The 57,671-nt window shown below is 47.2% G+C and carries 50 protein-coding genes, 1 tRNA gene and 3 pseudogenes (1 of these 54 running past the window's edge); 35 read left to right on the forward strand and 19 right to left on the reverse strand.

Features of this window, described 5'->3' with window-relative positions; translation table 11 throughout:
* Window positions 1-104 precede the first annotated feature (104 nt).
* Genes K7X24_RS15250 through K7X24_RS15260 form a run of 3 tightly spaced genes read left to right on the forward strand, consistent with a single transcriptional unit; the run spans window position 105 to window position 1,052 of the window.
* Entirely contained in the window at window positions 105-572 is a 468-nt protein-coding gene (locus tag K7X24_RS15250; protein WP_224555633.1) for a DUF6392 family protein, read from the forward strand.
* Between the two features lie 34 nt (window positions 573-606).
* Window positions 607-825, forward strand: a complete 219-nt coding sequence (locus K7X24_RS15255) for a CPCC family cysteine-rich protein (RefSeq protein WP_071882765.1) — start codon at window positions 607-609, stop codon at window positions 823-825.
* A gap of 17 nt (window positions 826-842) precedes the next feature.
* A complete protein-coding gene (locus tag K7X24_RS15260; protein WP_071882766.1) occupies window positions 843-1,052 on the forward strand; it encodes a DUF4926 domain-containing protein in 210 nt (69 codons plus the stop codon).
* 105 nt (window positions 1,053-1,157) lie between these two features.
* On the opposite strand, the gene K7X24_RS15265 is transcribed toward K7X24_RS15260, so the two are convergent.
* A complete protein-coding gene (locus tag K7X24_RS15265) occupies window positions 1,158-1,379 on the reverse strand; it encodes a hypothetical protein (protein ID WP_039291118.1) in 222 nt (73 codons plus the stop codon).
* A gap of 492 nt (window positions 1,380-1,871) precedes the next feature.
* Here K7X24_RS15265 and K7X24_RS15270 point away from each other — a divergent pair, with 492 nt between their 5' ends.
* A complete protein-coding gene (locus K7X24_RS15270) occupies window positions 1,872-2,861 on the forward strand; it encodes a hypothetical protein (protein ID WP_109491838.1) in 990 nt (329 codons plus the stop codon).
* 97 nt (window positions 2,862-2,958) lie between these two features.
* Here the strand turns inward: K7X24_RS15270 and K7X24_RS15275 are convergent, their stop codons facing one another.
* The 11 genes from K7X24_RS15275 to K7X24_RS15325 all read right to left on the reverse strand — a co-directional run bounded on the left by K7X24_RS15275 (window position 2,959) and on the right by K7X24_RS15325 (window position 19,085).
* Window positions 2,959-4,233, reverse strand: a complete 1,275-nt coding sequence (locus K7X24_RS15275) for a tyrosine-type recombinase/integrase (protein WP_224555635.1) — start codon at window positions 4,231-4,233, stop codon at window positions 2,959-2,961.
* A gap of 179 nt (window positions 4,234-4,412) precedes the next feature.
* Window positions 4,413-4,488: transfer RNA gene (locus K7X24_RS15280), tRNA-Asn, on the reverse strand.
* Window positions 4,489-4,630: 142 nt separating this feature from the next.
* Window positions 4,631-5,893 (reverse strand): MFS transporter, encoded by a 1,263-nt coding sequence (locus K7X24_RS15285; protein ID WP_224555637.1) that lies wholly within the window; start codon window positions 5,891-5,893, stop codon window positions 4,631-4,633.
* A gap of 275 nt (window positions 5,894-6,168) precedes the next feature.
* Complete coding sequence (locus K7X24_RS15290; protein WP_224555638.1) at window positions 6,169-9,300, reverse strand: beta-galactosidase; 3,132 nt, start codon at window positions 9,298-9,300, stop codon at window positions 6,169-6,171.
* A 314-nt stretch (window positions 9,301-9,614) separates the two neighbouring features.
* A complete protein-coding gene (locus K7X24_RS15295; protein ID WP_224555639.1) occupies window positions 9,615-10,691 on the reverse strand; it encodes a LacI family DNA-binding transcriptional regulator in 1,077 nt (358 codons plus the stop codon).
* A gap of 229 nt (window positions 10,692-10,920) precedes the next feature.
* Window positions 10,921-11,979, reverse strand: a complete 1,059-nt coding sequence (gene fbpC, locus K7X24_RS15300; protein ID WP_224555640.1) for a ferric ABC transporter ATP-binding protein — start codon at window positions 11,977-11,979, stop codon at window positions 10,921-10,923.
* A 5-nt stretch (window positions 11,980-11,984) separates the two neighbouring features.
* Complete coding sequence (locus K7X24_RS15305; protein ID WP_103862078.1) at window positions 11,985-14,063, reverse strand: ABC transporter permease; 2,079 nt, start codon at window positions 14,061-14,063, stop codon at window positions 11,985-11,987.
* Window positions 14,064-14,387: 324 nt separating this feature from the next.
* On the reverse strand, window positions 14,388-15,422 hold the full coding sequence (locus tag K7X24_RS15310) for an ABC transporter substrate-binding protein (RefSeq protein ID WP_039492791.1): 1,035 nt from the start codon (window positions 15,420-15,422) through the stop codon (window positions 14,388-14,390).
* A gap of 37 nt (window positions 15,423-15,459) precedes the next feature.
* Entirely contained in the window at window positions 15,460-16,785 is a 1,326-nt protein-coding gene (uhpC, locus tag K7X24_RS15315; protein WP_224555642.1) for an MFS transporter family glucose-6-phosphate receptor UhpC, read from the reverse strand.
* A gap of 89 nt (window positions 16,786-16,874) precedes the next feature.
* On the reverse strand, window positions 16,875-18,452 hold the full coding sequence (locus K7X24_RS15320) for an MASE1 domain-containing protein (RefSeq protein ID WP_224555643.1): 1,578 nt from the start codon (window positions 18,450-18,452) through the stop codon (window positions 16,875-16,877).
* A gap of 3 nt (window positions 18,453-18,455) precedes the next feature.
* Window positions 18,456-19,085 (reverse strand): response regulator transcription factor, encoded by a 630-nt coding sequence (locus K7X24_RS15325; protein WP_010285873.1) that lies wholly within the window; start codon window positions 19,083-19,085, stop codon window positions 18,456-18,458.
* 571 nt (window positions 19,086-19,656) lie between these two features.
* Between K7X24_RS15325 and nlpA the strand changes: the two genes are divergently transcribed.
* The gene (gene nlpA / locus K7X24_RS15330) at window positions 19,657-20,472 is read left to right on the forward strand and encodes a lipoprotein NlpA (RefSeq protein WP_039535460.1); all 816 of its coding nucleotides are present in this window, start codon (window positions 19,657-19,659) and stop codon (window positions 20,470-20,472) included.
* Between the two features lie 347 nt (window positions 20,473-20,819).
* On the opposite strand, the gene K7X24_RS15335 is transcribed toward nlpA, so the two are convergent.
* A complete protein-coding gene (locus K7X24_RS15335) occupies window positions 20,820-21,011 on the reverse strand; it encodes a hypothetical protein (protein WP_198998669.1) in 192 nt (63 codons plus the stop codon).
* Window positions 21,012-21,672: 661 nt separating this feature from the next.
* Between K7X24_RS15335 and K7X24_RS15340 the strand changes: the two are divergent.
* Window positions 21,673-21,786, forward strand: a pseudogene (locus K7X24_RS15340) (IS630 family transposase); the annotation flags it as partial.
* A 254-nt stretch (window positions 21,787-22,040) separates the two neighbouring features.
* On the opposite strand, the gene K7X24_RS15345 reads toward K7X24_RS15340, so the two are convergent.
* Window positions 22,041-22,259 carry a KTSC domain-containing protein gene (locus K7X24_RS15345; RefSeq protein WP_224555645.1) on the reverse strand — a complete coding sequence of 73 codons (219 nt, stop codon included), beginning with the start codon at window positions 22,257-22,259 and terminating at the stop codon, window positions 22,041-22,043.
* A gap of 280 nt (window positions 22,260-22,539) precedes the next feature.
* Entirely contained in the window at window positions 22,540-23,952 is a 1,413-nt protein-coding gene (locus K7X24_RS15350) for a diguanylate cyclase (RefSeq protein WP_224555647.1), read from the reverse strand.
* Between the two features lie 211 nt (window positions 23,953-24,163).
* Between K7X24_RS15350 and dsrB the strand changes: the two genes are divergently transcribed.
* The gene (dsrB, locus tag K7X24_RS15355; RefSeq protein ID WP_224555649.1) at window positions 24,164-24,367 is read left to right on the forward strand and encodes a protein DsrB; all 204 of its coding nucleotides are present in this window, start codon (window positions 24,164-24,166) and stop codon (window positions 24,365-24,367) included.
* A 218-nt stretch (window positions 24,368-24,585) separates the two neighbouring features.
* Window positions 24,586-25,888, forward strand: a pseudogene (locus K7X24_RS15360) (IS4 family transposase).
* Window positions 25,889-26,009: 121 nt separating this feature from the next.
* On the opposite strand, the gene K7X24_RS15365 reads toward K7X24_RS15360, so the two are convergent.
* Window positions 26,010-27,731, reverse strand: coding sequence for a methyl-accepting chemotaxis protein (locus K7X24_RS15365; RefSeq protein ID WP_224555651.1), 1,722 nt, complete (start codon window positions 27,729-27,731; stop codon window positions 26,010-26,012).
* Between the two features lie 281 nt (window positions 27,732-28,012).
* Here K7X24_RS15365 and K7X24_RS15370 point away from each other — a divergent pair, with 281 nt between their 5' ends.
* The 15 genes from K7X24_RS15370 to K7X24_RS15440 all read left to right on the forward strand — a co-directional run bounded on the left by K7X24_RS15370 (window position 28,013) and on the right by K7X24_RS15440 (window position 44,611).
* Window positions 28,013-28,969 (forward strand): DMT family transporter, encoded by a 957-nt coding sequence (locus tag K7X24_RS15370; RefSeq protein WP_411961349.1) that lies wholly within the window; start codon window positions 28,013-28,015, stop codon window positions 28,967-28,969.
* Between the two features lie 718 nt (window positions 28,970-29,687).
* On the forward strand, window positions 29,688-30,038 hold the full coding sequence (gene flhD, locus K7X24_RS15375; RefSeq protein WP_010279486.1) for a flagellar transcriptional regulator FlhD: 351 nt from the start codon (window positions 29,688-29,690) through the stop codon (window positions 30,036-30,038).
* Window positions 30,039-30,041: 3 nt separating this feature from the next.
* Complete coding sequence (gene flhC, locus K7X24_RS15380) at window positions 30,042-30,620, forward strand: flagellar transcriptional regulator FlhC (protein ID WP_005970730.1); 579 nt, start codon at window positions 30,042-30,044, stop codon at window positions 30,618-30,620.
* 134 nt (window positions 30,621-30,754) lie between these two features.
* Window positions 30,755-31,642 carry a flagellar motor stator protein MotA gene (motA, locus tag K7X24_RS15385; RefSeq protein WP_224555653.1) on the forward strand — a complete coding sequence of 296 codons (888 nt, stop codon included), beginning with the start codon at window positions 30,755-30,757 and terminating at the stop codon, window positions 31,640-31,642.
* Window positions 31,639-32,694 carry a flagellar motor protein MotB gene (motB, locus tag K7X24_RS15390; RefSeq protein ID WP_224555654.1) on the forward strand — a complete coding sequence of 352 codons (1,056 nt, stop codon included), beginning with the start codon at window positions 31,639-31,641 and terminating at the stop codon, window positions 32,692-32,694. Before motA ends, motB begins: the two co-directional genes overlap by 4 nt.
* Before the next feature lie 39 nt (window positions 32,695-32,733).
* Window positions 32,734-34,731 carry a chemotaxis protein CheA gene (gene cheA / locus K7X24_RS15395; RefSeq protein WP_224555655.1) on the forward strand — a complete coding sequence of 666 codons (1,998 nt, stop codon included), beginning with the start codon at window positions 32,734-32,736 and terminating at the stop codon, window positions 34,729-34,731.
* 31 nt (window positions 34,732-34,762) lie between these two features.
* Window positions 34,763-35,260 carry a chemotaxis protein CheW gene (gene cheW / locus K7X24_RS15400; protein ID WP_010279509.1) on the forward strand — a complete coding sequence of 166 codons (498 nt, stop codon included), beginning with the start codon at window positions 34,763-34,765 and terminating at the stop codon, window positions 35,258-35,260.
* A 138-nt stretch (window positions 35,261-35,398) separates the two neighbouring features.
* Window positions 35,399-37,084 carry a methyl-accepting chemotaxis protein gene (locus K7X24_RS15405; RefSeq protein ID WP_224555656.1) on the forward strand — a complete coding sequence of 562 codons (1,686 nt, stop codon included), beginning with the start codon at window positions 35,399-35,401 and terminating at the stop codon, window positions 37,082-37,084.
* A 632-nt stretch (window positions 37,085-37,716) separates the two neighbouring features.
* Window positions 37,717-38,589: a protein-glutamate O-methyltransferase CheR gene (gene cheR, locus K7X24_RS15410; protein WP_039485757.1), complete on the forward strand. Its 873-nt coding sequence runs from the start codon at window positions 37,717-37,719 to the stop codon at window positions 38,587-38,589.
* Window positions 38,589-39,641: a chemotaxis response regulator protein-glutamate methylesterase gene (locus tag K7X24_RS15415; protein ID WP_095699943.1), complete on the forward strand. Its 1,053-nt coding sequence runs from the start codon at window positions 38,589-38,591 to the stop codon at window positions 39,639-39,641. The genes cheR and K7X24_RS15415 overlap by 1 nt, the downstream gene beginning before the upstream one ends.
* Before the next feature lie 38 nt (window positions 39,642-39,679).
* The gene (gene cheY / locus K7X24_RS15420; protein ID WP_010301639.1) at window positions 39,680-40,069 is read left to right on the forward strand and encodes a chemotaxis response regulator CheY; all 390 of its coding nucleotides are present in this window, start codon (window positions 39,680-39,682) and stop codon (window positions 40,067-40,069) included.
* Window positions 40,070-40,078: 9 nt separating this feature from the next.
* On the forward strand, window positions 40,079-40,723 hold the full coding sequence (gene cheZ, locus K7X24_RS15425; RefSeq protein WP_005970711.1) for a protein phosphatase CheZ: 645 nt from the start codon (window positions 40,079-40,081) through the stop codon (window positions 40,721-40,723).
* A 243-nt stretch (window positions 40,724-40,966) separates the two neighbouring features.
* Window positions 40,967-42,118, forward strand: coding sequence for a flagellar biosynthesis protein FlhB (gene flhB / locus K7X24_RS15430; protein WP_224555657.1), 1,152 nt, complete (start codon window positions 40,967-40,969; stop codon window positions 42,116-42,118).
* Window positions 42,111-44,195: a flagellar biosynthesis protein FlhA gene (gene flhA, locus K7X24_RS15435; protein WP_224555658.1), complete on the forward strand. Its 2,085-nt coding sequence runs from the start codon at window positions 42,111-42,113 to the stop codon at window positions 44,193-44,195. Before flhB ends, flhA begins: the two co-directional genes overlap by 8 nt.
* A 5-nt stretch (window positions 44,196-44,200) precedes the next feature.
* Window positions 44,201-44,611, forward strand: coding sequence for a flagellar protein FlhE (locus K7X24_RS15440; RefSeq protein ID WP_411961348.1), 411 nt, complete (start codon window positions 44,201-44,203; stop codon window positions 44,609-44,611).
* Window positions 44,612-44,681: 70 nt separating this feature from the next.
* On the opposite strand, the gene K7X24_RS15445 is transcribed toward K7X24_RS15440, so the two are convergent.
* The 3 genes from K7X24_RS15445 to flgA all read right to left on the reverse strand — a co-directional run bounded on the left by K7X24_RS15445 (window position 44,682) and on the right by flgA (window position 46,231).
* The gene (locus K7X24_RS15445) at window positions 44,682-45,119 is read right to left on the reverse strand and encodes a flagella synthesis protein FlgN (protein ID WP_224555660.1); all 438 of its coding nucleotides are present in this window, start codon (window positions 45,117-45,119) and stop codon (window positions 44,682-44,684) included.
* 5 nt (window positions 45,120-45,124) lie between these two features.
* Complete coding sequence (gene flgM / locus K7X24_RS15450) at window positions 45,125-45,421, reverse strand: flagellar biosynthesis anti-sigma factor FlgM (protein WP_224555661.1); 297 nt, start codon at window positions 45,419-45,421, stop codon at window positions 45,125-45,127.
* A gap of 141 nt (window positions 45,422-45,562) precedes the next feature.
* Window positions 45,563-46,231, reverse strand: a complete 669-nt coding sequence (flgA, locus tag K7X24_RS15455) for a flagellar basal body P-ring formation chaperone FlgA (RefSeq protein WP_224555663.1) — start codon at window positions 46,229-46,231, stop codon at window positions 45,563-45,565.
* 165 nt (window positions 46,232-46,396) lie between these two features.
* On the opposite strand from flgA, the gene flgB reads away from it, so the two are divergent.
* The 12 genes and pseudogenes from flgB to K7X24_RS15515 form a co-directional block, all read left to right on the forward strand.
* Window positions 46,397-46,813, forward strand: a complete 417-nt coding sequence (gene flgB, locus K7X24_RS15460; RefSeq protein WP_015840802.1) for a flagellar basal body rod protein FlgB — start codon at window positions 46,397-46,399, stop codon at window positions 46,811-46,813.
* 28 nt (window positions 46,814-46,841) lie between these two features.
* Window positions 46,842-47,246: a flagellar basal body rod protein FlgC gene (flgC, locus tag K7X24_RS15465; RefSeq protein WP_224555665.1), complete on the forward strand. Its 405-nt coding sequence runs from the start codon at window positions 46,842-46,844 to the stop codon at window positions 47,244-47,246.
* 15 nt (window positions 47,247-47,261) lie between these two features.
* The gene (flgD, locus tag K7X24_RS15470) at window positions 47,262-47,930 is read left to right on the forward strand and encodes a flagellar hook assembly protein FlgD (RefSeq protein WP_224555666.1); all 669 of its coding nucleotides are present in this window, start codon (window positions 47,262-47,264) and stop codon (window positions 47,928-47,930) included.
* Window positions 47,931-48,004: 74 nt separating this feature from the next.
* Entirely contained in the window at window positions 48,005-49,207 is a 1,203-nt protein-coding gene (gene flgE, locus K7X24_RS15475) for a flagellar hook protein FlgE (RefSeq protein WP_224555668.1), read from the forward strand.
* A gap of 21 nt (window positions 49,208-49,228) precedes the next feature.
* Window positions 49,229-49,984, forward strand: coding sequence for a flagellar basal body rod protein FlgF (locus K7X24_RS15480; RefSeq protein WP_224555670.1), 756 nt, complete (start codon window positions 49,229-49,231; stop codon window positions 49,982-49,984).
* Window positions 49,985-50,011: 27 nt separating this feature from the next.
* Complete coding sequence (flgG, locus tag K7X24_RS15485) at window positions 50,012-50,794, forward strand: flagellar basal-body rod protein FlgG (protein WP_010301659.1); 783 nt, start codon at window positions 50,012-50,014, stop codon at window positions 50,792-50,794.
* A 181-nt stretch (window positions 50,795-50,975) separates the two neighbouring features.
* Entirely contained in the window at window positions 50,976-51,689 is a 714-nt protein-coding gene (gene flgH, locus K7X24_RS15490) for a flagellar basal body L-ring protein FlgH (RefSeq protein WP_198999065.1), read from the forward strand.
* 16 nt (window positions 51,690-51,705) lie between these two features.
* Window positions 51,706-52,809, forward strand: a complete 1,104-nt coding sequence (locus tag K7X24_RS15495; RefSeq protein ID WP_224555671.1) for a flagellar basal body P-ring protein FlgI — start codon at window positions 51,706-51,708, stop codon at window positions 52,807-52,809.
* On the forward strand, window positions 52,809-53,762 hold the full coding sequence (gene flgJ, locus K7X24_RS15500) for a flagellar assembly peptidoglycan hydrolase FlgJ (RefSeq protein ID WP_224555673.1): 954 nt from the start codon (window positions 52,809-52,811) through the stop codon (window positions 53,760-53,762). Before K7X24_RS15495 ends, flgJ begins: the two co-directional genes overlap by 1 nt.
* A 126-nt stretch (window positions 53,763-53,888) precedes the next feature.
* Window positions 53,889-55,583: a flagellar hook-associated protein FlgK gene (gene flgK, locus K7X24_RS15505; protein WP_224555676.1), complete on the forward strand. Its 1,695-nt coding sequence runs from the start codon at window positions 53,889-53,891 to the stop codon at window positions 55,581-55,583.
* 31 nt (window positions 55,584-55,614) lie between these two features.
* Window positions 55,615-56,568 (forward strand): flagellar hook-associated protein FlgL, encoded by a 954-nt coding sequence (gene flgL / locus K7X24_RS15510; RefSeq protein WP_224555678.1) that lies wholly within the window; start codon window positions 55,615-55,617, stop codon window positions 56,566-56,568.
* A 251-nt stretch (window positions 56,569-56,819) separates the two neighbouring features.
* A pseudogene (locus K7X24_RS15515) lies at window positions 56,820-57,671 on the forward strand (IS3 family transposase); it runs 274 nt beyond the window's last position.

The following is a 57,671-nucleotide window of genomic DNA, read 5'->3' on the forward strand; positions in this document are numbered from 1 at the left end:
AGAACGGGAAAAACAGGCAGCCTAAATAAACCGGGGGTGCCAACTACCTTGACACTTACCGGAGATAAAATGCATAAACTTAATGAAGAACAGGGGTTGTACTAATGTCTGTAAACGTAGAAGCGTTAATCGACTGCTTAGGAAAAACGTATCAAGAGATATTTGATGCAGGTCTGATTCCCTATAAGAAAAAACCAACAGGTTTTTCTGGCGATCCAGATATCAGTTTGGATATGATAAAAGAAGGTATTTACCTTTCTTTTAATAGGGTTGATAAAATTTTAAATGAGATAACATTGAGAATTCAGTACGAAAAAATAAGTAACTGGAATTTTCCTAATGAATTACCTGCGCCTTTACGTAAAAATATGATTCGTGGTTGGGTGCATGAAAATATTGGTTTTCCAGAGAAGAGCCTTCTTCCAAGGAAGGTATTGAAAGAAGATATTGGCTATACAGATCTTTATGATTTAAAAAAATATAATATCCCTGTAAGCATGCAGATAGATTATGACACTAATGAAAAGGTTGAAGCAATAACATATTTACTTTCGTCAATGGTTAGGTGGTGATTTTTATCTGATTTTATTCTCCCGGTGAAGAATAATGAAAAAGGTAAATGAATTGGCTAATAAATATAACTACCCATGCCCGTGCTGTGGTAAACATGAGTTCGAAGTATTAGGTGAATATGACATTTGCTCTCATTGTGGATGGGAAGATGATCCCGTTCAGTCACGAGAACCTGACTACCCCGGAGGGGCAAATCAGATGAGTTTAAATGAGGCTAGAGAAGCTTTTAAAAATGGTCAGAAAGTTAAATAATTTAATAGTATGGGTAAATGGCGAGCTATTCTTTATTTGATGTTATTTCTTTAAAAAATGATCTTCCAGATGAAGGGTTTAAAAAAGGAATGTTAGGGCCTATTGTTCACATTTATAACGTCCCATCCCCTGCATATGAGATAGAGTTTTGTGATGATAATGGTGAGACACTAGCTTGTATCACATTAACACCAGACTGTATTAGTAAGGTTGATTTTAAAAAATAGTCTGGTGATTTAGCTATTAAAATAAAAATCTCATAACGACGAACTGTAATCAAAAAAATTAAATAGCAGCACAACAACCTATGTGCTGCTCAACTTCCCACGCAATTAAAGTTGTGGTCTTAATGCGTTATCCTCATGGCTGTTTCCTTCGTCTACTGGAATCACTTCTGGCGAATGAAAAGTGCGGAATAACAGATCAAGTCGTTCCCAAAGAACGAAGATCAAAATCTCTTTTGCCTTGGGTTCATCCAGTTCAACAACTGCGTAAATTAATGCCCGACACTGATCGATGATTTCTTCCAGTTCCAGCGGTGTGTTATCAAACATGATAATCCTCCATTGCTGGATGTTGAGTTGTGGCAAAAAAAGCAGTAGCCAGATGCAGATTTTCAGGAAGGGAATAGGTAAACTGACGGACAGCCATAGCGTTAGCTCCATAACGTTGAGGTTAGCCCTTGTCTGGTATTGCAGTACCTTTCAGGGGCGAAACTGGTATTCAGATGGTACGTACCTGATTGGCTGCAATGTAGTCTTAGAGCTATTACTAGTCAATTCAATTGGTTAAAATCATATAAGAAAATCCACGACAGATAACTACCCAAGTTTTCAGATTCGCGCAATTAGAACTGCGTGAATCGTTGAACGAAGCGGTGGAAAATACTGTTATGAATCAGGGAGATTAGTTTAATGAATTGATTCGATAGGAGCTTGAACCACTGGAGATTGAAACTAAGGATATGGCAATCTCAAAGTATTCTATTTATTGCAATAAATATAAATATCGTGATTTTTATTGTGTTATTAAAAATAAGGTAAATAATGCTTACACAACTATATGATAGCTATCGATTGAAAATTTTCACTCTGAAAGGAACTGAGTTTCAACAGTTTTTTGAGCAGATTTATCAGAATTTGTATGGAGTAGAATTCCAACCAATCAAACCTCATGGCCGTTTCGGTGATGGTGGCAACGATGGTTGGATACCAAGCCTAGGTCATTATTTTCAGGTGTATGGCCCGGAAGATTTTAATTTAAAAATAGAAAATTCTATAAGGAAAATGAATTCTGATTTTTCGAAAATAATGGAACACTGGGATAATGTTGCTAAAGTTAAGACTTTTACTATAGTTGTTAATGACAACTTTAAAAATTGTCCAGCACCTCTAAGCAAGGCATTACAGGAAATAGAGGTGAGATATGGAATAAAAACGTATTTTACAGGTGCGGGACAATTATGGCTTCAGTTTAATAAACTTGATTTAAATACAAAGAAATTTTTGCTTGGAAATCCTTTGCCGGTATTGCCCTCTGATGTTATTTCAGTAATAAAAATCATAGAAAACGATTTAGAGTTAAATAATTTCCCATTAATGAATGAGAATCTTATTAGTTGCGGCCTTCACTTTTCACTTGTAGAAAAAATACCAAATCTATCGGCGAAATTAAGTTATTATACTATTCCTTCTGAATATGTAGAGATTCATGATTGCATTAATAATGTTGTTTATTGGGCTAATAGAGTGGTGAACCACTTTACTGAATATGAATATTGTGAATTACAGCATAATTCAATTTTATCTAAAACAAAATCATGGAAGCAGAAAGAATTACCGCCTGATATATACGATAAATATTCAACGATGAACGATGAATGGGAATTTGAACATCAAAAATTATGTAATAATTTCTCATATTCTTTTAACAAATACCTTGTTTTAATTCGAAGGATATACGACTCTAATTATTTAAATGGTTTTTTTGCATTTGATATTTTTTATGATACCCCCGGCTTTTTGGTGGACATTTAAAGATATTGCAATTAGAATTTATTTTTTGCATAAGTGCGGAGGAACTGGCTATTACTCTGCACTTAGTGAAAATAAATAGATTTATAATCTTGTAAGCTCATCGTTGCCCAAACTCAAACGGCCTAACCATCTCGTTGCTGTTAGCATCCAGAAAATCAGCCCACCATTGCAACATGAGGCGACGTTGTTCAAGATGTTTGGCCTTGTGAGTGTAGGCAGCGCGAACGTTGTTCTTTTCCATGTGGCTCATCTGAAGTTCAACTACATCTTCAGGCCAGATACCCGATTCAATCAAGGCACTACACGCTAATGTTCGGAAACCATGACCACACAGGTCGGTTTTGGTGTCATAGCCCATTTTGCGCAGCGCCTTATTAATGGTGTTTTCACTCATAGGCTTCATCGCATCATAACAGCCCGTCAGGATAAAGCCGTCATCACCGTTAACGTCATAGGTGAGGTCTTTTAGTTCTTCCAAAATTGCCAGTGTTTGATGGCATAAGGGAACATAATGCTTTCTGCGCATTTTGGCACCACGGCCTGAATGTTTGATCCCTGCAATCGCTTCACGCTGTTCAGGAATAACCCACAAGGCGCTTTTGAAATCGATCTCTGACCATCGGGCAAAGCGGAGTTCACTGGAACGAATGAATATCAGCAGATTGAGTTTTATCGCAAGTAGCGTCAGTCTGCTACGGCCTTTATAGGTTTCAATACGCTCCAGCAGAGTAGGTATCTCTTCAAGTTCGATAGCGGGGCGGTGTTCCGTCTGTGGCTTCTGAACCGCACCTTCCAAGTCATAGGCAGGATTGAAACGGATCATTTTTTGCTGGACGGCATAACGCATGATGGCGGTGGCGTACTGTTTCACCCGCATAGCAATTTCCAGATAACCCAGCTTCTCTATCTTTTTGATAGGAATCAGCAGATCGCCTGTATCCAGTTCAGCAATATCTTTTTCACCAATGTCAGGGAACAGATAAGTTTCCAGTCGTGTCCAGACAGAACGCTGATAATCTTCCGACCATGTGGTTTTGGTGGCAAACCAGCTTTTGGCAACGGTCTTGAAAGCGCGAGTATTGTTACGCTTCTCTTGAATGGTTTTGTTGTCAGCCTGCTTTTTAGCGCTGGGGTCAATGCCAGCGGCTAACAGCTTTTTTGCTTCATCCCGGCGTTGTCTGGCATCAGCCAGTGAAACAGCAGGGTAGACACCGATGGAAAACACCTTCTGTTTCCCTTCATAGCGATAACCTAACTGCCAGTATTTTGAACCGTTGGGATGCACCAGCAAGTAGAGGCCGAACCCGTCAGTGAGCTTCACCGCCTTTTCTGACGGCTTGGCATTTTTTACTTTAGTATCAGTAAGTGACATGACGGCTCCCTCCGATTGCTGGTAAAAACGAAATCGAACCAGCTTTACCAGTATTTTTACCAGCAAAAGGGTATGGCTTCGAGCGTTTTTTGGTGAACGAGGGCGAACCTGAAGAAGGGGATAACCAATTGATATAAAGCAAAAAAGCAGACGTCAGTGAACGTCTGCTTTCTCTAAATTGGCTCCTCTGACTGGACTCGAACCAGTGACATACGGATTAACAGTCCGCCGTTCTACCGACTGAACTACAGAGGAATCGTGTGAACGGGGCGCATAGTAACGGCGTGTGCCGTGCATGTCAAAGGCGTAAACCACAAAATTGCACTGTTCGGTGAGAGAATGTGCAATCTGCCGATATTTTTGGCAAATATCGGCATTTTATCGCGTCCTGCCATCGCTAGAGTGTATTCAGCGGCGCTTTCTGTTTATTGGAAAAAGCATACAGCGGCCCTTTTCCTGACAGGGTAAATAGGGATATTGCTGTAAAGGAAAGGGCAATGCCGCCTAAAATCAGGTAAGTGCCATGAAAACCGATGCTGTCATACATATTGCCAGCAAGGATGGACATGAAAATGATTGATACCTGTTTAAAGAAGCAGAAGCACACCAGATAAATTGTCGCGGAAAAGCGGACTTCAAAGACCGTGGTAATGTATTTGAAGCAACCGACAATCAGGAACGGTACTTCAAACATGTGCAGCGTTTTCAGCACAATCACTTCCAGCACGGAACTGGCAAAGGCCGAACCAATAATGCGCACAGACATAATGGTACCAGCAATGAGCAGGGCGTTTTTACCACCGATACGGTTCACAATCAGCGGGGCGAAAAACATGATGCTGGCATTAAGCAATTCACCGAGCGTGGTGACGTAGCCAAATACTCGCGTTCCTTCCTGTCGGGTCTCGAAAAACGAGGTGAAGAAGTTGGCAAATTGCTGATCGAACACATCGTAGGTGCAAGAAACGCCGACGACATAGAGCGTCAGGAACCAAATTTTGCGTTCTTTTAGCAGTTCGGCTGCCATTTTCAGGTTGAACGGTTTCTGGTTGGAGCCTACCTGATCGGCAACGAGAGCGCTGGAGGAGGCCTCTGGTTTCGCCAGCAGCAACAGGATGGCGAGGATGACGGCGCAACCGGAACCTAGCCAGAAAACGAACTGGTTATTGATGGTAAACATAATACCGACGATAGACGCACAGAGCGCCCAGCCGAGACAGCCGAATAGTCGTGCACGGCCAAATTCAAACTGGCTACGGCGGCTGACTTTCTCGATATAGGCTTCAATAGCCGGTGCACCGCCGTTGTTGATGAAGCCCAGATAAATCCCACCGACGATAGAACCTAAAAAGATATTGTATTTTAGTAATGGACCAAAAACATAAATAAAGAACGGAGCAAAAAACACCAGCATAATGGTAATAATCCATAAAAGGTGTTTTCTCAATCCTAATTTATCGGAGAGCAAACCAAATATCGGTTGAAATAATAAAGCGAAAAAGGAAATACAGGCGAAGATAATTCCCGTTTCGCTTTTGCTTATTTGGTTAATATCATGAAGCCAAATAGGGAAGAAGGGGAAGTAAGCCCCCATGATGAAGAAATAGAAAAAGAAGAACAGGCCGAATATCCAGAAATTCTTATTGTGTAGGTAGTACATGTTACTTTCTCCGATATGCATTATACTCGTTATACTTCAAGCCGCATGTGTGTTGACTTCCCAAACTGACTCAGCTTGTAGTGAGCTTTGCCCTAAAGGTGCAACGCATAGCGTTGTCCAACATGCTGACGTTTTGTCACGCAACTCAAATTATTTAGGATATATATCCGCAGCGTTTATTTTGACGGCGGATATATACCTGATGGATACAACCAGGATGAAAAGAGGCGGTATATCCGCTCTCTTCCGTTGTTTTTTAATACTATTTTTTCATATCAATACGGCTGGTGATGCTGCATGGCGACGCGATAGTGATAATGCGTGGCCGTGAGTAAATCATCGCGATGAACGCTGGGACTCCAGGAGTCATCGCCGCCAATTCCCATGTGGAAGCCATCCAGATTGAGCCAAACGCCTTCTTCCTTTTCTAATAAATGATGGTGGGTACACGTCATCAATTGTGCTAGCCCGTAGCGGCTTAACCCAAAGTGAAAGTCTCCGGTGATCGTCCATTTGCCATACGTCAGCGTGCGCGTATTACAGCGCAGCCCGTTTTCCGTTGGGAAAATATAAGGTGTGTGAAGGTCATCCAGCGGCAGATTCCAGTGCCCATGCTGTGCCGCGAGCTGTCGGTCTGGGTAATTTTCATGTGGTCCAAGTCCGACCCAACTGACCTGAGGCGCGACGTCGGCCAACTGGCAACTCAAGCCCACTCTGGCCAGTGACGGCAGCACTGTGGCGGCATCAACATCGATATCCACGGTCATCACGCCATGTGCATCAATCTGCCAGCGCTTTTTACTCCGCAGCAGGATCTGTCCGGCATGGCGGAATACGTGCTCGGTAACAATGTGCACGGCATCGGCGAGTTGGTCAGCCTGAATAGCAATACACTGCGTCTGCAGTTGATAAAGCCCGGCTGATTTCCAGCGTTCGGCCCAAGCGCGCGGATCGATGCGATCGACCTCGCTGATACCGATGTCGTTATCCAGCGGTGCGCGAACAAACTGATCCTGCAAGGGGGTTAACAGCGTTGGAGTCTCCGCCGTCCACCACTGTTCCAGCCAGCCGCTCTGGCGGTTAAAGCGCCAGCGCTGTTCGCCTTGAATAATGTCAAAGTACGCATCGGACGAGTGCAGAACAGAAGGTTTTTTCTGTCCAGAACAAAGTGCCTCGGGAAGATGAAGCGGTGTAGGAAGTTGCCACTGATCCCAGGCGCAGCGGTGATTAGCTTCTGACCAGGCGGTGGCTTTCGGCTGTACGACTTCAACATTAAGCCAAAGCTCTCCTGCACGATCGACAGTGGGAAGGGCTTCCAGCAGCGTCAGAGTCTGGGTGGCCTGCGGAGCGAGCGTCAGCGGCAGAGAACCTTCTGCGAGCGTCTTATCATTCAGCGTAATGCTCCAGTTCAACTGTTCGTTGTCCGTATGACGAAACAGGTATTCACTGGTGACGCGCAGCTCACATGGGGATTCTGCCTGCCAGAAAAATTGAATGTGCTGCTGCGCCCGCTGGGCTTCATATAGGCTGGGATGCGGGGTACGATCGGGAAAAAGCAGGCCGTCCAGACAGAACTGGCGATCGTTAGGCATGTCGCCAAAATCTCCGCCGTATGCCCAGTAGGCATTGCCTTGTTCGTCGCGGCGGGTCAGCGCCTGATCGACCCAATCCCAAATGAATCCACCCTGTAACCGAGGATATTGGCGGAATGCCTGCCAGTAGCGGGCGAACCCTCCCAGACTGTTGCCCATCGCGTGTGCGTACTCGCAAAGAATGAGCGGCCGATGTTCGTCCGGCATGCTGACCCATTTGCTGATTGACCATTTGGGTACGCTGGGGAAGGGCTGGTCTTCATCAACGCGGGCGTACATAGGGCACACAATGTCGGTTGCACGGCTATTGGCGCCGCCACCTTCGTAATGCACGGGGCGAGTCGGATCGTGGCGTTTGATCCATTGATAAAGCGCATCATGGTTTGCGCCGTAGCCGGATTCATTCCCCAATGACCAGATAATGATGCAGGGATGATTGCGGTCACGCTGTACCATCCTTGATACGCGTTCGCTGTAGGCCGGCAGCCAGGCGGGATCGTCCGACAGACGATTCATCGGCTGCATGCCGTGCGTCTCAATGTTCGCTTCATCTACAACATACAGACCGTAGCGATCGCACAGCCGATACCACAGCGGATGGTTAGGATAATGTGAGCAGCGTACGGCGTTAAAATTATGCTGTTTCATCAGCATAATATCGTGCCGCATCGTGTCTTCATCCATGACCTGACCGTGCTGTGGGTGATGTTCGTGACGGTTAACGCCGCGGATCAGCAGCGGTTGACCGTTCAGCAGCAGCAGGCCGCTGCGGATTTCAACTTTTCTGAAACCGACATCATAGGCCTCCGCTTCGATCAGTTCGCCTTCCGACGTTTCCAATCCAATGACGGCACGATACAGGTGCGGCTGTTCGGCGCTCCACAGATCGGGTTGTGACACGTCGATGTGGAGAAAAGATTTGTCATGATAGGCACCGCGCTCATCGACAATATCGCTGCCGAACGCCTGTCGCACGTCGCCGATGAGTCTATTACCGCGCCAAAGCTGTGCGTGGATGCGATGGCTTTTGGCCTCAGCTTCAGAGAGCGTTGCCTTCACCTGAATATCCAGCGTCCCGTGGCGGAAATCGGCGCTGAGCGGCGTCGTTAGTTGGATATCGCTGAGGTGAACCGTCGGTTTATGCAGAAGCGTGACGTCGCGGAAAATACCGCTCATACGCCACATGTCCTGATCTTCCAGATAGCTGCCGTCAGACCAGCGTAACACCATTACCGCCAGCCGATTCTCTCCGGTCGTCAGATAGCGACCAATATCAAACTCCGCAGGTAGGCGACTATCCTGCGAGTATCCCACCCAGTGGCCGTTACACCAGAGATAAAACGCGGAGTTAACGCCATCAAAAATAATCCGCGTTTGTCCGCAACTGATCCAATCGTGATTGACCTTAAAAGTGAGCGAGTAACAACCGGTAGGATTGTCTTCTGGCACATAGGGTGGGTTGACGGGGATCGGGTATTTTACGTTGGTGTAAATCGGGGTGTCATAGCCCTGTAGCTGCCAATTGGCAGGCACCGGAATGGTGTCTGAATCAGGCAGATCCTGCTGTAACCAGCTTTCTGGTACGGCTTCCGGGCGGGTGAAATAACTAAACGTCCATTCACCATTCAGACGACGCAGCCGCTGAGAAGGCTCATCTTGCTGCGCGGCAGCCACGCTGCGCCAGCTGTTGAACGGTGGATGTGCGGGGAGCCGCTGATAGTGAGTACACGCTGGGTTTTCCCAATCACGTCGGGCAAGAATTTCTTGCAGCGTGGCGCGATGGTGTGCTGGATACGATAAAACGGTATCGCTCATGATGGCTTGGCTCCTGAACGTTTTTGAGTCTACCTTTGTGATTGGGTTTTAAAATTGTTATCCGCTCACAATTTCTGTTGTTCATAACATATCGACTCGATATGGCGAGTAAAGTGGAACGTGACAATAAAGTGGAAGCGATCACAAAGATCGTTTGTAAAATGAATGGGGATACATCGAATTTGGAAAGCGCTACGCAATAAGTCAACGAGAGATGATAAATAACTTATTGTTTATCATCTTATTTTGTTAGGGTTTGGCATCAATGGTGAAAAAAGTGCTGTTGTGTAATGGGTTACAAAAAATGTAAAGGGTTACAGCCTTTGTAGCTGGCGTGTAATGTCCAACAGATTTTTGGTGAGTTCTTGCAGGGAGGCATGGGTTGATGAATGTACGGCGGTGCTGTTGCGTACGATCAGTTCGGTGGGTAACAGCAGTGACGAACTCTGGGTAGGATCGCGCAGCGTGGCGAGCAAACGAGTGACGCCTTCTTTACCTAATAGCCTGAAATCCTGGCGAATGGTTGTTAGTGGCGGAGTGTAATACGCGCTGTCCTGAGTATCGTCAAAACCGATCACTGACATCTGCTCTGGTACGCGGAGGCCATACTCGTGCAGCGCACGCAGAACGCCAAGCGCCATTTGATCGTTCGCCACAACAATGGCGGAGACGCGCAGAGATTGCCCCAGTAGTGCCAGCGTCTGGTGGTAACCGGATGCGGCGCTCCAGTCACCGTGTAGCACTGAAGCGGGGGGGAGCCGCTGTTTTTTCAGCTCGGCCAGCCAGCCTTCATAACGCAGGCGGGCGGAGATCGACGTCATTGGCCCGGTCAACAAGGCGATGTGTTGATGCCCCAGTTGTACCAGATGCGTGATGGCTAAGCGTGCGCCGTGATCGGGATCGAACATGACGTTGAGTATGTTGGTATGCGGATCGGCATCCATAAACAGCACGGGCGTGTCGGCACAGGTTTGGCTAATGTGGGCGACGTCATCCGTGGAGAGCGGAACATTCACGATAACGCCGCTGACCCGCTGAGAAAGTAGGTCGTTAACGGCGTTATTACAGGTGTTGACATCCGGGCTGCTCAGCATCGACATCACGATGTTAATGCCTAGCTGACTGGCCGTGCTCTTGATAGCCGCCGCAATTTGTGACGGCGCGTGCAGCGAAAGATCGGTGGTGACCAGCCCCAGCGTGGTGATGGTTTTCCCTGCCAGCTGCTGGGCGACGCGATTAGGCGTGTAGTTAAGCGCTGCCATCGCCTGTTCCACTTTACTGCGAGTACGGGATGAAACATGAGGCGCTTGGTTTAGCACACGAGAAACTGTCTGATAGGAAACCCCAGCATACTCGGCGACATCATTTAGTGTTATGGGTTTCTGTTTCATCGCGGCTATTCCGTGCGTGATTATGTACTTGAAAGAGCATTATCATAACAAATCGCGCAGGGAATCCGTAATCTGTGTACGTATTCCGGTGTAATCAAAGCGCTGAAAAGAAGTGGGACAAAATGGATTCATGCTGAAGCTGACGTTTGTCGGCTTTTTAGGTGTTTGTAGAAAGTAAAACCGGGAGCAAGCTCTCCCGGTTTGTGGTGGATAGTGAGTTATTCGATGTTTACTGCTCGGACAACACAAACATGCCGTAAGGGTGGATTTGCAGATAGTAGCTGTCGCCCGGATTCGGCTGAAGCTGGGTTGCGTTAACCTGCAACAGCATGGACTGACCGTGCCAGTCCACCTGCACTTCATACTGTGGCCCCATGTAGGCGACCTGCGTGATGGTGCAGCGCTGGCTTTCGTCACCCTGATGGCTGAGCGTAATGGCTTCCGGACGAATACCGACGATGGATTCGCTTAATCCGGCAGCAAAACCCTGCGGACGCGGAATGAGGTAGCCGTAGATATTCACGCTATCAGCCGTGAAGGTGGCAGGGAAAATGTTGGCATCCCCCATAAAGCTGGCCATGAAGCGTGAAGCTGGCTGGCGATAGAGATCCTGCGGCGCACCCAACTGCATGATTTTGCCTTTGTTCATCACGAGAACCATGTCGGACACCGCAAAGGCTTCGCTCTGATCGTGCGTAACATACAGCGAGGTGATGTTGAACTGCTGCTGAAGCTCACGGATTTTCTCACGCATACTGCGGCGCAGGTTGGCATCAAGGTTACTCAGCGGCTCATCGAACAGCAGAACTTTAGGTTTGAGAATCAGCGCACGTGCCAGCGCGACACGCTGTTGCTGTCCACCAGAAATTTGGTCGACGTAGCGATCTTCAAATCCTTCCAGGTCGACCAGCGCCAGCGCTTCTTTTACACGCTGATTGATTTCCGCCTTTGGGCGACCGAGCATTTTCAGCCCGTAACCGATGTTTTCCCCCAGCGACATGTGCGGGAAGAGGGCGTAAGACTGGAACACCATGCAGATATCACGCTGTTGAATGGAGCGCTCGGTGACGTCTTCGCCATCGATGAAAATCTGGCCTTCTGTCGGCTTTTCCAGACCGGCAACGGCCCGTAGTACTGTGGTTTTACCGCAGCCAGACGGCCCCAGCAGCGTGACCATTTTTCCCTGTGGGATCGCCAGATTCAAATCATCAATGACGGTGTTGTTGCCGAAACGTTTAGTGATGTGCTTCAGTTCGACAAAGCTTTTTTCAGTATTCAAGGTAATCACTCCGCTTAGGCATTATTCTTGGCTTTCGTGCGGGAAATCCGCGCTTCACCGACCAGATAATCGAACAGGAAAATAATGGCCAGCATGACCACAATCAGGATGGAACCGTAGGCAATTGCCATACCGTATTCACCGTCTTCCACGCGGTTAAGAATGTAAGACGTGGCGACGCGAGTATCCGGTGTAACCAGAAAGATAATGGCGCTGACGGTGGTAATCGCACGTACGAAGCTGTATATCAGCGCAGACAAAATGGCCGGACGCAGCAGCGGGAGCAGAATATAGAACACCGTGCGCATCGAACCCGCACGCAGGCTGAGCGACGCCTCATCGAGCGATTTATCCAACTGTCCCAGTCCGGCAATACCCGCACGGATACCAACCGGCACGTTACGCATCACCATCGACATGATGACGATCACCGCCGTCCCCGTTAAGTAAACCGGCGCGCTGTTAAAGGCCAGGATGTAAGACACACCGGCAACTGTGCCCGGCACCGCAAAGCACAGCATGGTGGTGAACTCGATAGCCTTCTTGCCGTAGAACTGCTGGCGCACCACGATGTAGGCGATAAGTAGCCCGAACAGTGCCGTAATCGGTGCGGCGATACCTGCGAACAACAGTGTATCCAGCAGGGAAGGCCAGGCGCCGTCGCTAAAGCCTTGCCCGAACAGCTTGCTGAAGTTTGCTAGCGTCAGGGTGTAATCCACGCCCCAGTTAACGGTAAAGCTGCCGTAGAAAATGCTGCCGTACAGCAGGACGTTAAAGGCAATCCAGACATAGAGCAGGATGCTGACGATCCACACCAGCGAAACGGGTAGCGGCTGTACATCACCCCGAGAGGACTTACCAGAAATCGTCACGTAGGAGCGTTTACCGATCCACAGATATTGCACGCAGAACACGGCCAGTGAGAACACCAGCAGGACAACGCCGAGCGTACTGGCTGACTGGTAATCCAGCTGTGCTCCAGTAATGTAGAAGTAAATCTGGGTGGCGAGTACGTCGAAGTTACCGCCCAGCACCAGTGGGTTACTGAAGTCGGCCAGCGACTGGACGATCACGATCAGGAACGAGTTGGCGAGCGCCGGTTTCAGCAAGGGCAGGAAAACCCGCTGAAAGGTTTGATAGCGATTGGCACGCAGGGTGTACGACGCTTCTTCCAGCGACGGATGAATCGTCTTCATCGCGCCTTCCAGAATCATAAACGACATTGGCGTGAAGGCGAGCACCTGCGCCAGCCAGATACCGGTGAAACCGTACAGCCAGTTGGTGTTTGTCAGCCCGAACCAATCCACCATCAGCTCGGTCATGTAACCGGAGCGGCCCATCATCAGCGTTACGCCTAGCCCGACGACAAACGGCGGCGTAACGATAGGCAGAATAGAGAAAATGCGGCCGATAATCGCGGAACGGCGGGCGATGCGCGAGGTATAGATCGCCAGCACCATACCGAAGAAAGTACAGCCGATACCGACGGCAACCGACAGCAGGAATGAGTTCCAGATCACTCGTAAGATGTGCGCCTGACCCAAAATCTGCATAAATGACAGCGGCGCGAATTCACCGCTATCGTTGGTGAACATCGGGATGAAGATGGCGATGCTGGGGTAAAGGATAAAGACGCCAATCAGCGCGATGATGCTGATGAGCGAGCCGATGACGAAGCGATCGCCACCCAGCCAGTCCAGCCTAGAGAGCGCCAGCGTAATAATCGCACTCAGCGCGACAAACAGCGCAATAGTGCCATAGCCCATTCCGCGTCCTTCAACCGTGGCACTGATGACCACGAAAAGAGCACAGAACAACGCGTAAGCCGCATCAAAACGGTGGCGGCCACGCTGTTCCCGGCCGGGCGTCAGCAGCGGACGTGCCAACAATCCCACTGGGAGCAGGAACCACAGCAGGCTGATATTCAGACTCGACCAGCTGTAGGCTGCCAGCAGTTCATCGCGTGAGGCATCCAGCAGGCCGTAATCCAGGCTCCACGCTGGCAGCAGCAAAAATGTTGCTGCAATCAGCGCCAGCCACAGGAAAACGGGATCCCGCTTAGGCGTCGGTGAAAGAGTTAGTGTGTGTGACATATGGTTCCCTGGTGCGTGCAAGTTTTATACCCGTCATACTTCAAGTTGCCTGTGCGTTGGCTGCCCTTACTCACCCCAGTCACTTACCTGAGTAAGCTCCTGGGGATTCGCTCGGTTGCCGCCTTCACTCAACTCGAATTATTTAGGGATATTGAGTTGTTTTATGAGATTGAATCGTCACAGGTGTTGGTTGGTGAATAATATTGAGTAATGGTTAATTAGCGATGCTGAGAACACGGCGTTAAGCGAAATGCGAGCTTACCGCTGTGTTCCCGTTGTTTTGCAATCAATAAAGGTCAATGAATCAAGGGCAATGAATCGAGATTATTGGCCCATTTTGACTTCGTTAACCCACTTGGAAATCAGCTCTTTACGCACGTCTGCTGCGCCGTATTTGTCCATGTCGTAGTTGATCAGTTTCAGATCTTGCAACTTCAGCGACAGCGGAGAGGCTTCGGCGGTGGTGTTGGTCAGAATCTGGTAGGACTGGCCTTTCTTCCAGGAGAGTTCCTGTGCTTCTTTTGACAGCGCCCAGTCAACGAACAGCTTGGCGTTATCCATATTGCGCGCGCCTTTCAGGATGCTGACGCCGCCAATTTCATAGCCGGTGCCTTCACACGGGGAGATCAGCGTCAGCGGTGCGCCTTTCTCTTTTTCCAGCGAGTAGTCATGCAGGAAGCCGATACCGATAGCGGTTTCGCCACGTGCAGCGTTACGTGCTGGGGCAATACCGGACTTGGTGTACTGCGACACGTTGGTATTCAGTTTCTTCAGATAATCAAAGGCCTGATCCTGTCCCCAAAGCTGGGAGAAGGTTGCCAGTGCGGTATAGGCCGTACCGGAACTTTGTGGGTCAGCAATCTGAATTTCGCCTTTGTAGACCGGATTGGTCAGATCTTTCCAGCACTGTGGCACTGGCAGGTTTTTCTCTTTCAGACGATCGGTGTTGACGCCAAAACCGAGAATGCCGACGTAAACGGCAGACGAGTAGTTGCCTTTACGTTTGGCCGGATCGCGGAACTGCGGCATGATCTGATCAAGATTTTTAGACTGATAGGGTTCCAGCAGATCCATTTCACCTGCTTGAGATTGCGGGTCCAGCGTGCCGCCGTACCAGACGTCAGCCTGTGGGTTTTTCTTCTCTGCATCGACTTTCGCCAGCGTGCTGCCGGAACCGTTGCGGATAAAGGAGGTTTTAACGTCGTATTTTTCACCGAAGGCCTTGGCTTCTTCCTCGCAGAAGGCGTTCGTGGCGCTACAGTAAATGACCAGGCGACCTTCCGCCCGAGCGGTGGTGGTGGTAACGGCAGCAACGGTCAGTCCAGCGGCGATGAGGGTAGTTAAGGTACTCAGTTTCATGATGTTTTCCTTTATAGGTGTCTATCTGTTGTTATTGCTATTTTGATGTCATCAAACGTTCCCGGCGGCTGACACCTGCCATCAGCAGCGGCATCAGTAACAGTCCGATGCAGGCTGAAGCCAACGCCAGCAGAGTAAAAAATCCCGACCATCCGTAGTGTTGCAGCACCTGTGCCAGCGGCCAGCCCGCCAGCGCTGCCCCCAGATAGGCAAACAACGCCAGAAAACCTGTCACCGTGCCTGCGGCATCCTTATGGCTGTATTCCGTCGCAGCCAGACCAATCAACATCTGTGGTCCAAAAACAAAAAAACCGATACTGAAGAAACAGGCCGCGAGCAGTGAATAGTGGTGAATCGGTGCCAGCCACAGCGCGGTCATGGTTAAAAACAGCCCTAATGCAAACAGCAAAATCATCGGTGCGCGTTGACCACGAAACAGCAGGTCTGAACCCCAGCCAGCAAACAGCGCCCCCATCAATCCGCCCAGTTCAAACAGCGACAGCGTGGCGTTCGCGCTGAGCAGGTTGAAACCGTGACTCTCCGACAGCCAGATGTTCCCCCAGTCATTCAGTGCGATGCGAATCAGGTACACCAAAATGTAGGAAACCCCAAGCAGCCAGATGGTACGGTTCCGCAGAATCGCATCGCGCAGAATCTGGCGCATCGGCATCGGCGGACTCTGCTGCTCCTGACGAAGCTCCAGCGCGTCACGTCGCCACTGGCCGACGCTTGGCAACCCCTGTTGCTGCGGCTTGTCGCACAGCTGCCAGCACAGCCACAGACCAATCACAATGCCGATGATGCCCGGCACCAGCAGCGCCGCCTGCCATCCCCATTCGGAGGCTAGATAGCCGGCCAGCAGGGGAACCGCCGCACCGCCGATGTTGATCGACGTATTCCAACATCCCCACCAGAGGCCGCGCTCATTGCGCGAATACCAACTGCTCAGCAGTCTGGCGCAAGGAGGCCAACCCCAGCCTTGAAAGAACCCATTCAGCGCCCAGACAGTCAGCAAACCTGTGAGCGACTGGCAGTACATGAACAAAATGTTCAGTACACCGGTAATCATCAGCCCGACGCCCATAAACCAGCGCACCTGACTGCGATCGCACACGATGCCGGAAATAAACTTGGACGCACCGTAACAGAGATAAAACAGTGTCCCCAGTAGACCGATATCGCCTTTGCTTAACCCTAACTCCAACTGCATCACCGGCATGACGAAGTTGATGCTCTTGCGCGTCAGGTAAAACGTGGCGTACCCGATAACCATGGAAATCAACAACCGCGGTCGCCAGTAGCGATAACGCTGACTGATTTGTGTTGGTGAAAGCTGTCCCGGTGGAAACATGGGTGCCTGCATGGGGTTCTCCGTCGCGTTGAGAGAAGAGTAGGGGGATGTGAATTAAAAAGGATGAGACAAGGTTTTAGATGACTAGGAATAATTCCTAGCTAATTGTCTTTTTGTTTAAATTTTGTGGGCAGGTTAACAATTATGTGTGTGCCACGTGGCATGGCGGATTCACCGCTGACGGCTGCTTTCACCAACCAATTTCCGCCCAGTGCCTGCACACGTTCTTCAATGCCCCGCAGGCCGAAGCCACCGCCTGTCGGATTCGGCCTGTCTTTTTGTGTGATGCCCACACCATTATCAATGACGTCGAGCGTAATCAGGTCATCCTGCTGGGAAAGCCGAACGATAATCTGCGTCGCGCTGGCGTGCTTGTTGATATTGTTGAGCAACTCCTGCACCAGCCGGTAAAGCGTGAAAACCACCACGTCATCATGCGGAGGCGTGGGGAGCTGATAATCTAGCTGAAACTGGATACCGCGAGCCGAGAAGGCAAACTCGTCTGCCAGATGATGTAGCGCTTTATCTAACACCATTTCATCCAGCACCGGCGGGCGCAGCTGGCGCAGAAGTTGGCGGGTGGTGTGGTGGATGCGTCGCGACAGTTCGTTGATTTGTCCAGCGGCATGCTGGGCGGCATCGGCAGGCGCGCTGTGTTTCACCAGCATGGCCTGAATCTGAATCGCGGTGATATTTTGGCCGATGTCATCGTGCAGCTCGCGCGCGATGTCTTTGCGCACGGCTTCTTCGGTGTGGATGATACGCTCCATAAGCCGCCGCCGCGTTTTCAACTCCTGCTCCAACTGGTGGCGGTAGCGCTGGAGCCGCTGTGCCAGCTGTTGCTGACGGCTTATCGCGATCCCCAGCCCAATGCCGAGTAGCGCCTGCGTGGAGAGAAAGAGCTCCAGTTCGCGTAGATCGTCGAAGGCTCCGCTAACCTGACGCGTGACGGCAATCATCAGGCTGCCGAGTACGGCGGAGAGCACGCCGCCTTGCCAACCGAATTTATACGCCATGACCACGTTAGGCAGAAAAACGAAGATCAGCAGCAGGCGTTCCATCTCGGGTGTGAACGTCATTTGCAGGCAAACGCCGATAGAAAAAAACAGCGAACACCAAATCAGCAGGGAGGTGCGCAGCGGCGGATCGGGGATCTCCTGTGCCAGCAACGTCTGCAAGTGCTGCTGCTTGATGTATTCGTACAGCAAATAGATGAACGGAATCAGCAGGACGCCGCCGGTAAACGTTGCCAGCAGCGTTTGCGTCAGCTGCGAATGTAACCAGGGGCCGATGGCGATGCCGTGCAGAACGGTGTTCAGTGTCAGCGCGGCCAGCAACAGTAAGAGCCGTTGCCAATAAAGCGTGTAGCGATACCAGATTTTATGCGTGATGATGGCCGGAATGAGGCTCAGAAAGGGGGAAAGTAGTAGCAGCGAGCGTGTCATTAGCTGTTCGCTGATAAGCCAGCTCTGGATGGCTATTTCCGTAAGCAGCAAGGTCGGCCAGTATTTGCGCGGCAGCAAAATCATCAGCGCCAATCGCAGCCCTTGTGGTAACAGCAGCGCGGCCTGCTGGCCGTTGTTGCTCAAATAGAAACTGATGGTCCACAGCGCCAGCCAAATCAGGCTATAGAAAAAGGCGAGAAACAGCGTCATACCGATGACGTGCAGGCGGCGCATGATTTATTTTCCAGCCAGCAATTGGTGTTGCAGCGCAAAGTGCACCAGCTCTACCGTGGATTCACACTGTAATTTACTGAGAATATTGGCGCGATGAACGTGAACGGTCTTATGGCTGAGTTCGAGCTGTTCAGCGATGCTTTTCACACTAATCCCGTTGATCAGCAAGCTGAATATTTCTCGCTCGCGTGGGGTCAGCGCCAGTAGCTCTTTCGGTGGCTGCTGTTGGTGGCGAATGGCATGCAGTGCATCGGCGCAGAGGTAAAGACCGCCGCTGCTAACCACGCGAACCGCCTGTACTAACTCTTCTGGGCCGCAGCGCTTCGTGAGATAGCCGCCCGCGCCCGCGTCCAGCGCGCTTTGTACAAACGCCGTGGTGTCATAGATGCTCAGAATAATGGCGCGAAAATTGGGGCGCTGCTGACGCAGGCGGGTTAATAACGACAAGCCGCTTTCGTCCGGCATGGCGATATCAATCACGGCGACATCAATCGGCTGTTTGAGTAGATGGGGCCACGCCTGCGCCGCCGAAGCATATTGTCCAACAACCTGAATGTCATTTTCTAATGTCAGAAGCTGTGCAAAGCCAGACCGTACAACGATGTGATCGTCAACCAAAGCCACATTAATCATGGTTTCGCCGTGTGAATTCAAAGTCATCAAAACGTCATAATGCGGGGGAATGTAGAGGTGAGCAATAGCAGATAAGTAAAATGGAATCGGCTTAACAGATATATCCGTCATACTTCAAGCTGCTTGTGCGTTGGCAATACTCGGCTCCTCTCTGAGCCTCGCCCTGAAGGGCCGCCGTAAACGGCGTTCAAATTGGCTGAGCCAATTTGTCCTTACTCACCCCAGTCACTTACTTGTGTAAGCTCCTGGGGGGTTAATGAGCCCCATAAATGAGGCTCACCCTTCGGGCCAGCGCTAGCGCTGTTCAAATCGGTTTGGAACCGATTTGTCATGCGGTTGCCGCGTTACAAGGCCATAAATGGGCCTTGCCCTAAAGGGTCAACGCAAAGCGTTGTTCAAAACGCTAACGTTTTGTCACGCAACTCGAATTATTTAGGATATATATCACTCTTTATTGACCAAATGATGAAATGCATATTCATAGAACGCGGAGTTATTTGACTCGGTGAATTATGGAGCGTTACTGTTTTTCTCTTTAAATCAATACAGTTACGATATCAGGTAAACCAGAATGATGAATAAATGGCGTATAGCGCTGGTGGCGGGAATGGTCACGGCGGCGATGGCATTGACGGCATGCGATAGCGCAAGTCACTCTGCCAACCACATTAAAGTCGGTGTGATTAACGGCGCGGAACAGGACGTCGCCGACGTCGCGAAGAAAGTGGCAAAAGAGAAATATGGTCTGGATGTTGAGCTGGTGGGGTTCAGCGGTTCACTCTTGCCGAATGAAGCGACGGATAAAAGCGATCTGGATGCGAACGTCTTTCAGCATCGTCCTTTCCTCGAACAGCAAAATCGCGAACACGGTTATAAGCTGGTGGCGGTAGGAAATACCTTCGTTTTCCCGATGGCGGGTTATTCGAAGAAAATTAAAAATATCAACGATCTGAAAGACGGCGATACCATTGCGATTCCTTTCGACCCTACCAATCTTGGGCGAGCGTTGCTGCTACTGCAAAAAACCGGATTAATTACTCTAAAGCCTGACACGGGCTTATTGCCGACGGTGCTGGATATCACGACGAATCCACACAACCTACGTATTATGGAAGTGGAAGGGGCACAGTTGCCGCGTTTGTTAGACGATCCACAAGTGACGGTAGCCATTATTAGTACGACCTATATTCAGCAAACGGGCTTAACGCCAACGAAAGACGGTATTTTTATTGAGGATAAAGAATCACCGTATGTGAATATCATTGTGACGCGTGAAAATAATAAAGAGGCGGAAAACGTCAAAAAATTTATTCAGGCCTATCAGTCTGATGAAGTTGAACAGGCTGCGAACCGTATTTTTAATGGTGGTGCGGTAAAAGGTTGGTGATGGTAATAACCCGATAACTGTAATGCTGTCATCTTTATTTAAAAGATGATGGCGTGTTAATTATTGGCTTGCTCGAAATTTAATTATTAAAATTAATTCAATGAAAAAATTTAAATGTTTTTTAATTAAAATATAATATACCATTTTCAGCACTTAAAATGATGGTTAAATATTAAATCTCCCGGTAATGTAACGTTCAAAAATCGTCACTACATCCGTTAAGAAAAATTATTTATGCCAAATAGATACGTTATATCTAAGATGGAGAATACGGTTAATTTTAGAAATTTCCTCTCTAAAAAACCGTATATAATATAAAAACCAGCATTAAATCTCCGCGCTAATTTTTAAATGTTTTTTTTAATGTAGTCTTTTTTAAGCTCAGCAGCTAAGGTTATGTATGTTTTTTCAAAAAGCAAATTAATTGCACCCATTGGAAGTTCTTTAGGATTGGCCGCTAAATAACCAGATATCAGGTTGCTTGTTTGCGTAAATAATAGCGTTATTTTTTCATCTTGATACATTTTATCTGTTAGCATAATAAATCTATCCTAGAAAGTTAGTATGTCGGAAGGTGAATATTCTGTCATGAGAAAGAATATGTCAAGAATATTTTATCATTATAAAAATAGCGAGGGTTGTTATTATAATCCCTGTGATTTACTTATTTATATAATTATTATATAAAAAATTAATGTTAAATTATTTTTTATTAATATACTGTATACCCTAAGTAATTCGAATTTCAGGACAAAACGTTAACGTTTTGAACAACGCAAAGCGTTAGCCCTTTAGGGCGATGCTCATGAATGAGCATCGTAACGCAACAAGCAAAGGACAAATTCGTCGGGAACGAATTTGACCAGCCAACGGCTTGCCTTCGGTGAGAGACAGGATGTCTCTCATGTCATCCCGATGAGTTTACTTGAGTAAGTGATTCGGGTGACTGACAAATCAGCCAGAGGCAGGTTTGAACGCTGCTTGCAGCGGCCCCAACGGGGCGAGGTCCACGCAAGTGGACTGAGTATTGAAGCCAATGTACATGCAACTTGAAGTATGACGGATATATATCCGTGCTCATTGAAGATGCTTGTGATTTTATGTATCAAGAAGATCATCCTTTTCCGACATGAAAATATTTATCACTGATGAGCAAAAAATCGAGTTTGAACACCTTCATAACACCAGTTGCAATGACCCGATTCTGTTTATCCGACGCAGGCGACGACGCTCAGCTATGGATGGATACGGAAAGGGCATAAAGAGTCAGTTAAAACAAAAAGAAGTCGAACACGTCTGAGTATCTGGGACGCTGACTCTACGTGATGTGATATTGGCAACACGGTTATTCACGGTCGCTTTCAGGTGCTCAAACCTGCGTCTTGAGATTTATTGGGTATAGCGAAGTGTGGCAAAGAAAAAATTCAAAATAACTAACTGGAAAACCTGTAATAATGCATTCTGAGGGTGCTGATCGCTTGGCTCTGTGCTACCGCCGTGTGGTCCGACACTGCCGAATCTGTGCAGTGTGGTAGGTCATTGCGTTATTCCGATGGTGTTGTTTTTATCTATCTAATTTTACGACATAAAAATTTATCTTTTATCACGCCGTCAAAGAAACGACCTTTAGAGACGACAGCGTCAGAAATAAATTTTTTATAGATAGATTCAGGCACGCCAACGTATTGATAGGTATCTTTGTTATGAAACGCTATCTCAAGGGTGTGCGTCTTTGGGTCATACCCAATAGAATCAATTCGTGATGATAAAATCTGCTTTTGCTGCAATGATCGTTCCTCCCTTGTGTAAAATAAGATCAAATTATAAAAAATTCACTGCATGGCGCATTGTCGACGATCATGCTTATTTATTGAATATGTATCAAATTTTTGATGAATTGGTTAGCAAAATCGTGGGTCTGTAGTTTTCATGCTTTGAATTTGTTCAATGACGGGAAATTTATCTGCCTAAAAAAGCCATGATGAAAACCTGAAATGATGGATAAGATTGGGTGCTGCTTGTTTTCAGCTGTCGCCTGAAGCACAGATTTTCAACGAGCTAGAATAGCTATTCCAATGCGTATTCAATCCTGTTTCGGCCGTTGGCTTTGGCCTGATAGAGTGCATCGTCTGCTGCTTTTATCAGGCATTCATAGTCTGGATGACCGCTATAGACGGCGATGCCTGCGCTGATGGTCATGGTAATGCGTGCACCGTTTTGCAGATGAATCGGATGATCCTGAATTTTCTTTCTGAGGCGATCGATGATGGTATGGGCTGCGGCTTTGGGTGTTTCAATCAGCACGATCATAAACTCTTCCCCACCATAACGGAAAACATAGTCGCTGTTTCTCGTACTTTCATACAGAATCTCCGCAATTCTTTTTAACATGCTATCGCCAGTTGCGTGACCATAGGTGTCATTGACGGATTTAAAATGGTCAATGTCAATCATGGCGATACTCAGTGGTGTATTTGAGTGCATTGCCAGCGATATTTCATGCCTGAGAATGGTGGGTAGGAAGCGACGGTTTAGCAGAAGGGTTAGCGTATCCTTACCACTCTCCAGTTTTTGGACTTCGTCAAATAGTGACCCCAGCAGCATATTTATTTTATAAATTTTGCTTCTGACCGCTTTAAGTAGCGGAGCATAATCCTGCTGCGTCAGTAGTGCAGAGTTGCTATAGCTGCGAATGTACTCATCGGTTTCAGTCATGATGGTAGCGATAGTACGAATTCCCTGAATGTTACTGAAGCTGGATTTCCCCTTATGGTTAAACCACAGGCCAAAATCTGAATCACTCAAATCCTGGATGCTGGAAAGGGGAGTACCGGTAGCAACGCTAAAAATGAAGGCATTTTCCCAATTTAGCAGCGATGCATTTTGCCGCTCTCTCTCCATACTGGCATTTTCCAGAATAGAAAACAGTCGGTAGGATTCTTCATTTTTTGCTGCCATATCGTGTGATTGTGAATACGTCTTGCTCATTATCTCTATAGCGATATCCATGGAAATAGAAGTGAAACGCATGGCATCAAAGCATAGTGCTTTATCGCTTGCTACTTGTGCGATTTCTTCATAAAGGTGCCATTTTAGACGTCGTGCTCCGCGTTCAACTAGATCGACGGGAATACCTATACGAGCATGAATCTGACCAATTTTCTTTTGATGGCTAATTAGTTCAGCGAGGTGATTTCCCGTGTTCGTTAGAATGACCGCTATCCATTTACTCATGGAACCATGGAGCCGATCGTGGACTTGCTGGCTGGAAAGAAAAAGGGAAGCCTCCTTATCTTTGAGCATGTAGGAATAAAACTCGTCAGCGAAGTCTGCTGCTTTCTGAGCAGCGAGGGTATGCAGCAGATTAAAAGAGTTCTGTGAGGTTGTGGCTATCAATTGCATCCATTCTGATGTTATGACTTGATTGTAGTCTGGCTCATCGTTATCTCTCTGCTCATTAACGTTCAATAGTTCGTTCAACTTTTAATCTCTTTTGCGAATATGTCGGATGTACTAGGATAGAAACGATCAACTTTCTTGCCTGAATGATTGATATTTAATGACAGAGAGGGTCTATATACCGTTGTTAAAAATAAATAAAATTAATCATTTCATACAGGCACTATTATTACCGTAGCCATGAATGATAATGCTGTTTTTTTGATGTTAGAAGCTATTTTGAGATAATTTTATGAAAGTTAATGATTTAGTTACTGTCAAAACTGATGGGAAGACGCGCCGGGAAGGTATAGTTCTGGCTGTGGAAACGTTTCAGGAAGGGACTATGTATTTAGTCGCACTAAAGGATTACCCAGCCGGTGTCTGGTTTTTCAATGAGGTTGACAGCCGAGATGGCATCTTTGTTGAGTTAAAGACACGGCCTGAAAAAGAGTGAAGAAGATTATACCAATATGCGGGCATTGTCTGAGTAAACAATGCCCGCAGTTATACCCGTCATACTTCAAGCAGCATGTGTGTTGACTTATGTTATTCACCCCCAGCCACTTAGGTAAGGAAGCTCCCTAGGGGCTAATGCTGATCAGTTAAGGATCAGCTGAACGATCCAATAGCTGCGTAAGAATCCGGAAATGTTCTTCATTTCCGGATTTTTTTATGCGTATTTCTCAGGCCCTTGATCTCGTTTCCCGTTACGATTCCAGCCGTAACCCGTTGACTTCTCTTGGCGATGTTCTTGACCAGAACTGATTGCACGTTGCCTTGTTGAGTCCGGCACGGTGCACCCTGCACAAACGCCGTCTTCCTCTGGAAATGATGGTCTGGTGCGTTATCGGCATGGCGCTTGAACGCAAAGAATCGCTTCATCAGATTGTCAATCGACTGGATATCATGTTGTCCAGTAACCGTCCCTTTGTTGCTTCCAGCGCTGTTATCCAGGCCCGCCAGCGACTCGGCAGTGACGCCGTTCGGCGGGTCTTCACGCACACCGCTCACTTGTGGAACAACGCTGTGACGCATCCCCACTGGTGCGGGCTGACGTTGCTGGCGATGGATGGCGTCGTCTGGCGCACTCAGGAAACACCCGAAAACGATGCAGCCTTCTCGCGGCAGACTTACTGCGGACAATCAGGCCCCTATCCGCAGATCAAAATGGTCTGTCAGATGGAACTGACAAGTCATCTGATAACCGCAGCAGCCTTCGGTACGATAAAAGACAGCGAATACACTCTGGCTGAGCAACTGATAGACCAGACCGCAGATAACACACTGACGTATTACTCATTAGGGTTGCTGAATGCCTGGGAGCGTGCGGGAGAACACCGACACTGGATGATGCCGCTTAAGAAAGGTACCCGTTACGAGGTGGTCCGGAAATTGGGGAAAGGTGATATCTGATACGACTGAAAACCACGCCACAATCCCGCAAAAATGGTCGGAACTGGCTCCAGAAATAACAGCCCGGCTGCTGACGTATACCCGTAAAGGAAAAAGCTACCAGCTATTGACCTCGATGACCGATGGTATGCGCTATCCGGGGGATGAGATGGCCGATCTTTACAGCCACTGGTGGGAAATCGAGCGTGAAATCAAACAGACAATGCCGTTGAGTAGACTGATACTGAGAAGCAAAAAGCTGACGCTTGTGGAGCAGGAGCTATGGGGTGTGTTACTGGCGTATAATCTAGTGAGATATCAGATGATTAAAATGGCAAATCACCTGAAAGGTTACTGGCCAAATCAACTGAGCTTCTCAGGGGCCTGCGGGCTGGTCATGAGAATGTCGATGGTGCTTCAGGGTGCATCGCCGGGTCGGCTCTCGGAGTTAATGCAAGATCTGGAGAGTCTGGGACAAATGGTGAAATTGCCAATAAGAAGGGAAAGGGTGTTCCCGAGAGTAGTGAAAGAAAGGCCTTATAAATATCGAAAAGCGAAGAAAAACAGCCAGTCAGTTGCTTAATTGACTGGCATTACTCCTAGGGGCGCATCACCAGGTAAATAAATGCGCCTCTTAAAGGGTCAAAACGCTAACGTTTCGTCCTGCAACTCGAATTATTTAGGATGTATTTGGGCATCCACTATTAGAACGTTTCCCAGTTACCGTTTTCTGTGTTGGATTGGTGGGGAAGGGTGAGTGATGAACGGTCCCTGGCAGCCAATGCATTTGGCTGGGCCGGTGCGGAATGACCGCTTGATAAATGGCTGGATAGCTTAAACGTTGCAACCGTACGGGTAAGCAATGCTGCTTGCTCTTCTAGCGATGCCGCGGCAGCACTGGCTTCTTGAACGAGCGAAGCATTCTGCTGTGTCACGCTGTCCATTTCAGATATCGCCTGACCGACCTGAGTAATTCCCCGGCTTTGTTCGTCAGAGGCAGAAGCAATCTCACCCATAATGTCGGTGACGTTAGTGACGGCATCGACGATCTCTTTCATGGTTTGGCCTGCATTATCAACCAGAACAGAGCCACTGCTGACCAGATTTACCGATTCAGAAATTAGCGTTTCTATCTCTTTTGCGGCTTGTGCACTGCGCTGTGCGAGGCTGCGAACTTCACTTGCTACGACAGCAAAGCCGCGACCTTGCTCTCCCGCTCTGGCTGCTTCAACCGCTGCATTTAGTGCGAGAATATTTGTTTGGAAAGCAATACTGTTAATAACGCTGGTAATCTCAGATATTTTCTTTGAGCTACCTGAAATACTGTTCATCGTGTCCACAACGTTTGCAACGATCTCACCGCCTTGCTTGGCCTTTCCTGAGGCATTTGCCGCGAGCTGGCTGGCATGGTGCGCATTTTCTGAGTTTTGCTTCACTGTTGCGGTTAATTGCTCCATGCTTGCCGCGGTTTGTTCAAGCGCTGCGGCTTGTTGTTCGGTTCGCGAGGAAAGGTCGGTGTTACCGGATGAAATCTCCGTCGAACCTTGATAAATAGAGTCTGCGCTTTCCCGCACAGTAGTGACTGTATTGACCAGAGAAGACTGCATTTGTTGAATGTTGCTGGCTAGTGTGCCAATTTCATTCCTGCCATAACGATCTGACATTTGAGTCAAATCACCCTGCGCAATACGCTGAATTCTCAGGACCAACTGATTTATTGGTTTGATGAGGATCCCTCGCAGCAGGAAGAATGTCAGAAGCGTTAAAATGGTGGCCAGCGCAAAGCTTCCTCCCATTAAGGAATAGCCGAGCAGCGCATTTGTATGCGCTGTTTCGTTTAATTCTTTAGCTCTTTGTGTGCGGTAGGCGACGGCCTCGAGCAAAAATTTATTATACGCCAAATCTAAAACCCGGGTTTCTTCGGATTCGAGGGTGATGACCTCTTCAAACAACCCTTGCTTTGCTGCAGTCAGCATCAGCATAAGGCCTTGACTGACGTAAGCGTCATAGGATTTGCGCAGATCTCCGTCCAACGCCATATCCTGAGGTGTTTTAACCGGACGCTCTTCATAGATGAGGAATGCTTTTTTTGACTGATCCAGACGCTGTTCAGCCTGTTTCAGGTTGTCATTGAAAACCTGAGAGTCGCCAATACGTGCGGCGGCAGCGGCCTGGATTAGTAACAGACGTGCGGTGCGAAGGTGGTTGGAACTGTTCGAAATCCCCATTCGGGTATCGATTTCTTGTGTTACATCATCTAATGATTGGTTGCTGCTTTGTAAAAAGTAGCTGGATGTGCCGATAGATGCTGCAAATAACAGCATGATACCACCCAGAATAATAACGAATAAGGGAACTAGCCGTAAATTGCTCAGCATGCCGGTCTCGACGTGCTTCTCAGACCTTGAAGTTATTTTCATATCCATTCGCTCATTCTCAGGAAATTATGATTTACTATGCCACTGGTAGCGGCATTGGCATTGAGGTTTTAGTGTCTACATTAATGACAATCCATTAGTTAAACAACCAATGTAAAAGGTAATCGGCATATATTGAGAAACCTTAATAAAATTCGATGCGATCCCGATCACGTTTTTAACTCTTTAAAAAGAAAAGAGAAATACGTGATGCGAAATCATACAGATTGATAATGAAAAATAAAGAGAGTCTGCGTCCTAACTTTATTTGTCTGAGGTTCAACGCTATTATGGCAAATCTATCTTCGGAGGAATCTTTCTTGGAAAAGCGCCCGCATTTTTTTTCTGATAAAAAAGTTGTTTTTTTTATCGCCACATTATGCTGTTTGCTCTGGGGAAGTGCTTATCCAGCAATTAAAAATGGCTATGAGCTGTTTCACATTGCAGATAATGATATTCCTGGAAAACTCGTTTTTGCAGGCTATCGGTTCGTGTTCGCTGGGTTGTTGCTCTTAATGCTTGCTGTGTTAAGAGGACACTCCATCGGGAGCTTTCAACGTGGGCAGTTAGTTCAGTTGACTACACTGGGAATATTCCAGACATCGCTGCAGTATGTTTTTTTCTATATCGGTCTGGCTTATACCACTGGCGTTAAAGGTTCGATAATGAATGCAACCAGTACTTTTTTCAGCGTACTACTAGCTCATTATCTATACCAAAATGATAAATTAAATATCAATAAACTCATTGGTTGTATATTAGGTTTCGTCGGCGTGATGGTCGTTAATATTAACAGTAACGGAATGAACATTGGTTTTACGTTGCTAGGTGATGGATTCGTTGTTATTGCCGCATTTATTTTGTCTGCATCTACTATATATGGTAAGCGGATATCACAAACGATGGATCCAACCGTTATGACAGGTTATCAACTGGCTATTGGCGGGATTATTTTAACCATATCAGGATACTGTACCGGCGGGACACTCATCATACCTGATTGGAAAGCTGTGCTGATGCTAGGCTACCTTATTTTGCTTTCTTCAGTCGCTTTTTCATTATGGAGCCAATTGCTGAAATATAATCGGATCGGTATGGTTGCGCCATTTAACTTCCTCATCCCAGTATCTGGCACACTGCTGTCAGCGCTGTTTCTTAATGAAAGCATCCTGGAGTGGAAATATTTCTTTGCACTCGTCTTGGTATGCGCAGGTATTTGGCTAGTTAATCGGGTCGTTAAGATGTAATCCGTAAATGCTTATAACTTCATGTTTCTGCGGTTACAATTAATCTTGGTAGCTCTCTAATTCTTTTAATATCAATGCAATAATTTCTTATCTGCCCACTTCTGCGCTGTGTTGCTGTGGTAACGGCGGCCTATCAAAAGGTAGATGAATTTTTCTTCAGAATATATGGATAAGCGTTTTTTGGTAAAAAGTGTAAATTTTTCGTGAAAGGTATAGACTTACATAGTGGGATTTTTTTGTAACGGTTTTTTGTATATCTATCATTTACATAGCAATCGAATTGTTTCTTTTTTATTATTTTCAATGCTCTTTTTGTAATGTTTTATGCGTCTTTTGGGTGTGAAAGTGATCTGACCAGACAGGGTTTGGCTCATAATACTTTCATTTATGTGATCCATGTCACATAATGACTAAAATTATTCTTCGGCTGCGTTGTATGTGCTACGGATTAGGCGGTACAGTTGCGCTGTTTTAGGATTAATCCTATGCTTTGGTAGGGGAAGAGTCTTCAGGGTAGGACTAGAAAGCAACGGATGAACGGATTCGCAGCGTGATGCGTAAGTTGGCAAGTAACGATTGCCTGAATAATAAAAGTAGTAACTCGCAGTATCTGGCACCGATAGTTTTTTATGCCATCAATGGAGAGTGATTTTCGAACTGGGCGATATGGTCTATCACCTAACTTATGTTTTAAACATAGCCTGTCGGGATGGGAAATATGGGTACCTCTGAATTACTCAAACACATTTATGACATTAATCTGTCTTATTTGTTACTGGCACAACGGTTAATTAATGATGAAAAAGCTTCTGCGATGTTTCGTCTGGGAATCAATGACGAGATGGCAGATATTTTGATGCAACTGACTTTACCGCAGATGGTGAAATTGGCAGAAACTAACCAACTCATATGCCATTTCCGCTTTAATGATCACAATACAATCAAAGTCTTGACTCAGGAATCACGTGTGGATGATTTACAGCAAATTCATACGGGGATTTTGTTGTCGAGTAACTTATTACAACAGTTAACTTCGAAAGAAGAAAACTTGCCTAAGAAAAGGGCATAAGTAATGGCGGAGAAAAGTATTGTTCAGGAAGCGAAGGACATCCAATTGGCGATGGAGCTCATTTCTCTCGGTGCTCGTTTACAGATGCTGGAAAGTGAAACTCAGTTAAGCCGCGGACGTTTGATTAAACTGTACAAAGAACTTAGAGGAAGTCCGCCGCCAAAGGGAATGCTACCTTTTTCAACGGATTGGTTTATGACCTGGGAACAGAATATTCATTCATCAATGTTCTACAACGCCTATAGCTTTTTAATCAAGAATGGCCAATGCAGCGGTGTTGAAGCTGTTATTAAATCTTATCGACTTTACCTGGAACAGTGTGCGCCACAGAGCGATTCTCCACTGCTGGCATTGACGCGGGCTTGGACATTAGTCCGGTTTGTTGACAGCGGTATGCTGCAACTGTCGTCCTGTAATTGCTGCAAAGGGATGTTCATTACTCACGCTCATCAACCTAAAAACAGTTTTGTTTGTAGTTTGTGCCAACCCCCTTCCAGAGCGGTAAAAAGGCGTAAACTTTCGCAAAATCTTGCCGATATAATACCTCAACTGCTGGATGAACAGGTAAAACACGCAGTCTGAGCCTGTAGCGATTTGTGAATCTATCACTGTTGGTTTTGAAGGCGGTGATAGATTTCTTCCTCAAGAACGTCCTGGCTACAGCTCCGCAGTTTTATCTCGCTTTCCGCCCACCTTTTTTATTATAAGGATTTCTTGTGCTGGTTATATTGGGTTATATCGTAATTGTGGCCTCGATACTCGGCGGTTATCTCATGGTCGGTGGGGCCTTGGGGGCGCTTTATCAACCTTCGGAGCTACTGATTATCGGCGGCGCTGCGTTAGGTGCTTTCATCGTTGGTAACAACGGAAAGGCGATAAAAGCAACACTACGTGCGTTACCTCTTTTGGTCAAAGGTTCCAAATACAATAAAGCATTGTATATGGATCTTATGGCTTTGCTCTTTCGTGTGATGGCCAAATCCCGTCAGCAAGGCATGCTTTCCCTAGAGTTTGATATTGATAATCCTCGTGAAAGTGAAATCTTCTCAAGCTATCCGAATATTATTGCGGATAACAATGTTGTTGAATTTATCACCGACTATTTGCGTTTGATGGTCAGCGGCAACATGAATGCGTTTGAGATTGAAACGCTGATGGATGAAGAGATTGAAACGGTTGAGCATGAAAGTGAAGTGCCTGCATCCAGCTTAACGATGATGGGAGATGGCCTCCCCGCATTTGGTATCGTCGCTGCAGTTATGGGGGTTGTTCACTCATTGGCCTATGTTGACCGGCCTGCCGCTGAGTTGGGGATGATGATCGCCCACGCCATGGTGGGAACCTTCTTGGGCATCCTACTCGCTTACGGTTTTGTATCTCCACTTGCTGCGTTACTGCGTCAGAAAAATGCAGAAAAAATCAAAGTATTGCAGTGCATTAAAGTCACGTTACTGTCGAGCCTTAATGGCTATGCTCCACAAATTGCCGTTGAATTTGGGCGTAAAACGCTGTACTCAACGGAGCGTCCTTCCTTTACCGAATTGGAAGAACATATTCGTCGTGTGAAATCGCCGACTCAGCAAGCGTCGGACAGTAACGCATGAAACATCAGCATCCCATTATTCGCAAAAAGCGTAAGTCTGGACATGGAGGCCACCATGGTGGCTCCTGGAAGATTGCCTACGCTGACTTTATGACAGCAATGATGGCATTGTTTCTGGTAATGTGGCTTATCGCAATTTCTACGCCAATGCAGCTGGCGCAAATAGCAGAGTATTTTCGTACCCCGTTAAAGGTTGCGTTAACTTCAGGCTCTAAATCAAGCGACAGTTCCAGTCCAATCCCTGGTGGGGGGAATGATCCCACTCAGCAAGATGGTGAAGTGAAAAAGGCCATCAAAACGGATAGCGTGGAAAAGAAGTTGGATGAGATTCGACTCAATAGATTGCGCGAGCGCTTGGATCAGTTAATTGAGGCCGACCCTAGATTACGTGCACTCCGCCCGCATCTTTTAATCGAAATGATTGAGGAAGGATTACGAATCCAAATCATCGATAGCCAAAACCGTCCAATGTTTAAAACCGGTAGCGCACAGGTTGAGCCTTATATGCGAGATATCCTGCGTGCTATAGCCCCCATTCTGAATGATTTTCCCAATAAGTTGAGTATCTCAGGCCATACTGATGACGTTCAGTATACGACTGGGGAACGCGGTTATAGTAACTGGGAATTGTCCGCAGATCGTGCCAATGCATCACGTCGAGAGCTTATTTTTGGGGGCTTGTCTGATGGAAAAGTTTTGCGCGTCGTCGGTATGGCTGCGACAATGAATCTAAAACAAGCGACAAGTGGGAATGATGCGATTAATCGGCGTATCAGTTTGCTGGTATTGAGCAGACAAGCTCAAAAGGATATTGAAGAAGAAAATGCAGAAAGCTCTGCTGTAAATATAGACAAGGTGGAAAATTTACAAAATATGGAGTTGGATAAGCCTAAACCTACCACTCCTGCTGCCGAAAATAGTGATAACAACAATACGAGTGGAAGTGGTGGGGCATCGCCACAACCAACTAATGGAGTTCCTGCTCCAGAGCGTCAGCAGCCAACCACTGCGTTGCCTGCTGCGCCCGATAGCCAGGCGACGCCTTCTCAATAAGCCGCGATTCACAGCAGAGGTGACCACGTGAGCATGGACATGAGTGCTTTCTATCAAACATTCTTTGATGAAGCAGATGAATTACTGGCAGATATGGAACAACACTTATTGTTGTTGGATCCGTCAGAACCCGACACCGAGCAACTGAATGCGATTTTCCGTGCAGCTCACTCCATAAAAGGAGGCGCTGGCACATTCGGCTTTAAAGTATTGCAGGAAACTACGCACCTTTTAGAAAACCTACTCGATGGCGCAAGACGTGGCGAAATGCGTCTTAGCACTGATATCATCAACCTGTTTCTGGAAACAAAAGACATTATGCAGGATCAGTTGGACGCTTATAAAACCGCACAGGAACCCAATGCTGAAAGCTTTGAGTACATCTGTCAGGCTCTGCGCCAGCTTGCTCTGGAGTCTAAAGCCGATGGTGACGCAACCCAGCATGACACCTCGGCTGCAACACAGCACTCTACCAGTCCGGCATCTAACGGTGCAGGTAAAGGTGAAATGCGTATCGCATTAACCGGCCTGAAATCTCAGGAAATCCCTCAGATGTTGGAAGAACTCGGTAATTTGGGAACCGTTAAAGACCCTCACCAGACTGACACTAGCGTAGAAGTGACATTAGTCACATCTGAAAGCGAAGACGATATTAGCGCAGTGTTGTGTTTTGTTCTTGAACCTGAACAAATTAGCTTTAAGCCTGTCATAGCTAGCCAACCTGCCGTCGTTGAAGTTGTGGAGACATTGACTGTGGTTGAAGCGCCGATAGCGCCAGTGGCAACGCCTGCGCCAGCTGCTGCAAAACCACAATCTGCACCGGAAAATGGAAAAAATAAAGCAAAAACCGGTGATACCAGTATTCGTGTAGCGGTTGAGAAGGTTGATCAGCTTATCAACCTCGTTGGTGAGTTAGTGATTACACAATCGATGTTGGCACAGCGCTCAAGTGAGCTCGATCCTGTGGCACACGGCGATCTGCTCAACAGTATGGGCCAGTTGGAGCGTAACGCTCGCGATCTGCAAGAGTCGGTTATGTCCATCCGTATGATGCCGATGGAATATGTATTCAGCCGCTTCCCTCGTTTAGTTCGTGACTTGGCTGCCAAATTAGATAAGCAGGTCGAACTAACATTGATGGGGAGCTCGACTGAATTGGATAAGAGTTTGATCGAACGTATTATTGATCCTCTTACACACTTGGTACGTAACAGCCTAGACCACGGTATTGAATCCCCAGAAAAACGTGTTGCTGCGGGTAAGGCTGCTGTAGGTAACCTGACGCTTTCTGCTGAACATCAGGGCGGTAATATCTGTATTGAAGTTATCGACGATGGGGCAGGACTCAACCGCGAGAGAATTCTGGCTAAAGCCTTGTCTCAAGGCTTGGCAGTGAACGACTCGATGTCTGATGAAGAAGTGGGCATGTTGATCTTTGCTCCAGGTTTCTCCACCGCTGAGAAAGTCACGGATGTTTCTGGCCGTGGTGTAGGCATGGACGTGGTGAAGCGAAATATTCAGGAGATGGGGGGGCATGTCGAAATACACTTCCAGGCAGGAAAAGGCACGACGATCAGAATTCTGTTGCCATTAACGTTAGCCATTCTTGATGGCATGTCCGTTAAAGTTAACAAAGAAGTCTTTATTCTGCCGCTTAACGCCGTGATGGAATCCTTGCAGCCTCAGTCGGAAGATCTATATCCGTTAGCTGGCGGAGAGCGCGTATTGCAGGTTCGTGGTGAATATTTGCCTCTCGTTGAACTGTTCCATATTTTTGATGTGGATGGCGCTAAAACTGATGCTACTCAGGGTATTGTTGTTATTCTGCAAAGTGCTGGTCGACGTTATGCCTTGTTGGTCGATCAGTTGATTGGGCAGCATCAGGTCGTTGTCAAAAACCTGGAAAGTAATTATCGCAAGGTACCAGGCGTTTCAGCCGCGACCATCCTTGGTGATGGCAGCGTTGCGCTGATTGTGGATGTTTCAGCGTTACAAGCGCTTAATCGTGAAAAGCGTGTGGTTGAGACTGCTGCTTAATAAAACAGATCGTTAATAAAGGGTGGAAAACATGACTGGACTTGCAAGCGTCACGAAATTAACTGGCGAAACAGTAGGACAGGAATTCCTGATTTTTACGCTGGGTGACGAAGAGTACGGCGTTGATATTTTAAAAGTACAAGAAATCCGAGGTTATGACCAGGTAACACGTATCGCCAATACACCTTCCTTCATTAAAGGTGTCACCAACCTACGTGGTGTAATTGTACCGATTGTTGACTTGCGCATTAAATTCGCTAAGCAGGATGTTGAATACGATGACAACACGGTTGTTATTGTTCTGAACCTTGGCCAGCGTGTTGTCGGTATCGTCGTAGATGGCGTGTCTGATGTATTGTCATTGACTGCAGATCAAATTCGACCTGCGCCAGAATTTGCTGTGACACTTTCAACGGAGTACCTGACTGGTTTGGGCTCTCTGGGTGAGAGAATGCTGATTTTGGTTGATATCGAAAAACTGTTGAGCAGCGAAGAAATGGCTCTGGTTGATAGTGTATTGAAAGTCTAACTCATCGGCCTTCAGCAGGGGCCCCGAAAGTGGCCCCGAAAACCTTCCTTAGCCATATTCTTGTCAGTTTAGAAATTCGTAAAGATATCCAGAATAATGCCGATATTATCGGTGGTTGGTCTACTCAAAAGGCGTTATATGTTTAACCGTATAAAAGTTGTTACCGGTTTGATGCTTGTATTGGTGTTGTTCGGGGCACTTCAGCTTATTTCTGGTGGTTTATTCTTTAGTGCATTAAAAAATGATAAGGATATTTTTAGCTCAACACAGGTTATTAATCAGAAGCGTTCCGAGTTGGATTCAGCTTGGTCATATTTGTTACAGACCCGCAATACACTCAACCGAGCTGGTACACGGTTTGCTCTTGATTCAAGCGGCACTGGTGCTGGTGCTGGCGGCAAAGAGCTTCTGGTTTCTGCTCAACAACAACTGTCTGTCGCGAACGATTTTTTCTCTCGCTATGAGAAAGTGCCGCAGGATGCACGCCTGAGTGAAAGTATTACTCGGGACGTAAAAGAGAATTTTGTGGCTCTAAATGCAGCATTAACTGAATTAATTCAGTTTTTAAATGCTGGAGAATTTAAGAAATTTGTTGAGCAACCGACACAGAATTTTCAGAATAACTTTGAAAAAGCGTATTATGCCTATAAAGCTGAAAGCGATAAGCTTTATCAAGCAGGTATAGCTAAAAATGATGCAGCTTACGATTCAGCTCTTTGGATTCTTGGTTTCATTGTTGTGCTTGTTTTTGCGCTAGCTCTGATTTCCTGGATTGGTATTCAGCAACTATTAATGAGACCGCTAAATAGTATTGTTGAACATATTCGTCATATTGCGAAAGGCGATTTAACAAAAACGACCAATTTTCATAGCAGCAATGAGATGGGAATTTTAGCTGACAGCATTCGTCATATGCAAAGTGAGTTTGTTTCAACTGTAAGTGCGGTTCGGCAAGGTGCTGATGCTATTTATACTGGCGCGACAGAAATCAGCGCTGGAAATAATGATCTTTCCTCACGTACTGAACAGCAGGCTGCTTCGTTAGAAGAAACTGCTGCGAGTATGGAACAACTGACTGCAACAGTTAAGCAGAATGCTGAAAATGCTCGTCAGGCCAGTCAGTTAGCACTGAGTGCTTCAGAGACGGCGCAGAAGGGTGGCAAGGTCGTCGATAATGTTGTCAAAACCATGCACAATATTGCTGGAAGTTCGAAAAAAATTGCCGATATTACTAGTGTAATTGATGGTATTGCTTTTCAGACCAACATCCTTGCGCTGAATGCGGCGGTTGAAGCAGCCAGAGCTGGAGAGCAGGGGCGGGGATTTGCGGTTGTTGCGGGAGAAGTCCGCAATTTGGCGCAGCGTAGTGCTCAGGCTGCGAAAGAAATTAAAAGTCTGATTGAAGATTCTGTTAGCCGAGTCGATGAAGGCTCTGTGCTGGTTGAAAGTGCGGGTGAGACGATGGGAGAAATCGTTAGTGCAGTCACTCGTGTAACGGATATCATGGGCGAAATTGCCTCTGCTTCTGATGAACAAAGCAAAGGTATCGATCAGGTTGGCCTGGCTGTCACTGAAATGGACCGAGTTACACAACAAAATGCTTCCTTGGTTGAAGAGTCCGCAACTGCGGCCGTTGCGTTGGAAGAGCAAGTAAGAATACTGAATCAGGCTGTTGCTGTATTCCGTCTGTCTGAAAACGCTGGTTCGTTCAGAAGGACTAACCAAGCGACAATAAGCCAAAAGCCTGTGTTGTTGGCTCCATCGGTGAATGGCAGTAAGAGAGCGAAAGAAGGTTTATCCACGGACAATTGGGAGACATTCTGATAAAAACCGTGGTGTGGACTGTAAGTAAGCTACAGGGTGTAGGAAATTTTTTACTGAATAAATCCCCAGCCACTTACATGCAGGTGGTTGGGTGATTAGTTTACTCACCATAATTAAAAAATGAACAGTGAGCCGTTAATCGGTACTCGCGTGGAGGAACGATAAACCTTAGTAAAAAATCGAACGGGTGTCACAAGGTTGCGTCGTAGTGAGTATGAGTAAATTTATTCTTGTAGGACATGGGTGTTTGCAAGATAGAATAATTATTCATCGTTTGTGAAGTACACACAACGATGTGTAAGCCTTGGTACTTTGCTGTATAGCAACTCATGGTATTGTTCAATCTGTAATTTATGTTATGGATATGATGAGAGAGGTTGGCCGAAGAATAAAGCAGGTAGCGCAGCTGTAATGAGAGGGACAACGCCACCCGACAGCATGTGGCTTTGGTAGAACGAACATGCTGGCCAGTTCAGTTTGCAGAACTTGCAGTGTGTATTACCAATACAGTGTCAGTTTTAATCGTAATGCGATGAGTAATTGACGAATGACAATAAAAACCTGCGTTAGCTGTAAAGGAAAGTTCAGATTGAAAAAAACCATAGCAAAAAACACTATTCGAGCGATTTGATATGAAAAGTACACCGTCGCAAAATCGCCCTGAATCTGCTTCTATCCTGACGCAGATGGTTGACAGGTTGCCGTTGTCGGATACTCATTTCCGTCGAATCAGTCAATTAATATACCAGCGTGCCGGCATTGTTCTTGCCGATCACAAACGTGAAATGGTTTATAACCGTTTGGTTAGACGCCTCCGTTTGCTCGGAATTAATGATTTCGGCCAATATTTAGCATTACTGGAATCAGATCTTAACAGCGCCGAGTGGCAAGCCTTTGTTAATGCATTAACCACTAACCTGACGGCATTTTTCCGCGAAGCCCACCATTTTCCTATATTGGCCGAGCATGTCAGAAAACGTCCAAATGGCTACACCATCTGGAGTACGGCGGCTTCTACAGGGGAAGAACCTTATTCGTTGGCAATGACACTTGCTGAGGTTTTAGGTAATAAGGCGAGTGGGTGCCAGGTATGGGCCAGTGATATTGATACTCAGGTGTTAGAAAAGGCAACGGCTGGCATCTATCGGCAAGAAGAATTGCGCTCTCTTTCTCCACAACAACTACAGCGGTTTTTTTTGCGCGGCACCGGACCACATAGTGGTTTAGTTCGTGTACGTCCTGAGCTTGCATCAATGGTGCATTTCCAACAACTAAATCTGCTTGCACCCGATTGGTCCGTTCCTGCACCATTCGATGCTATTTTTTGTCGTAATATAATGATTTACTTCGATAAAGAAACTCAAGAGCGTATTCTTCGTCGATTCGTCCCTATGCTTAAACCGGGCGGATTGTTATTTGCCGGGCATTCAGAGAATTTCAGCCAGATTAGTCGTGAATTCTATTTGCGTGGGCAAACTGTATATGGGCTGGCTAAGGAAAGATAATGAGCAAGATAAGAGTATTATGCGTTGATGATTCTGCCCTAATGCGCCAGATCATGACTGAAATAATCAATAGCCATCCTGATATGGAAGTTGTTGCAACTGCGCCAGATCCATTAGTTGCTCGTGATTTGATTAAAAAATTCAATCCCCAGGTATTAACGCTGGATGTTGAAATGCCTCGCATGGATGGGTTGGATTTTCTTGAAAAGCTTATGCGCTTGCGCCCGATGCCTGTTGTCATGGTGTCGTCCCTGACGGGAAAAGGCTCAGAGATTACGCTTCGCGCGCTGGAGCTTGGTGCGATTGATTTTGTCACCAAACCGCAGTTAGGTATCCGTGAGGGAATGCTGGCATACAGCGAACTGATTGCGGAAAAAATTCGCATGGCAGCGAAGGCGCGACTTCCGCAACGTAGTGCAGCGGCAGAACCGACAAGAATTATTCAGCATATGCCGTTGCTCAGTAGTGAGAAATTGATCGCGATTGGTGCATCGACAGGGGGAACGGAAGCGATACGGCATGTATTACAGCCCCTGCCGCCGACAAGTCCTGCATTACTGATCACACAGCATATGCCACCGGGCTTTACGAAGTCTTTTGCCGAGCGTTTGAACAAGTTATGCCAGATTACGGTGAAAGAAGCAGAGGACGGGGAACGTGTTCTTCCTGGTCATGCCTACATTGCTCCAGGAGCACGCCATCTTGAACTGGCGCGTAGTGGGGCAAACTATCAAGTACGTTTAAATGATGGGCCCCCCGTCAATCGGCATCGTCCATCAGTTGATGTGTTATTCCGTTCGGTTGCGCAATACGCTGGGCGAAATGCTGTAGGGGTAATCCTTACTGGAATGGGGAATGATGGGGCGGCCGGCATGTTGGAACTCCATCAGGCTGGTGCTTATACTTTGGCCCAAAATGAAGCAAGTTGTGTGGTTTTCGGGATGCCACGTGAAGCGATTGCGATGGGTGGCGTCGATGAAGTGGTGGATTTGCACCAGGTGAGCCAGCGAATGTTGGCACAAATATCTGCCGGACAGGCATTACGTATATAAGCAGCTCTCGGTGAGCAATAAATATTTTAGGAGTAGGTATGGCCGATAAAGAACTCAGATTTCTGGTAGTGGATGATTTTTCGACAATGCGCCGGATTGTCCGTAACCTGCTTAAGGAACTGGGCTTTAATAACGTAGAAGAAGCAGAGGATGGTGCAGATGCACTGAATAAGCTTCGCTCTGGTGCTTTTGATTTCGTCATTTCTGACTGGAATATGCCCAACATGGATGGACTGGAGCTATTGCAGACTATTCGTGCTGACGGTGCGCTTTCCAGCCTTCCCGTGCTGATGGTAACAGCGGAAGCGAAGAAAGAGAACATTATCGCCGCAGCACAAGCGGGTGCTAGCGGCTATGTAGTTAAACCATTTACTGCAGCTACCCTCGAAGAAAAACTGAGTAAGATTTTCGAAAAATTGGGTATGTAAGGGGATCTTATGACGCCACATATGCCGTCCGTGAACGACACAGCTTCAGCAACCGAGATCATTTCGCGCATTGGCCAGTTGACTCGTATGCTGCGCGATAGTCTGAAAGAGCTGGGTCTGGATAATGCGATAGCAGAAGCAGCAGAGGCTATTCCTGATGCCCGCGATCGTCTTGACTATGTTGTCCAGATGACTGCGCAAGCGGCAGAGCGTGCTCTGAACTGCGTCGAGGCTGCGCAACCACGTCAGAACCAGCTAGAAGCTGATGCTAAATCTCTGAAAGTTCGTTGGGATGAATGGTTTGAAAATCCAATCGAGCTGGCTGATGCGCGCGAATTGGTGACGGATACGCGTAGCTATCTTGAAGATGTCCCACAGCATACCTCGTTTACCAACGCCCAATTGTTGGAAATTATGATGGCGCAAGACTTCCAAGACCTTACTGGTCAGGTAATCAAGCGTATGATGGATGTTGTTCAGGAGATTGAAAAACAACTACTGATGGTGTTGCTGGAAAACATTCCAGAAAAACCAGATGCGCCTAAGCGTGCAAATGATGGTCTCCTGAATGGACCTCAGTTGGATAAAGGTGCTGCTGGTATCGTAGCCAATCAGGATCAGGTTGATGATCTTCTGGATAGCCTCGGGTTCTAATAAGTCTTGCTTCAAGAAAAGGAGTTATCTTCTTTTGTGAAAAGGCTGCAAGTCCCATTGCCCCAGTTATTTATGGCCAGTATTTATGGCCATAAATAGCTAAACTCGAGTTTCCTCTCTTTCTTTTTTACTATTCGTTAAAAAAGCGTCGGTTTTTCTCGTTGTTCCAGCCATAAATTTTTCTCGTATTTGTCATGCTAGGCAGCAAATTCCTATCCCGAAAGTCGTAACAGGAACGCCAACGTGGCTGAAGATAGCGATCTGGAAAAAACAGAAGCCCCCACTCCCCAAAAGGAGGGAAAGGCACGCGAAGAAGGCCAGATCCCACGATCTCGAGAATTGACCTCTGTTCTGATGATGATTGCAGGGTTGGCTATTTTGTGGATAGGAGGGGATGTTATGGCTGGCCGATTGGCCAGAATTGTCGCACAGTCACTAAATTTTGATTATGCGACGATTGGCGATGATACCCAGATGCTACGTCATGCAGGCTCATTACTGCGTCAGGCGGTGTCCGCGTTGATACCGATTATTATAGGGTCTGTGTTGGTGGCACTGTCTGCGCCGATGCTGCTGGGTGGTATATTATTTAGTACCAAATCATTAAAAGTTGACTTCAAAAAATTAGATCCTATTGCTGGACTGAAACGGTTATTTTCTTCCCAAGCGCTAGCTGAGCTTTTCAAGGCGATATTAAAATCAGTCATGGTTGGGATTATCAGTACTTTGTTCTTGATCCATAATTGGCCGAAAATATTGCATTTAATCTCTGAACCGCCGATTGCAGCGCTAGGTGATGCATTAGAATTGGCGGTGATGTGTGGTTTCCTTATCATTATGGGTCTTATCCCCATGGTTGCGTTTGATGTGTTCTGGCAAGTCTGGAGCCACATCAAAAAATTACGAATGACTAAGCAGGAAATTCGTGATGAGCACAAGCAGAATGAAGGTGATCCCCATGTCAAAGGGCGAATCCGTCAGCAGCAAAGAGCAATGGCCCAACGTAGAATGATGGCTGATGTTCCTAAGGCTGATGTGATAGTCACTAACCCTACGCACTATGCGGTGGCATTACGCTATGATGATAAAAAAATGAATGCACCGAAGGTGTTGGCTAAAGGGGCGGGGGACATCGCTTTGCGTATTCGTGAACTGGGGATAGAACACCGTGTTCCTATTTTAGAAGCGCCACCGTTAGCACGAGCGCTATTTCGTCATTCAGAGGTCGGAGAGCACATTCCGGCTGCGCTGTATGCTGCCGTTGCAGAAGTCTTAGCTTGGGTTTATCAACTGAAACGCTGGAAGCGGGAAGGTGGATTAATTCCTAGAAAACCGAAACATCTACCAGTGCCAGATGCACTGGATTTTGCTAAAGAGAATACTACTGATGGCTAATTTGGCCGCTTTGCTTCGTTTGCCGAGTAATATGAAAGGTACCCAATGGCAAATTTTAGCCGGACCTATACTGATCCTGCTGATACTTTCCATGATGGTATTGCCGCTGCCGCCATTCATTCTGGATCTGCTATTTACCTTTAACATTGCACTCTCAATCATGGTATTGCTGGTTGCTATGTTTACGCAACGGACGCTGGAGTTCGCTGCATTCCCTACGATTTTGCTGTTTTCTACGCTACTGCGCTTGTCACTCAACGTCGCATCTACCCGTATTATTTTGTTGGAGGGGCACACAGGGACTGCTGCTGCAGGGAAGGTCGTCGAAGCATTCGGGCACTTTCTGGTAGGTGGAAATTTCGCCATTGGTATTGTGGTCTTTATCATTCTTGTTTTAATCAACTTCATGGTTATCACCAAAGGTGCCGGACGTATTGCTGAGGTTGGCGCCCGCTTTGTATTAGATGGTATGCCAGGTAAACAGATGGCGATCGATGCCGATCTTAATGCTGGCATAATTGGTGAGGAAGAGGCGAAAAAGCGCCGTGCTGAGGTAACTCAGGAGTCAGATTTTTATGGCTCAATGGATGGTGCCAGTAAGTTCGTGCGTGGCGATGCTGTCGCTGGGCTGATTATCATGGTTATCAACATTGTTGGTGGATTGATTGTTGGTGTCGTGCAGCATGGAATGCCAGTAGGACAGGCGGCTGAAAGCTATACGCTACTTACTATCGGTGATGGTTTGGTTGCCCAGATTCCTGCTTTGATTATTTCTACTGCTGCGGGTGTCATTGTTACTCGTGTGAGTACCGATCAGGATGTCGGCCAGCAGATGGTCACCCAGCTATTTAATAACCCGCGAGTTATGGTGCTGAGTGCGGCGGTGATTGGGCTTATTGGACTGGTTCCTGGAATGCCTAATTTTGTCTTTCTGTTATTCACCGCATCTTTGTTGGGGCTTGCCTGGTGGATGCGTGGGGAACAAACAAAAGAGCCCGCGATACAACCTATGCCGGCCTCAATGGAGAAGCACCAGATTGTTGAAGCAAGTTGGTCTGATGTACAGCTTGAAGATCCGTTGGGTATGGAAGTGGGCTATCGATTGATCCCAATGGTTGACACGCAGCAAGATGGCGAACTGCTAGGCAGAATTCGTAGTATCAGGAAGAAGTTTGCTCAAGAAATGGGGTACTTACCGCCAGTGGTTCATATCCGGGATAATCTGGAACTTCAGCCTGCCAGTTATCGCATATTGATGAAAGGTGTCGAGGTGGGTAGCGGTGAAGCCCATCCTGGTCGCTGGATGGCGATCAATCCGGGTAATGCGGTTGGTTCTTTGTCTGGAGACATCACGCAAGATCCTGCGTTTGGGCTGCCGGCAGTCTGGATTGATAATGCTCTGAAAGATCAAGCTCAGGCTCAGGGATTTACGGTTGTAGAAGCAAGCACAGTGGTTGCAACACACTTGAACCACTTAATTGCATTACATGCCAGTGAACTGTTTGGACGACAAGAAGCTCAGCAATTGATGGACCGTGTTGCCCAGGAAATGCCAAAACTGACAGAAGATTTCATTCCTGGTGTAGTAACACTGACTACCTTGCACAAGGTCTTGCAAAATCTGCTCAGTGAGAGGGTTTCAATTAGGGATATGCGTACCATCATGGAGACATTGGCCGAACATGCGCCGGTGCAGCCAGACCCTTATGAGCTTACCACAGTGGTTCGGGTTGCTCTGGGGCGGGCTATCACTCAGCAGTGGTTCCCAGGGGACAGCGAACTTCAGGTTATCGGACTAGAAGGGTCCTTGGAACGCCTTCTGCTACAGGCTCTTCAAGGAGGAGGTGGTCTCGAACCGGGGCTTGCCGATCGTCTGCTTGAACAGGCGAAACAAGCGCTACAGCGGCAGGAAATGTTGGGTGCTCCGCCTGTTCTGCTTGTGAACCATGCTTTACGCGCTTTGCTCGCCCGATTCTTGCATCGTAGTCTGCCAAACATGGCTGTACTTTCTAATTTGGAAATTAGCGATCATCGCCAGATCCGTATGACATCGGTTATAGGGGAAGCTCAGAAGTGAGGAAGGTGATACGTTCTCTGGTAGTAACAGCGTTGGCACTTCCGTGTTGCGCCATAGCGACACCAGGTAGTTGGAACGGAAGTCTGCCAGGAATAAAACTTGATCATCGTGGCGAAATGGTTACGACGTCAGCTTTTGCTCCTAACATCGCTGTTAATCCAGATGAAACGATTACGATAATCTATTGGCGGCATGTTATTGATTCGGCGATACCTATGGGGCTTGTTGTGAAGCTGTGTTCACAATCGCCTCAGCGCTGTGTTGATTTAGACGGAAGTGGTGACGGGCAAACTCGAGCATTTGACGGATTAGCGGCGAATAATGAGTTTCGTTTTGTATACTATATTGAAGGGAATGGGCGTATTAATCATACGTTCAGCGTGCGTACGATCGATATTGCGGTAAACTACAAGTAGTTTTTAAACGGCTATTTAAAATAATTCGTTTTTTGAATGATGAAAAGTCTCTGCTAGGATGCAGAGACTTCTAGAACGTAATTTTTCTACCGCCAACGGTCACACCTTTCGACTGGCCATCAGGACCATACAGCCCCTGACCATGACGAGGCTTCAATATATTGATGGCTTCGTTCGTATACGCAATATGCCGGCTAAGCAGAAGACCATTATGCTTATTCTGATCATTCAAACGTCTGGTTAACTCTTGCACTTGCTGCCAGTAAGCAGACAGTTGCTCGATACCGTCATAGGGCGCCTGCAACTTAAGAGTGTATTCAGCTTCATGACGTCGAGTTTCTAAATGCTTCATCGTCGCCAGTAAAGACGTTTTATTATCCGTCACCTGTTGCAGGGCAACGCTATTAATGTGACCAGCGCAAAGCAGCGTTTGCTCTTCAGACATAACAGCATCGAGCTCGTGCAAATTACTCAGCAGTTGATTCAGAATCGATTGCAGATTTTCCATAAATATTAATTACCAGCTAAAAAATCCTGCGTTTCTTTAAGTAACGCATCCGCGATTTTTCCAGCATCAATTTTAAGTGAGCCATCACGAATCGCCTGCTTCAAGGTTTCTACGCGGTTCATGTCTATGTCTTGCGTACCCGGTTGCATCAATTTTGCTTGCGCATCGCTCAGTTTTACCTGTGTTGCGCTGACCTCAGACTGAACTTCAGTCTGTGTGCGTTTGCTTTTAGCGACATCGCCAGATTCACGTTGCTGAACTTGACTGACCGGCTTCAGTGACTGTGTGCGATCAATACTCATAATACATCCCTCTCATTTGAGGATAAATAGTTAATCATCAATGCGTTACATAATGTTCATCACATTGGTGTTCAATTTTAAAACGTCGTCAGTAATGACTCTGTAGCTATCATCGGCAAACATGAGCAAATCTTTAATTAATTACTGTGAGATCAGAATAATCCCATCTTCGCTTGTGATTCCGCTGATTATTTGTCCATTTGCCGTTCTGACTCTGACTGCTTGTCCGGCTGCTGCGTTGTTCATGGCTTTTCCTTCGCCATTAATCGTGAAGCCTTCCCCTTGTGCGATAATTTGCACCGACTGACCCGCCTTTACGACCCAGGCTCGTCTGATCATGGACGCGGTAATAACCTGTCCGGGGGTTAGATCGCGCAAAAGGACTGCACCTTGTGCACCTTGTAACGTCAGTATAGGGCGCAGCGGTAATAAATCGAGTCTGCCTTTTGTCAAACGAATATCTTTTTCCGTCAGCGTTGTCCCGCGATTGATAGGCCGCGAACTGATGACATAATTCCCTGTTACCTGAACTTCGGTTTGAATGAAGCGACGCTGTTGCCCGCAACGTACGGACAGACTCACATTACCCCACATTTTCGTATTTCCAGGCAGCGTGATTTGCGGCGCTTCGCACTGTGGCCATTGCGATTCTGGCGATTTTACCACAACGTTTACGGTATTCGTGCTTCCCTGAAAGCGTGAGACAAAAAATTGATTGATTTGTGCGGGAAGGTCGTTCGCATTGACAGGGGCACAAAAGGTGAAAAAACAGGACGTCGCCAGATAGAGATAATAATGTATTGTTTTCATTCCTGTTCGGCTCTCCTGATCCTGATTATATCGGGCATTAAGTGTAACGATGTCAGCGTGAGGTTAAGGCAATAAATAGCGCTGCATTTGGTGTCTATTCGTTCGATGGCATAGCCACCATGAGAATTATCCTACTCACTCCAAATTCTAACTTGCGGAGGGAGCATGCTTGATAAATTAGACGCCTCGTTGCGGTTTCAGCAGGAAGCGCTGAACTTGCGTGCCCAGCGGCAGGAAATCCTGGCCGCGAATATTGCCAATGCGGATACGCCAGGCTATCAGGCCAGGGATATCGATTTTGCCAGCCAGCTCAGTAAAACCATGGAGCAAGGGCGAGTGAACGGTACAGGTATCGCGCTGAAAACAACATCTGTACGGCATATACCGGCACAGAATTTTCAGCCGCCAGAGCTTGACTTGTTATACCGCGTACCCGATCAACCTGCATTGGATGGCAATACGGTCGATATGGACCGTGAACGCACTAATTTTGCCGATAATAGCCTGAAATATCAAACCAGCCTGACCGTTCTGGGCGGACAGATTAAAGGTATGATGTCGGTCTTGCAGTCAGGTTCGTGATCGTAGCGTGATGAGAAGGTAAAGATTCATGTCGTTATTAAATATATTCGAAATTTCAGGTTCAGCGCTTGCTGCGCAATCTCAGCGTCTGAATGTGAGCGCCAGTAACCTGGCTAACGCAGACAGCGTGACGGGCCCTGATGGCGAACCTTATCGCGCCAAACAGGTTGTATTCGAAGTGAATGCGGCACCTGGGCAGTCGACTGGCGGTGTGCGCGTTGCCAGCGTTATCGAAGATCCATCGCCTGCTCGTTTGGTTTATGAGCCAGGCAATCCGCTGGCTGATGGGCAAGGGTACGTTCGCATGCCTAATGTTGATCCAGTAGCAGAAATGGTGAATACCATTTCTGCCTCACGCAGCTATCAGGCAAACGTCGAAGTCTTGAATACGACAAAATCGATGATGCTAAAGACGTTAACGATCGGGCAATAACCGGGAGACGAATAAATGTCTGTAACAATTAATGATACTTCATCTGCGGCCAAAACACAGAGTTCGTCGACGACGGTAGAGAAAAATAGTAGCGCCGACCTACAGAACCAGTTTCTGACACTTCTGGTTGCGCAGTTGAAGAATCAGGATCCGACGAATCCGATGAGTAATGATCAGTTGGTAAGCCAGCTTGCTCAGCTTAATACGGTTAGCGGTATTGAGAAGTTGAATACCACATTGGGTTCTATCTCCGGTCAGATCAATAACAACCAGTCTTTGCAAGCCACAACGCTGATTGGTCACAGTGTCATGATCCCTGGAAAAGACATTCTGGTTGGTAAAGAAACCAGTACACCTTTTGGTGTGGAATTGGAAAAAGCAGCGGAAGTTGTCACTGTCACGATTAGTGATGCGACAGGTAAAGCAGTTCGTACGATTGAACTGGGGACGCTTTCTTCTGGTGTTCACTCTTTCAACTGGGATAGCAAACTTTCGGATGGCACGGTTGCGCCTGATGGGGCTTATACCTTTACTGTTGCTGCCAGCACGGGTGGCGCGCAGCAGGTTGTTCAGCCATTGCATTATGCCGTTGTGAATGCCGTTACCCGCAGTGATAGTGGCGCGTTACTGGATTTAGGGTTGCGCGGCAAAGCCACCTTGGACGATGTCCGGCAGATTCTGTAACGGTGTAAATTTCATGTTATTCCAGTGAAATTCACTATCTGGAATATGACTTAATCAATTCTCTGGAGAGCGACATGGGTTTTTCTCAGGCGGTCAGTGGTTTAAACGCGGCATCTAATAACCTGGATGTTATCGGTAATAACATCGCTAACTCAGCGACAGTGGGTTTTAAATCCGGGACCGTCACATTCGCTGATATGTTTGCGGGTTCTAAAGTTGGTATGGGTGTGAAGGTTGCTTCGGTATTGCAGGATTTTGGTAACGGTACTGTGACTTCGTCCTCACGAGACCTGGATATTGCAATTAGCGGCGGTGGTTTTTACCGTCTGCAAGACACCAATGGTTCGACTTATTACAGCCGCAACGGCCAGTTTATGCTTAACGGACGTAATATCGTCAACGCACAAGGTATGCAACTGACGGGTTACCCAGTCGCTGGTACGCCGCCAACGGTTCAAACAGGTGCCGATCCAGTACCGCTGACTGTTCCTGACGGAGACATGCTGTCTAGAGCAACCACTGCTGCGACCCTGAAAGCGAATCTGAAATCTTCTGATGCTGTCCCAACAAGCTCTTGGACCACAACGCCTGGTGCAGAAGGCACCTATAACAGCAAGACTGCGCTGACGACCTATGATAGCCAGGGTAACGTGCATAATTTTACCCTGTATTTTGTTAAAACGGCCGACAACACATGGCAGACGTATGCCAAAGATGACTCAAGGAGTCCTGCCTTATATCAACCCGCTGGGTCGCTGAATTTTGCTGCGAATGGCGCTTTAACGGGGCATACGCCTTTTAATATCCAGATTGTTGGCACAAATGGGGCTGCAACGAACAATTTTGCTCTCGATTTGACTGGCAGCGTGCAGCAAAATACCGAATATAGCTATAAGAGCCCAACTCAGAACGGTTTCGCTCCAGGCTCGCTGACCGGTTTTGCTATCAATGACGATGGCACGATCGAAGGCAGCTACAGTAACGGTCAGAAACAAGCGCTGGGGCAGATCCTGTTGGCTAGCTTTGCTAACCCAGAAGGCTTATCGCCTGAAGGGGATAACGCCTGGTCTGAAACGGCGAGTTCTGGTCAGGCAGTAGTTGGGCTGGCAGGTACTGGAAGTCTGGGTAAACTGATCGGCAAATCTACCGAAAGTTCAAACGTTGACCTGAGTAAAGAACTGGTCAACATGATTGTTGCGCAGCGTAATTACCAGTCAAATGCGCAAACTATCAAAACGCAGGATTCCATTCTGCAAACGCTGGTTAGCCTGCGTTAATTATCCTAACGGGGACATTGCATGGATCACGCGATTTATACGGCAATGGGTGGCGCGAGCCAGTCATTGGAAAAGCAGGCAATTACTGCGAACAACTTGGCTAACGCCTCAACGCCGGGTTTCCGGGCACAGCTTTCTGCACTGCGTGCTGTACCGATAAATGGGTTGACACTGCCCACCCGAACGCTGGTTGTCGCTTCAACGCCTGGCGCTGATATGACTGAAGGCGTGATGAATTATACTGGCCGTGCAATGGATGTCGCTTTACCGAAAGAGAGTTGGCTGGCAGTGCAAACGGCTAACGGCGGTGAGGCGTACACCCGCAATGGTAATATGGAGATCAACGCTGATGGGCAGTTGACTATCCAGGGGCGTGTAGTTATGGGGGATGGCGGACCGATTGACATTCCTCCGCAGGCCCAGATCAGCATTTCTCCTGATGGAACGATTTCTGCTCTTAATGCTGGGGATCCGCCAAATACGATCGCCCAGTTGGGGCGTTTGAAGCTCGTCAAGGCTACCGGACAAGAAGTTGAGCGGTCTGATGACGGATTGTTTCGCTTGACGCAGCAGGCTCAGCAACAACGTGGTAATGTTCTGCAAAACGATCCTACCGTGCGTATTATGCCGGGTGTGATCGAGGGCAGTAACGTGAACACGGTCGATACGATGGTCGATATGATTGCCAATGCTCGTCGCTTTGAAATGCAGATGAAAATCATTAGCAGCGTCGACGATAATGCACAACGCGCTAATCAGATATTAGCAATGGGTTAAGCGCCGAGTGCGCACAGGAGTGAATAAATGATCCGTTCTTTGTGGATTGCAAAAACCGGTTTGAATGCTCAGCAAACCAATATGGACGTTATTTCCAATAACTTGGCAAACGTCAGCACCAATGGTTTCAAGCGTCAGCGTGCGGTATTTGAAGACTTGATGTATCAAACAGTTCGTCAGCCTGGTGCTCAATCTTCAGAGCAAACCATGTTACCGTCCGGTTTGCAGTTAGGTACCGGTGTTCGTCCAGTATCAACAGAGCGTATTCATACTCAAGGGACGTTTTCCGAGACTGGTAATTCGAAAGATGTCGCGATTAAAGGCCAAGGGTTCTTTCAGGTGCAGTTGCCTGATGGTACAACAGCTTACACGCGTGACGGCGCATTCCAGCTTGACGGTAACGGCCAGTTAGTAACATCCAGTGGTTATCAGGTGCAGCCAGCCATTACCGTCCCAGCGAATGCGACGGAACTGAATATCGGCCGTGACGGTATTGTCAGCGTTAAAGTACAGGGGCAGGCGGCAACAAACCAGATTGGCCAGTTGACACTGACGACCTTTATTAATGATAGCGGCCTTGAGAGTATGGGCGAAAACCTGTATCTGGAAACCGCGAGCTCTGGCGCGCCGAATGAAACGAATCCAGGTTTGAATGGTGCGGGTCTGCTATATCAGAAATATGTCGAAACCTCCAACGTCAACGTGGCTGAAGAATTGGTATCGATGATTCAGACTCAGCGTGCCTATGAAATCAACAGCAAAGCAATTTCTTCTTCTGACCAAATGTTGCAGAAATTGACCCAGCTGTAATGGGTAACCTGCTAATTTCAGGAACGAGAGCCGGTGCTCTGGTGGCTTGATGTTGGCAATATAGACAGTGTTTAACGGGGTAATGATGGCCATAGGCACCAGATGAGTGGCGCAAATATGGTTTTGATTTACCCCGTGAATATGTGAAATAGATTAATTTAAGGCGATATCCGCAGTGATAATGAATGCAAAGTCGGTTATCAAACCACTCCGCCGACCCCGTCTGTTGGCATTGATCGCGATGTTAGCACTTAACGGTTGCGCCTATATTCCGCATGATAAAGTTGTCACTGGGCCTACCACTGCCCAGCCGGGATCGCCAGTATTAGCGGGCCCTAATGGTTCTATTTTCCAAACTGTGCAGCCGATGAATTATGGCTATCAGCCTATGTTTGAAGATCGTCGCCCACGAAATATTGGCGACACATTGACGATCGTGTTGCAGGAAAACGTGAGCGCGAGTAAAAGCTCGTCCGCCAATGCAAGCCGAGATGGTTCGTCAACGTTTGGTTTGACGACGACGCCGCGCTATCTGGAAGGGCCTCTCGGTAATAATCGGGCAGCGCTGAATGCGACAGGAACAAACGAATTTACTGGTCAGGGTGGCGCGAACGCGAACAACACGTTTAGTGGCACGATTACGGTCACCGTGGGTCAAGTCCTCGCTAATGGCAACTTGCAGGTCGTTGGCGAAAAACAAATTGCAATTAATCAGGGAACAGAGTTTATCCGTTTCTCTGGGGTAGTAAATCCGAGAACCATTAGTGGTAACAACTCGGTGCCATCAACCCAGGTCGCAGATGCGCGGATTGAATATGTCGGTAACGGCTATATTAACGAGGCGCAAAACATGGGCTGGTTACAGCGGTTCTTCCTCAATGTTTCTCCGTTCTAAGCTTAAGAGGCCTGCCATGCGGATTGCATCATTTTTCACTGTACTGCTGACGTTATTGACGCTGAATGTTGCGTCGGCAGAGAGAATTCGCGATCTGGTTAATATCCAGGGTGTACGTGATAATGCGTTGATTGGTTATGGCTTGGTTGTTGGCCTAGATGGTTCTGGTGACCAAACTATGCAGACGCCGTTTACCACGCAAAGCTTAACCAACATGCTTTCCCAATTAGGGATAACTGTTCCTGCCGGAACCAACATGCAATTGAAAAACGTTGCTGCGGTAATGGTTACGGCCAATCTTCCTCCTTTTGGCCGAGCAGGACAAAATATTGACGTCGTCGTGTCTTCGCTCGGTAACGCGAAGAGCTTGCGAGGGGGGACGTTGTTAATGACCCCATTGAAAGGGGTAGATAATCAGGTATACGCTTTGGCTCAAGGGAACGTCTTGGTTGGCGGTGCCGGTGCTTCCGCTGGCGGGAGCAGTGTTCAGGTTAACCAGCTTGCCGGTGGACGAATCAGTAACGGTGCGGTTATTGAGCGAGAATTGCCTAGTACGTTCGGCGCATCAAATACGATTACGCTGCAACTGAAAAATGACGATTTTTCAATGGCGCAGAAAGTGAGCGATGCAATCAATCGTTCTGGATATGGCGGTACTGCTACTCCGCTGGACTCTCGCACCATTCAGGTACTTGCTCCGCATGGTAATAGTTCCCAGGTCCGCTTTTTGGCTGATGTCCAGAACATTGAAGTCAATGTTGGTATTCAGGACGCCAAAGTTGTGATCAATTCTCGCACGGGTTCTGTTGTGATGAATCGTGATGTAACACTAGATAGTTGCGCTATCGCTCAGGGTAACCTTTCCGTGACGATTAACCAGCAGGCTAACGTCAGCCAGCCTAATACACCATTTGGCGGTGGCCAGACGGTGGTGACTCCGCAAACAGAGATTTCGGTTCAGCAAGCGGGTGGCGCTTTACAACGAGTTAACTCTAGCGCCAATCTCAATAACGTCGTACGTGCTCTGAATTCCTTGGGGGCAACGCCAATGGAGCTGATGTCTATTCTACAGGCGATGCAAAGTGCTGGCTGCTTGCGTGCCAAACTGGAAATTATCTGATGAGTGATATGCAGACGCTGAATAACGCAGCCTATGATGCGCAGTCCCTGAATACGTTGAAGCGTGAAGTTTCAGGCAATCCTCAAAGCAAAGAGGGCATCAGGGCGGTTGCGCAACAAATGGAAGGCGTGTTTGTACAATTGATGATGAAAAGTATGCGTTCTGCGATTCCGCAGGATGGGCTTTTCAACAGCGATCAGACGCGTCTGTATACCTCAATGTATGACCAGCAAATTGCTCAAGAGATCTCGACTAAGGGCAAGGGACTTGGGCTCGCGGATGTTATGGTTGAGCAATTGACCCGACAATCGCCAGATGCTACGGCGGCCAAAGCCGCTGTTCCATTAACCTTCGATGGTGATGTGCTTAAAAGCATGCCAACCGCGGCCGTGGAACAGATGGTACGTAAAGCGCTGCCCAAATTGCCCACTACGGGTTCAGCGTTGCCACTATCCAATAGTAATTTTGTGTCTCAGATTTCCTTACCTGCTCAGATTGCCAGCCAACATAGCGGTATACCTCACCACCTTATCATCGCCCAGGCTGCGCTTGAATCTGGCTGGGGGCAGCGTGAAATCCCTACCGAAGACGGGCGCCCAAGTCATAATCTGTTCGGTATCAAAGCAGGCAGTAGCTGGAATGGGCCGACAACAGAAATAACGACGACAGAGTATGAGCAGGGCGTGGCCAAAAAAGTAAAAGCCAGCTTCCGAGTGTACGATTCCTATATTGAGGCTATTGGCGACTATGTGAAATTGTTGACCAATAACCCACGCTATTCTGCTGTGATGAGCGCCGGAACGGCTGAGCAAGCAGCTCATGCGTTGCAAAAGGCGGGTTATGCGACCGACCCACAATATGCCCAGAAGCTGGTTAGCATGATCCAGCAAATGAAGAGTTCTGGCGAGAAAGTGGCTAAAGCTTACACTCACGATTTGAGTCGGCTATTTTAATTTTTTTATTCAAGATTTGCGCTTCCTGACCGATAAAGTAATTAACTTATGTAGCGTATTTGCTGCTTTCAGCATTTGGTTAATCGCGCAGGGCGACAAGAACCTGTGTAAAAGGAACAACACCCTATGTCCAATTTAATTAACACCGCGATGAGTGGCTTAAAAGGTGCACAGGTTGCGCTGAGTACAGTGAGTAACAACATTAGTAATCAGGCTGTTACTGGCTATAGTCGGCAGAATGCGATACTTGAGCAGGCTATTAGCAGCAGCACATCTGCTGGATATATTGGTAACGGTGTCAATGTTGTTAGCATTAATCGCCAATACAATGAATTTATCACCAATCAGCTGCGTGCTGCACAAACGACAAGCAGCTCGGTTTCTGCTTACTACGAGCAAATTTCCAAAATTGATAACCTACTCGCGAGTAGTACTACGAGCCTTTCATCAACAATACAAGGCTTCTTTTCAAACCTGCAGAACCTCACCAGCAATGCAGGCGATTCGTCTACTCGTCAAACTGTACTGGGTAAAGCGGAAGGGCTGGTAAACCAATTTAAAGTTACAGATAAATATTTGCGTGACATGGACAGTGGTCTGAATACACAGATTCAAAGTATTGTTGGCCAAGTGAACACGTATACCGATCAGATTGCGTCTTTAAATAACGAAATTACGAAGCTAATGGGCGCGAATAGCGGTACGATGCCTAATGATTTGCTCGATCAGCGAGATCTTCTCGTCGATCAGCTTAATAAATTGGTCGGTGTTGATGTTACTGTTCAGGATGAGATTGTTTACAATGTAGCATTGAAAAATGGTACCAGCCTAGTTCAGGCTGGTACGAGCAATCAGTTAGTAGCAATAGGTTCCAGTAGCGATCCTACTCGTCTTACTATCGGATATAAAGACCGGACAAATGATGTTGTCACGTTGAATGAAAGCACCTTAACCGGTGGCTCATTAGGCGGTTTGCTCTCTTTCCGTTCAGAGACTCTAGATGAGGCGCGTAATCAACTGGGGCAGTTAGCACTGGCATTCGCTGATGCATTTAATACTCAACATCAGGAAGGTTATGATCGTAATGGTGTTAAAGGTGGCGATTTCTTCTCCTTTGGTAAGGCTGTTGTCCTGAATGACAGTAAAAATAGCGGCAACGCAGCATTAACACCATCTTATACTGATACTAAAGACGTGCAGGCAACCAATTATTCGATTAAATATGATGGTAGTAATTGGCAAGTTACTCGTTTGTCTGATAATTCAAAATTTACAGCAACGGTAGACTCGTCTGACAACAGCCTGAATTTTGATGGCATCAAGATGGCTATCACAGGTACACCTGCAACAAACGACAGTTTTGTGCTCAAACCAGTTAATGACGTGATTATCGATATGTCAGTGGCTATTTCCGATCCGAATAAGATCGCTGCTGCATCCGTTAAGCTCGATGATGCGGGCAACCCAGTTGTTGATGGAAGCGGTAACCCTGTCTTTGGTGGTGTTAGCGATAATACTAACGCTAAGGCGTTGTTGGCGCTGCAGAATGAAAAAATCGTAGGTGGGAAGGCGAGTGTTTCTGGTGCATACGCCGGCTTGGTTGGGACGATTGGTAACCAGACCAGCACCTTGAAGATAAATAATACATCGCAGCAAAATGTTGTTAAGCAACTGACCGCAGAACAACAGTCCGTATCTGGCGTGAACTTAGATGAAGAGTACGGCGATCTGATGCGTTATCAGCAATACTATATGGCAAATGCTCAGGTCATCAAAACAGCACAATCCATATTTGATGCACTTTTAGCGGCCCGTAGCTAGTTTGACCATTTAATAAAGAGGAATTGATACCATGCGCTTAAGTACCAGCATGATATACCAGCAAAATATGCAAGGCATTATTAATGGTCAGGCAACGTGGCAAAAAACAGGTGAGCAATTGTCAACTGGAAAGCGGGTTGTCAATCCATCAGATGATCCGATCGCGGCTGCGGGTGCAGTTATGCTTGGTCAGGCACAATCAGAGAACGGTCAATATACGCTTGCACGTACATTTGCCAAACAAAGCATGTCCCTGGAAGAGTCTATTTTGGATAAGAGCGTTACTACGATTACCAGTGCATTGACTGAGGTAATCAAAGGCGGCGGCGTTCTGAGTGATGACGATCGTAAATCGGTTGCGACTTCTCTGCGTGGAATGAAAGCTGAATTGCTCAATATGGCTAACAGCACTGATGGTAACGGCAATTATATTTTTTCTGGCTATGAGACAGACAATGTTCCTTTTGTTGAGGGGGCTACAGGTGTTGAGTATTTAGGCGGAAACCAAGCTATTTCACAACGGGTAGATGCGGCTCGAAATATGACGGTCAGCCATGTTGGTTCTTCTGTATTCAATGGAATAACCGGTGACGCTCAAAAAGAACCAGATGGTAGTATTCAATCGGATTTATTTAAGACGTTGGATATTGCAATCAAATCTCTTGAAACGCCAATTGCAGATGCTGATGAGGCAACAAAAGCTAGTGTAGCTGCAGCGTTAGAGACAGCAAACCGTGGTTTAAAAAATTCGTTGAATAATATTTCAGCTGTCCGTGCAGAGTTAGGTATTCAGCTCAATGAAATTGATAACCTTGATGCAATTGGTAAAGATCGCGATGTAGCAAACAAAACGACATTATCACAATTGCAGGATACTGATTGGTATGACGCTATTTCGTCTTACATCATGCAGATGTCTTCTCTGCAGGCTTCCTATACAGCTTTTCAGAATATGCAGGGAATGTCGCTCTTCCAGATGAGATAGTAGTAATAGAAAATGCTTATCTATTCTACTTCACGGTTTGAATACGCTTAAACCGGGCGTATTTTTTAGGCGTGTCACTCTTTTCATTATATTGAATGGATGACATGCCATTTTTTATTCACTCTCATTCTGAATTCTCTCTGCTATTTTTTATATAACATTTGCCACTTCATCACATCGGTGCATGCTGCCGTTGACCTGCTCTCCGTTGATTAATACACCGCGATGTTAGTAATGTCTTCATAAGCCACATGAGGACATCCCATGAAGAAGCGTTTTCCGACGAACAGATCATCAGTATCCTCCGCGAGGCCGAAGCCGGGGGGGCGGCCCGGGAACTCTGCCGCAAGCATGCTATTTCAGACGCCACCTTTTACACCTGGCGTTTGGCGGCATGGAAGCCCCCGAAGTAAAGCGACTCAAGTCCCTTGAAGAGGAGAACGCCCGTCTCAAGAAGCTACTCGCTGAAGCCATGCCGGATAAGGAGGCGCTTCAGGTGGCTCTGGGCCGAAAGTTCTGACGACAGACCAGAAGCGGGAAGCCGTGGAAGTCATGTGTGAGGCAACGGATCTGTCGCAACGTCGTGCCTGCAGGCTGGCAGGTCTGTCCCTGTCAACCTGCCGTTATTCGGCTCAGTGTCCGGCTGCTGACTCGCAGCTATCTCTACGCATCACAGAGCTGGCACTTGAACGCCACCGCTTTGGTTACCGACGTATCTGGCAGCTTCTGCGGCGTGAAGGTCTTTGCGTTAATCACAAGCGGGTTTACCGCATCTATCACCTTAATGGCCTGAGCGTAAAACGCAGACGGCGGCGTAAAGGGCTAGCAACGGAGCGGCTTTCGCTTCTGCGCCCGAATGCACCTAACCTGACCTGGTCGATGGATTTTTTCATGGATGCACTCGGCAGCGGCCGCCGGATTAAGTGCTTTACCTGTGTGGATGATTTCACGAAGGAGTGCCTGACGATCACCACTGCATTCGGGATTACAGGCGTTCAGGTGACATGCATTCTGGACAAAATTGCGCTGTTTCGTGGCTATCCTGCGACGATAAGAACCGATCAGGGCCTAGAATTTACCTGCCGTGCGCTCGATCAATGGAT

This window comes from Pectobacterium versatile, from assembly GCF_020166435.1.
Lineage (GTDB): Bacteria > Pseudomonadota > Gammaproteobacteria > Enterobacterales > Enterobacteriaceae > Pectobacterium > Pectobacterium versatile.

Coding starts and splice junctions, on each gene's coding strand:
- K7X24_RS15250 (WP_224555633.1), top strand. CDS start 105: ATGTCTGTAAACGTAGAAGCGTTAATCGACTGCTTAGGAAAAACGTAT.
- K7X24_RS15255 (WP_071882765.1), top strand. CDS start 607: ATGAAAAAGGTAAATGAATTGGCTAATAAATATAACTACCCATGCCCG.
- K7X24_RS15260 (WP_071882766.1), top strand. CDS start 843: ATGGCGAGCTATTCTTTATTTGATGTTATTTCTTTAAAAAATGATCTT.
- K7X24_RS15265 (WP_039291118.1), bottom strand. CDS start 1,379: ATGTTTGATAACACACCGCTGGAACTGGAAGAAATCATCGATCAGTGT.
- K7X24_RS15270 (WP_109491838.1), top strand. CDS start 1,872: ATGCTTACACAACTATATGATAGCTATCGATTGAAAATTTTCACTCTG.
- K7X24_RS15275 (WP_224555635.1), bottom strand. CDS start 4,233: ATGTCACTTACTGATACTAAAGTAAAAAATGCCAAGCCGTCAGAAAAG.
- K7X24_RS15285 (WP_224555637.1), bottom strand. CDS start 5,893: ATGTACTACCTACACAATAAGAATTTCTGGATATTCGGCCTGTTCTTC.
- K7X24_RS15290 (WP_224555638.1), bottom strand. CDS start 9,300: ATGAGCGATACCGTTTTATCGTATCCAGCACACCATCGCGCCACGCTG.
- K7X24_RS15295 (WP_224555639.1), bottom strand. CDS start 10,691: ATGAAACAGAAACCCATAACACTAAATGATGTCGCCGAGTATGCTGGG.
- K7X24_RS15305 (WP_103862078.1), bottom strand. CDS start 14,063: ATGTCACACACACTAACTCTTTCACCGACGCCTAAGCGGGATCCCGTT.
- K7X24_RS15310 (WP_039492791.1), bottom strand. CDS start 15,422: ATGAAACTGAGTACCTTAACTACCCTCATCGCCGCTGGACTGACCGTT.
- uhpC (WP_224555642.1), bottom strand. CDS start 16,785: ATGCAGGCACCCATGTTTCCACCGGGACAGCTTTCACCAACACAAATC.
- K7X24_RS15320 (WP_224555643.1), bottom strand. CDS start 18,452: ATGCGCCGCCTGCACGTCATCGGTATGACGCTGTTTCTCGCCTTTTTC.
- K7X24_RS15325 (WP_010285873.1), bottom strand. CDS start 19,085: ATGATTAATGTGGCTTTGGTTGACGATCACATCGTTGTACGGTCTGGC.
- nlpA (WP_039535460.1), top strand. CDS start 19,657: ATGATGAATAAATGGCGTATAGCGCTGGTGGCGGGAATGGTCACGGCG.
- K7X24_RS15335 (WP_198998669.1), bottom strand. CDS start 21,011: ATGCTAACAGATAAAATGTATCAAGATGAAAAAATAACGCTATTATTT.
- dsrB (WP_224555649.1), top strand. CDS start 24,164: ATGAAAGTTAATGATTTAGTTACTGTCAAAACTGATGGGAAGACGCGC.
- K7X24_RS15365 (WP_224555651.1), bottom strand. CDS start 27,731: ATGGATATGAAAATAACTTCAAGGTCTGAGAAGCACGTCGAGACCGGC.
- K7X24_RS15370 (WP_411961349.1), top strand. CDS start 28,013: ATGGCAAATCTATCTTCGGAGGAATCTTTCTTGGAAAAGCGCCCGCAT.
- flhD (WP_010279486.1), top strand. CDS start 29,688: ATGGGTACCTCTGAATTACTCAAACACATTTATGACATTAATCTGTCT.
- flhC (WP_005970730.1), top strand. CDS start 30,042: ATGGCGGAGAAAAGTATTGTTCAGGAAGCGAAGGACATCCAATTGGCG.
- motB (WP_224555654.1), top strand. CDS start 31,639: ATGAAACATCAGCATCCCATTATTCGCAAAAAGCGTAAGTCTGGACAT.
- cheA (WP_224555655.1), top strand. CDS start 32,734: ATGAGTGCTTTCTATCAAACATTCTTTGATGAAGCAGATGAATTACTG.
- cheW (WP_010279509.1), top strand. CDS start 34,763: ATGACTGGACTTGCAAGCGTCACGAAATTAACTGGCGAAACAGTAGGA.
- K7X24_RS15405 (WP_224555656.1), top strand. CDS start 35,399: ATGTTTAACCGTATAAAAGTTGTTACCGGTTTGATGCTTGTATTGGTG.
- cheR (WP_039485757.1), top strand. CDS start 37,717: ATGAAAAGTACACCGTCGCAAAATCGCCCTGAATCTGCTTCTATCCTG.
- K7X24_RS15415 (WP_095699943.1), top strand. CDS start 38,589: ATGAGCAAGATAAGAGTATTATGCGTTGATGATTCTGCCCTAATGCGC.
- cheY (WP_010301639.1), top strand. CDS start 39,680: ATGGCCGATAAAGAACTCAGATTTCTGGTAGTGGATGATTTTTCGACA.
- cheZ (WP_005970711.1), top strand. CDS start 40,079: ATGACGCCACATATGCCGTCCGTGAACGACACAGCTTCAGCAACCGAG.
- flhA (WP_224555658.1), top strand. CDS start 42,111: ATGGCTAATTTGGCCGCTTTGCTTCGTTTGCCGAGTAATATGAAAGGT.
- K7X24_RS15445 (WP_224555660.1), bottom strand. CDS start 45,119: ATGGAAAATCTGCAATCGATTCTGAATCAACTGCTGAGTAATTTGCAC.
- flgM (WP_224555661.1), bottom strand. CDS start 45,421: ATGAGTATTGATCGCACACAGTCACTGAAGCCGGTCAGTCAAGTTCAG.
- flgA (WP_224555663.1), bottom strand. CDS start 46,231: ATGAAAACAATACATTATTATCTCTATCTGGCGACGTCCTGTTTTTTC.
- flgB (WP_015840802.1), top strand. CDS start 46,397: ATGCTTGATAAATTAGACGCCTCGTTGCGGTTTCAGCAGGAAGCGCTG.
- flgC (WP_224555665.1), top strand. CDS start 46,842: ATGTCGTTATTAAATATATTCGAAATTTCAGGTTCAGCGCTTGCTGCG.
- flgD (WP_224555666.1), top strand. CDS start 47,262: ATGTCTGTAACAATTAATGATACTTCATCTGCGGCCAAAACACAGAGT.
- flgE (WP_224555668.1), top strand. CDS start 48,005: ATGGGTTTTTCTCAGGCGGTCAGTGGTTTAAACGCGGCATCTAATAAC.
- K7X24_RS15480 (WP_224555670.1), top strand. CDS start 49,229: ATGGATCACGCGATTTATACGGCAATGGGTGGCGCGAGCCAGTCATTG.
- flgG (WP_010301659.1), top strand. CDS start 50,012: ATGATCCGTTCTTTGTGGATTGCAAAAACCGGTTTGAATGCTCAGCAA.
- flgH (WP_198999065.1), top strand. CDS start 50,976: ATGAATGCAAAGTCGGTTATCAAACCACTCCGCCGACCCCGTCTGTTG.
- K7X24_RS15495 (WP_224555671.1), top strand. CDS start 51,706: ATGCGGATTGCATCATTTTTCACTGTACTGCTGACGTTATTGACGCTG.
- flgJ (WP_224555673.1), top strand. CDS start 52,809: ATGAGTGATATGCAGACGCTGAATAACGCAGCCTATGATGCGCAGTCC.
- flgK (WP_224555676.1), top strand. CDS start 53,889: ATGTCCAATTTAATTAACACCGCGATGAGTGGCTTAAAAGGTGCACAG.
- flgL (WP_224555678.1), top strand. CDS start 55,615: ATGCGCTTAAGTACCAGCATGATATACCAGCAAAATATGCAAGGCATT.